Origin of the sequence: Microcoleus sp. Pol10D4 (assembly GCF_036701555.1) — a bacterium.
GTDB lineage: Bacteria > Cyanobacteriota > Cyanobacteriia > Cyanobacteriales > Microcoleaceae > Microcoleus.
The window spans coordinates 1-56633 of record NZ_JAUBRA010000041.1; the positions used below are offsets into that span (position 1 = coordinate 1).

Below are 56633 nucleotides of genomic sequence, written 5' to 3' on the forward strand. Positions count from 1 at the left end.
ATGAGGACGACCCGACATTGTAATACTATCCTTTACTTTTTACACAAGTCTATCACATCTTTAAAAAAATGGTATAACTTGAGTTAGAGCCAGCCTTCTACTCCACGATGGAATGGTTACTCTATCAATTTGTACTGTAAAAAATTTAACTCGGTATAGACGACGGCTTGAAGGCGATCGCCTATATTGAATTTATGCAAACAGTCATGCAAATGGATCGAGCAAGTAAATTGCACAGTTCCATGCTTGATACAAATGTAAAAAGATGAGCAACGATCGTAGCCACAGGTCTTTACTTGTACCACCTTCAACTCAAGATTGGATTCAAGGTATTCTGAGTGCCAAGGTAGTGCTGGTGATGTACGGAGATTATCAATGCCCTAGAAGTGCGGACGTTTACAAGCTGATTAAAGCGATCAAACGAGAGCTTAGTGCTGCTTTTGGAGAAAATTATTTATGCTTCATCTTCCGTCATTTTCCACAAACACAGATTCATCCCCATGCTCAACGGGCAGCCCAAGCTGCCGAAGCCGCCGCCGCCCAAGGAAAGTTTTGGTTAATGAGCGATACCTTATTTGACCATCAACAAAGGTTGGAGAACGGTTATCTTGTCGAGTACGCCAATGATTTAGGGCTTGACATTCCTCAATTTCTCAAAGAGTTGTCTAAACAAGTGCATGTCGATCGCATCAACGAAGATATCGAAGGCGGAATAGAGAGTGGAGTAACGACTGCCCCAGCCCTGTTTATCAATAAAATTCGGTATACCGAGCGCTGGAACACGACGGAGTTGATGGCTGCCATGATTGCTGCAAGTCATTAAGTTCACCGATCTTTGCTCCCAATTCATATCTGACTTGTCTGTAAGTGCTGTAAGTTATCTAATTTTGATGGCTAGGATTTTGCCTGTTTCAATGAACAAAATTGCCATTTTTTGAACCATGACAACAGTTACCATGCCAACAACTGAATTCCTGGGTATTGATTTAGTTAATTACAAATCAGTATTTCATTGAGGATAGTTCTATGACGCATTCACTAGTACAAGGCAAGAATAATCCTGGGCATGAAGGTAAACCTCAGACTGGTTCTCTTCGCGACTCTTCAGTTAACCAGGCCCTGATTGCGATCGCGCAAGAAGTCACTGAGTTGCTGAGACAAACTTACCTGAGACAAACCGATGAAATTAAAACAGGAGAAACAGAATGATGCTGAAAGACAAGGTTGCTTTAGTGACGGGAGGAACATCGGGCATTGGTAGAGCTACTGCGATCGCTTATGCCAAACAACAGGCAAAGGTGGTAGTAGTGGGTCGTCGAATGGATGAAGGTGAAAAAATAGTTCGATTGATTCAGGAAGCTGGCGGAGAGGCTATTTTTGTGCAAGCAGATGTCACGAAAGAAGCCGATGTTAAAGCAATAGTTGATAAAGTCGTTGACGTTTTTGGTCGGTTAGATATTGCCTTTAATAATGCAGGAACTATCGGCGAAAATCATTCATTGATTGAGCAAACAGAAGTGGAATACGATCGCACGATGAACGTCAATGTCAAAGGCGTTTGGTTGTCAATGAAACATGAAATTACTCAGATGTTGAAACAGGGAAGTGGTGCGATCGTCAATATGGCATCTGCAAATGGAGTCGTTGCATTTCCTACCTTCCCCCTCTACACCGCGAGTAAAAGCGCGGTAATCGGTTTAACAAAAGCTGCTGCGCTCCAATATGCCAAAGCGGGTATTCGCATCAATGTCGTTGCACCAGCGGTAATCGAAACAGATATGTTTGAAGCAGCGACAGGTGGGCAGGATGAAGTCAAAGCTTACATGGCAGGACTTCACCCGATCGGACGGATTGGAACACCGCTTGAAGTTGCAAATGCAATCTTGTTTTTATCATCTGACATGGCATCGTTCATAACAGGTGAAACGTTGATGGTAGATGGTGGCTATGTAGCACAGTAGTCGATCGGCAATGCAAAATATTGCAGTGATCGAATGCGCGATGGCTAGCTTTTGCCTGTTTTGTTGAGCAAATTGCCAATCTTTGAACCATGCTAACAATTACAACGCCAACCCTTGAAGCCAAGCGCAAAGGCTTAACACACATCCGATTACAGCAAGTGCTCGGCTATATTCGTACTCACCTTGATCGAGATTTGTCACTGACTGAGCTTGCAGAAGTGATTAATATTAGCCCGACTTACTTTGCGAGTTTGTTTAAGCAAACAATGGGAATTTCTCCACGTCAGTACGTAATTCAACAGCGTGTGGAACAGGCAAAGTTGATGCTATCGAAAACAGATTTGGCGATCGCGGACATTGCCCTGCAAGTCGGCTTCTCCAGCCAAAGCCATTTGACGCAGCACTTCAAACGATTCACAGGAAAGACCCCCAAGCAGATTCGTTAGCGCCATAAGAATCTGAAAGAAATCGAGCCTTGGAACTCATTACATTGACATTAAGTTAGGCAAGAATCTGAAGCAGCAACAGAACTAAGGTTGTATCTTCGTCCACAACGTCAACTAAGAATGGATCGTACAAAAATGAGTATTCAGCAATTAATCACGCCTGAAAAGCATGACTTAGGTGGGTTTAGTGTACAGCGCATCTTACCGAGTGAAACCCTAAAAATGGTTGGACCTTTCATCTTCTTTGATCACTTAGGCCCAGCTATTTTCCCGGCTGGAAAAGGCGTCGATGTTAGACCCCATCCACACATCAATTTGGCGACGGTTACCTATTTGTTTGAAGGAAGCCTTCTGCATAGAGATAGTCTAGGTACAGTACAAGAGATTTTTCCGGGCGAGGTAAACTGGATGACAGCGGGCAAAGGTATTGTTCATTCTGAGCGATCGCCCGAGAGCTTTAGAGAGAAAGAGTCTACTCTTCACGGCATTCAGACCTGGATTGCCCTCCCCGAAATCGCTGAAGAAGTTGAACCCAGCTTTTCACATTATTCGGCGACTGATTTACCGAGGTGGACTCAAACAGGCACCAGCGCGACCTTGATCGCCGGTAGCTATCAGTCTCACCAATCACCAGTTAAAATCTACTCTGCTACTCTTTACCTAGCGCTCGTTTTCACGGAGGGTAGTCAATTTCAGCTAGCGCCAATAGAAGGTTTAGAAAGGGCAGTTTATAGCGTCACATCCGGCCTATTCGTAAATGGAAAGCCTTTAGAGCCATATCGTCTAGCCGTTTTAGCGCCGGATGAATCAGTAAATATCAGTGCGGGGGCTGAGGCAAAAGCAATGATTATCGGCGGGGCACCAGTGGGCGATCGCACAAAGTACTGGAACTTTGTGTCGAGCCGCTCAGCGCGTATCGAGCAGGCAAAACGAGATTGGCAAGACCGCCGCTTCCCGGCGGTTCCCGGTGAAACTGAATTCATTCCGCTCCCTGATAATTCAGATCACGGTAGTAGCGCGCCCCCCTGAGTTGATGATGGTTAGGCGTTCTTTGCTGAGCGAGAGAACAGCAGCTTAACTCGTACAGCAAGACTTTCTACTATTTCGGATTAGTCTATTTCATTCGCAAAACGCTTGGGAAATGATATGGAAGTTGGAATTGACAGTTTTGCCTCGGTTGGAACGAGTGAAAACGGCGAAACGGCGGATGCCGCGCAGTCCGTCGCCGAACTGCTGGAGAGAATAGAGCAGGCGGATCGTTCCGGCTTGGATATCTTCGGCATCGGCGAGCACCATCGGCATGAATTTTTAGATTCGGCAAACGCGGTTATTCTCGCCGCTGCCGCCGCACGCACCGAGCGCATCCGTCTAACCAGCGCGGTTACGGTGCTGAGCGCGGCTGACCCGGTGCGTGTGTTTCAACAATTCGCCACGCTCGATTTGATTTCAAAAGGTCGCGCCGAAATGGTTGTCGGGCGCGGCTCGTTCACCGAAGCCTTTCCGCTATTTGGATTTAGCCTCGGCGATTACGACGAGATTTTCGCTGAAAAGCTCGAACTCTTGCTCAAAATTCGGGACAACGAAACGGTCGATTGGTCGGGCAAATTTCGCCCCGCGCTGGAAAACCAAGCAATTTATCCGCGTCCGCTGCAAAAGCCGTTTCCCATCTGGATTGGGGTCGGCGGTACGCCACAATCTTTCCTCCGCGCCGGAATGCTTGGACTGCCGCTCGTGGTTGCCATTATCGGCGGCGAAACGCATCGCTTTCGCTCGCTCGTAGATTTATACCGCGATGCCGGAGCGCGCGCCGGGTACGCGCCCGAAACATTGAAAGTTTCATTGCATTCAATCGGTTATGTCGCCGACACGACTGAACAAGCCGTTGAAGAATTTTTTCCGGGCTACGCCGAAACCTTTACTAAAATTGGCAGAGAGAGAGGCTGGCCGCCTGTTACGCGCGCCGATTTTGACGCGCAGCGCGGCGCAACCGGCGCATTACTGGTCGGCAGTCCCGAAGAAGTGGCGGAGAAAATCCGCCGTCACAGCGAATCGCTCGGCGGCATTTCGAGAGTAACTTTTCAAATGGACAACGCGCAGATGAACCACGCCCAACTGATGCGCTCCATTGAATTGATTGGAATGCAAATGTCGCCACTCTTAAACAATTAAAATATGCGGGCATGGTTCAACTTAAGTTCCGCTACGGTAACAAGACAGAGAGACGAGCTGGAACACCGCTTGAAGTTGCAAATGCAGTCCTGTTTTTATCATCTGACATGGCATAGTTCGTAACAGGTGAAACGTTGATGATAGATGGTGGGTATGTAGCGCAGTAGTCGATCTGCAGTGCGAAACGTTGCGACCAAGTCGCGATCGACCTGCATCATCCGCTCGATCACTCTCCGTGCCGTTGGTTCCTCAAGGGCATCCCGATAGTAAGCAGCGTTTGATTGAGCAGTAATACATCCAAAGGAGTCCATCATGACGACAACACTTGCAGGCAAAGTTGCACTGGTAACAGGTGGTTCTCGCGGTTTAGGAGCGGCGATCATAGGGTATGCAAAAGCTCAAAACTTTTACACTCACAATTAACGAAAGGAAAAGAAATGGCTGAAAAATTTGGTGCAAAATCGACCGCCGACGAGGTGCTTTCCGGCATTAATCTCAAGGGAAAGCGATTTCTCATTACCGGTGCATCGTCGGGCATTGGGCTTGAAACCGCCCGCTCACTGGTCGCTCACGGCGCTAGCGTCGTCGGCGCGGTCAGGGAGCTTGCTAAAGCTGAGCCAGCCACTGCATCGATTCGTGATGCCGCGTCGCAAGGAGGTGGCTGCCTGGAATTGATCAATCTCGATCTGGCATCCTTGCAAAGTGTTCGCGCCTGCGCGGATAAACTGTTGGCTGACCGTCAGCCGTTCGATTCCATTATCGCTAACGCTGGCGTTATGGCAACTCCATTCGGTCGGACGATCGATGGCTTTGAAGTCCAGTTCGGGACGAACCATCTGGGTCATTTCGCCCTGATCAATCAGAGCGAGCCGTTGCTCGCCGATAATGGACGGCTGGTAGTCCTGTCGTCGCTCGCGCATCGCGGTGCCGATATCGACTTGGACGATCCGAATTTCGAGCAGCAGGTGTACGATCCATGGGTCGCTTATAGTCGGTCGAAAACCGCCAATTCACTGTTCGCTGTGGAGTTTGACAGGCGGCATCGAGATCGCGGCATTCGGGCTGCTTCGGTGATGCCCGGAAACAGTCTGACGGATCTACCCCGCCATTTCTCGCCGGAGGACTTGCAGGGACTTTTGAAGACTGTTGACGCAGCACGCACCGAAGCGGGTCTGCCGCCGAAAGAGTTGAAAGAAATTCCGCAGGCAGCCGCGACGTCGGTCTGGGCAGCAGTCGTGGCGAATAAAGACGAGATCGGTGGGCACTATCTCGAAGATTGTGCGATCGCGCCGATCAATGACACGCCCAACCCGTTTGCCGACGGCGTAAGGTCGTATGCGCTTGACGCTAACAAAGCTAAGCAGCTTTGGGCGAAAAGCGAGGAATTGATCAGCGCTGTATCCTAAAGGTTATCGCGCAAGAATTTGACAAAACACCCTAAGAATCTGAAAGAAACCGAGCCTTGAAATTCACTACGCTTAAGTTAAATCAAACGAGAATTCGACGCAGCATTCATAGGAGATTTCAATGCCTTATCGCTTCGACTTTTGTCAATAAAATTTAGATGCGTTTACCCTGGGATTTGGAATAGTCAGGAAAAACTATTCATGAGAAAGTTCATTCTTCGGTTAGTTATTATCGTTCTGGTTGTCAGTGGGCTTGTTGGCTCTGGTTGGTTGAATCGTGCAACCCCTGCTTCCACCTGTGACATCGCAACTCGCTCTACAAAAATCGAGAGTGGAACGCTTTCCTATAATCAAGCAGGGACAGGACAACCGATTTTACTGCTGCACGGATTATTTGCCGAGAAAGAGCAGTGGAATGGCATGATGTGCGAGTTGGCTAGAGCAGGCTATCAAGCGATCGCACCCGATCTACCCGGTTATGCCAAGAGTACTGGATTTACCGTGAAAGACTATGCACTAGAGAATCAGGTAGCCCTCTTGCACCAGTTTGTCGAGCAGCTAAAGATTCAATCCCTTGATGTTGCAGGTAGCTCGATGGGGGGCACGATCGCAGCCCTTTACAGCCAGCTTTATCCCAACCAAGTTCGCAGCCTCGCCTTTATCGGTTCACCGCTAGGCGTAACGAATTGGGCAACTAGCGTCAGGAAATCGATTATTGAGGGCATCAATCCCTTTATTCCGATTACCAAAGAGCAGTTCGATCTAGAAATCAGTCTGCTTTTCGTGACGCCTCCTACGATTCCGGATGAGGTCAAAACCGAGAAAGTGAACGATTATGTGAATCGTAATCGAAATTATCAGCAGACTTGGGACATTGTGAATCTTTATGATGATGTGCTTTGTCAGGTGCCTCACAGTCGGGTTCCGACCCTGGCAATTTGGGGTCAGGAAGACAAAATCTATGATATTCGGGATGTCGATCGCTCACATCGCTGTCTTCCAGGGAGTCAAATTATTCAATTACCCAAAGCAGGACATTTGCTGTTGATCGAAAACGCTCAGGAAGCAGCATCGAATTATCTTGGTTTTCTGAAAACAATCAAAAATCGATAGACGAATCAAGCATTCAGCAATTAGGCTTTGGTGTCGAGGAATTGAATCTCAGCCAGTTGTTGGCTAATGACCTGAACATTAGGCTTACAAAAGAAAGGAGATCGCTATGAGAAACAATGGAACGACATGACTATTTAGTTAAGTTGCACATCGCCTTTGGCTGGGAGCGAGAAAACTTTTTTGGTGTGCTACGAGGCTGTGATATCTGCATTTGCTACTAAACGGTAACTACCTTACCAAATCGTGCTGACTTACGAACTTAGGTAGAACTTACCTACGCTGAATAGTATTGAAATCCCGTCACTGTTTATTCTAAATCAAGGAGAGTTGGCACAGATGGAATCTATGAAAGCAGCCGTATTAACTGCGTTTGGTGATGCTGAGAAGTTTGAGATTCAAACTGTTCCGATACCAACACTGAAGGCGAATCAGGTGTTAGTCAGAGTTTGTGCAACCTCGATTAACCCGGTCGATTATCAAACTCGTCGTGGTGATTACAAAGAACTGGTTCAATTACCCGCCATCCTTGGAGTTGATGTTTCAGGGGTGATTGAGGCAATTGGCGAAGCTGTGACTGATTTCAAGGTGGGAGACAACGTGTATTACTCGCCGCAAATTTTTGGAGAATTCGGTAGCTACGCTCAGTATCATGTGGCTGATGCAGCGATTGTTGCATTGAAGCCTGCAAATTTATCGCACATTGAAGCAGCTTCTTTTCCGCTTGCAGGCGGAACGGCTTGGGATTGTCTAGTGACTAGGGGCAATCTACAAGTCGGTGAAACAGTTCTCATCCATGCGGGTTCGGGTGGAGTGGGTTCGATCGCAGTTCAACTCGCCAAAGCGATAGGGGCATACGTTTTTGCGACGTGTAGTTCTAGAAACCGACATTTCGTGACAGAACTGGGCGCAGATCGAGTGATTGATTACAAAAATGAAGATTACGTAGAAGTCATTCGTCAGGAAACAAATGGACTGGGTGTGGATTTAGTTCTAGATACGATCGGCGGAGAAACAATTCAGCGTAGTCTAGAAATCATTCGTCCCTTTGGTAGGCTTGCAAGCATTGTAGACATTGCAATACCGCAATCGCTTCTTAAAGCATGGGGAAAGAATCTGACAATTCATTTTGTTTTGTCACCCCAGTACCGAGCAAAATTAGAGGCTTTGACAAAACTAATCGAGCGTCAACAGCTTCGCCCAGTGATTGATTCAGTATTGTCTTGGGATCAGGTCGTTCTGGCACACCAGCGTCTAGAGCAGGGAGGAACACGGGGCAAAATTGTACTGAAATTTACAGAAAATTAGACTAGCTTCACGGCGTTGATAATTGCTAAACGGATTGGAGTTCGATTTTTGAAGGTCAATATTGATTGAAACAGGAGAAACAGGATGATACTGCAAGGTAAAGTGGCTAGATTTTAGGAGAAATAGGAATGATACTTCAGAGTAAGGTGGCGTTAGTCACCAGTTGTCATTCTCTATCTTGGCATTGTGTCTACCCAGTATTCTGATGTCTCTAAAGATTAAATCAATGGCAGTTTTAAAACAATTTGGGATTCTATTTGTGTTGGGCATTGTGGGCATTGTGATGGTTACGATTACATCGATTCCATTAGTTGAGCAACAGTTGGCGAAACTGTCTCCAGAAATACTGGCAAAAGTCCCGCCACTGTGGGTTTTAATACTCCTACAAGGACTACAGCTTACAGTTCTACTGGCAATCAGCATTCTGATCGGAATTGGCTGTGCCTATCGCGTTGGATTACGCTCACATTTGATTGACTACTGGGTACTTCATACCTCTAAGATTCCATATTCTGTCATTGAGATGAAATGGAGCTTGGGTGTGGGTGCAGCGACAATGATCATTCTCCTGTTGCTCGATCGGTTCATGAAACATGCTCTACCTGAAGCGCTACAGGCATCCAATAACACAGAACCGAATTGGCTGAGTTCACTTACAGCAATGCTTTATGGCGGCATCACTGAGGAAATTCTGATGCGCTGGGGCTTAATGTCGCTGCTTGTTTGGATAGCGTGGAAAGTCTTAAAACAAGGTATTACGTTGCCAAGCCAAGGAATATACCAAGGTGCGATTGTGCTAGTAGCGCTGGTATTTGGGCTTTTACACCTGCCCGCAACTGCCGCGATAGTTCCACTCACTCCGCTTGTGGTTATCCGAGCAATATTACTCAATGGGATAGCTGGCATGGCTTTTGGTTGGCTCTTTTGGCAATACTCACTTGAGGCTGCGATGTTATCCCACGTCAGCTTTCATGCCTTTTCCTTTGCTCTTAGCCTTTTGTTGGCAAGATTTGTCTGAGCTTTCTTCTAAAGCGATTTCACGATCATTTCAAGAGAGAACAACCGGACTTAGATTTTAGGAGAAATAGAATGATACTTCAGGATAAAGTGGCGCTTGTCACTGGCGGAACTTCAGGAATTGGTCGTGAAACAGCGATCGCTTATGCCCAACAACAAGCAAAGGTGGTGGTAGCTGGTCGTCGAATTGATGAAGGTGAAGAAACGGTTCGATTGATTCAGGATGCTGGCGGAGAGGCTATTTTTGTGCAAGCAGATATCACGAAAGAAGCCGATGTTAAAGCAATGGTTGATAAAACGGTTGACGTTTTTGGTCGGTTGGATATTGCCTTTAATAATGCAGGAATGGGCGGCGAAAATCCCTCATTGATTGAGCAAACAGAAGCTGAATATGACCGCACTATGAATGTCAATGTCAAAGGTGTTTGGTTGTCGATGAAATATGAAATTGCTCAGATGTTGAAACAGGGAAGTGGTTCGATCGTCAATATGGCATCTGCGGTTGGAGTCGTTGCACTTCCTAACATACTCCTCTACACCGCGAGTAAAAGCGCGGTAATAGGCTTAACAAAAGCTGCTGCGCTCCAATATGCCAAAGCGGGTATTCGCATCAATGCCGTTGCACCAGGGTCAATCCAAACAGATATGTTTGAAGCTGCTGCGCTCCAATATGCCAAAGCGGGTATTCGCATCAATGTAGTTGCACCAGGGGCAATCCAAACAGATATGTTTGAAGCAGTTACAGATGAAGCGAAAGCTTACTTGACAGGACTTCACCCGATCGGACGAATTGGAACACCGCTTGAAGTTGCAAATGCAGTTCTGTATTTATCATCTGACCTGGCATCGTTCACAACAGGTGCAACATTGCTAGTAGATGGTGGGTTTGTAGCGCAGTAGTCGAAAGGCAGTGCGAAATGTTTAATACAGCATTTCAAGCGACTCACTAAAGTAACACTGAAATCGGTTCGCTAACTTCATAAGAAACTCCATAAGAATCTGTAAGAAGTTGAGTGTTGGAACTGACTATACTCAAGTGAACTAAGACAAAGAGAACTTAGGAGTTGATGATTATGTCCAAAGTTGTAGAACAGAAAAAGATGATGAACCAAAACAAAGAGATTTACGAGTGCGTCATTGTCGGTGGCGGTTCCGCTGGACTCAGTGCGGCACTGCTTTTAGGCAGAAGTCGCCGTCGAGTGTTAGTCTGCGACAAAGGGAATCCGCGTAACGCTCCCGCACACGAGTCGCACAGCTTTTTCACCCGCGATGGCATCAGTCCGCATGAACTTTTGAACATTGGGCGCGACCAACTCAAACCTTATAAAAGCGTTGAATTTCAAGCGATCGGGGTCAAGGAAATCACCCCATCCGGCAATCAATTTGAAGTAGTGTTTGAGGATGGCACAATAAAAAAAACGCGCAAAATTTTGCTGGCTTTCGGGGTAATGGATGAATTTCCAGCTCTCGAAAACTTTGGTGATTTCTGGGGCAAAAGCGTGTTTCATTGTCCCTATTGCCATGCCTGGGAAGTGCGCGACGAGCCGCTTGCCATTGTTGGAAATGGCGAAACGGGCATCGAAATGGCGGCATTGCTGAAAAATTGGAGTGCTAATTTAGTCCTCTGCACCAACGGCAAAGCCGATCTAACCGCTGATCAAAGGACACTGTTGAAAAACCATAAAATTCTTGTTCGCGAAGAGAAAATCATCCGACTCGAAGGCGATAACGGACAATTGGAAAACATTGTTTTTGAGACAAATGAGAAAATTGCGCGTCGCGGAATACTGATCAGACCAAAGCAAACACTCCGTTCAAACCTAGCTGAAAAGTTAGGCTGTGAGTTGAATGAATTCAATTTAATCAAGACGACCAATGTTTTTAACGAAACTAGCGTCAAAGGCGTTTATGCGGCAGGTGACATCACTTCACCCATGCAAGTGATCGTCGCTGCTGTTTTTCAGGGTAGCGTTGCTGCTAGCGGCTTAAATCACTCTCTGATTATGGAAGATTTCGTCTAAATCAAGGTAATTCAATCTTCATCAGAACAAACATCGTGGCTGGTCTAGTTTCATAGACCAAGAGAGTAGGGAAAGTCATGCGTGTTAATTACATATCAAGTCTACAGAGCGATCTAATGATGCAATCTTTGTGGTTTTTTGGTTCTTACCTTACCATCCTTGCTGCTCGAAGCCGGACATTTCGCGCTGGAGACTCATGCAGAGGAGGTGGCAACGTTGATCCGCGCGTTCCTCGACAGAACGCTCGGTTCCACGCTGCGTCTTGAAGGTGATTGCACAAGAATCTGACAAAACATCCTAAGAATCTGAAAGAAACAGAGCATTAGGAATCATTACACTCAGACTATGAAAACAGCAGATAGGAAGCAAAAACACATTCTCCGCGATAAGGGACATTCCATGAAACTCTATCATATGCCCGGTGCCTGTTCGCTGGCTGATCTCATCGTTCTTGAATGGATTGGTATGCCACACGAAATCGTCAGGATGAGTCTTGAAAGCATCAAGTCACCAGACTATAGCTGTAGCCAATTAGATTAGGGCACAGACTATAAGTCAAGATAGTCGCCGTAAAACGGCGTTGCTGATTCAGGGTATGAATTAACTTTTCGCTTGATGTTAGAAAACTCATCATAGTTGGTTTATAGCAATTGGGAAATCTTGAATTTATACCTATATTCAATAACGCCAGAGTATTTCTGAAGCCAAAACTGGTACACAAAGCAATGCGACAGGCATTGCATACTTCAGTTTTTGTCTAAGTCTTAACAAAACCGAACATTTGCAGGAGGTCTAATGTTTATCGATTACCTTACACTCATGCTGATTAATCTATCAGCTGGACTCGCTCTGTTAGCTGCCTATGTGTATTTTGGTCTTGGTACTTCAAATCAGAAACGCTGGATTCCTGGTTTTGGTGTAGTCGGCGCGATCGCTTTAGTCACTGGCTTACACATGACTTTTACCTGGCCCATTATTGGTAGTTTCAATGTTGCCTTTGGTGAAACAACTGTTCTGTTTGGCATTTTGTTTCTAGGAACTTCCCTAGCTCTGGCAATGGGTTGGGAATTATTTACCCTGGGCATTTATGGATTATTTGCAGGACTGGTATCGCTTCTAATTGGCTTTCGCATCATAAACCTGGGAATAACACAACTTCCTTTGCTGTCAGGAATTGGGTTCATTCTCGTTGGCTTAGGAGGAATTTTTTCCGTACCAACCCTCTCTCTCAAATCAACCCGGCTCTTGCGAACTATTGGAGCAATTGTGTTAAGTGTGGCAGCTCTCATCTTTGCTTATATCGGATTGACGGCCTACTGGGCGCATCTTGCGGACTTTTCGACATGGAAGCCCCTGCCAAGATAGTCGCCGTAAAACAACCATCATTAATCACGTAACTAAAAAGGAGTTTGATCGTGCAGAAAATCACACTTGACACTATCACTGAAGCCGTCATTAATCATGGCGATCGCGGCAAATCTCACCCACGACTCTATGAAATTTACACGAGCTTGGTTCAACATTTGCATGACTTTGTGCGTGAGGTGAATCTGACTGAATCAGAATTGCAGCAGGGACGTAATTTTCTCAACCAGGCAAGTCATCACACTCAGGAGATTCCCTCTGGAGAGATCCATTTGTTGACGGATCTACTGGGAATTTCAGAGTTGGTAGAATTGCTGAACGATGCTCATCGCGGTACAGAAAGCAATTTAGAAGGACCCTTGTATGTGCCGAATGCACCAGAACGGCAGATGGGCGATCGCTTGGGTATTGATACAGAAGGAGATTCGCTTTTCCTGTCAGGCAGGGTTTTAGATTTGAACGGTCAACCGATCGCCAATGCTCTGATTGATGTTTGGCAACCCAGTTCCCAAGGATTTTATGACATCCAAGAGCCATCTCAGCCGTTGGGGAACTTTCGGGGACGTTTCAAAACGAACAAGAGTGGAACGTATAGGTTTGAAACCGTGGTGCCACTAGGTTACAAAGTGCCAAGCAGTGGTCCATGTGGCGAGGTGCTGCGACTCTTGGGACGGCATCCTTGGCGCGGGGCTCACATCCATTTCAAACTCAATGCTCCGGAGTACACTCCACTGACAACACAAACTTTTATTGCTGGCGATCCTCACCTGGATTCAGATACAACCTTTGCAGTGCGATCGGCGATCGTTCAATTGCAAAAGCACGAAGCACTAGACGAACTCAAGGCACACAATCAAAGTAAACCGTTTTACACGACTGAGTTTGATTTTGTGTTGAAACCCGCTACTCTCTAGCGGAGAATCATCAAGCAATGGTTGCACATTATGTCTACACCATCAATCCAGAACAATCTGCTAATTGGCATTTGGAAGTTAATTTCTGCAACTGCCATTTACGCTGATGGAACGGTGACTCCAGACGTGTATGGAACTCATCCGGTTGGCTACATCACTTACACATTAGATGGTCACATGATGGTGATGTTTTCTAGGAGCGATCGCTCACCGCTGAGTCAGGAGGTCAGATCACCGCTGACTCCCCAGATGCAATCTTTACCCGTGGAAGAGCTTGCTCAAGCATTTACAACATTCAATGCTTACGCTGGAACTTATACGTTGAGTGGCAACACAGTAACTCACCAGATCAAAATTGCATCAATTCCTAATCGCGTTGGTACAACGTTAGTTCGCACCTTTACTCTTAATGAGAGCCGACTAACGCTCGTGACGCCGCCAGCCTTGAGTGATGGTGTTGAAGCGGTTTTTGAGCTGCTGTGGGAACGCATTATAGCAAGGTGAGTTCGTTGTCGATAACGAAGTAGAGGCAAGTACCATCACTTTTCACTCACTGAAAACGTCGCTATCCTCGGTTATCTCGACGGACGAAACTGGCTCACTGGCGAATGATCGATTGCCGCTCCCTACCTGTTCGTCATTCTGCGTTGGGCGAGCAACACGCAGGTCGGACTACAAGGCTTTGAGAACCTGTCACGATTTGTAGACCGCATGAATCTCGATGCTGGTGTGCGTGCCGCGCTGGCTACCGAAGCAGAATCAAAGCCATCTTAGAGGCGGCAAACGCGGCGATCGCGCTCAGGCAACAATGAAGGATTCTTGTCGTTCTGAAGTGACGGTAGGCAATGGATGCTTGCCCCATCTTGAAGTCTGCTTAACACAGCATTGTTAAAACGGTGATCGATCGCTGCATAACAATTGTGATGCAACAGACAAAAACACATCATCAATTTACAACGGAGAAACCTCTCATGCCTTACATTACCGTTGGTCAAGAAAACTCTGCAACCATCGATCTCTACTACGAAGATCTTGGGACAGGACAACCGATTGTACTGATTCATGGATTTCCATTGAACGGACATTCCTGGGAGAAGCAGGTTTTAGTTTTACTGAATGCAGGATATCGAGTAATTACCTACGATCGCCGAGGATTCGGTGCTTCCAGCCAACCCTCGTTTGGTTATGACTACGATACCTTCGCCGCCGATTTGAACACACTGATGACCAAGCTTGACTTGCAAAATACCGTGCTGGTCGGTTTCTCAATGGGAACAGGTGAAGTCACACGTTATCTTGGCAAATACGGCTCAGAGCGGGTGCAGAAAGCCGTGCTGATGGCTCCCGTTCCACCGTTTCTGCTAAAGACAGACGACAATCCAGAGGGTGTTGATCAAAGCGTTTTCGATGGCATTATGAAAGCGATTATTGACGATCGTCCAGCTTATTTCTCTGCCTTTTTCAAAGAGTTCTTCAATGTTGATGTATTGCTTGGCAATCGCATCAGCAATGAAGCGATTCAAGCCAGTTGGAATGTAGCAGCAGGGGCTTCTGCTAAAGGGACTTTGGATTGTGTACCTTCCTGGCTCACCGATTTCCGCGATGATCTGCCCCGCATTGATGTGCCGACTCTGATTATTCATGGAGATAGCGATCGCATTCTGCCACTGGAGTCCACCGCAGCAAGACTTCCAAAACTGATTAAAAACAGTCAACTGGTTGTCATTCCTGGTGGACCACACGCGATCAACTGGACTCACGCTGATCAGGTCAATCCCGTGTTGCTGGACTTTCTTCAGCAGAAATAATCAGTGACCCTTTCTCCTCCGAAATTCACAGATCCTGAACTTGATCCGATTGTGTAATTGCAAGCCTAAACTTATGCTGATCCAAAAACTAAACGACTGTGAAGAAATTATCGCTGGAGATGGAACTGTTCTGCGCGAACTGCTTCATCCTGACAAACAAGATATCAACTTGCGTTACAGTTTGGCACATGCGATCTTGCCTGTTGGCGAAACTTCGATTCCCCATTCTCTAAAGACTTCTGAGGTTTATTACATCATTAGCGGTGTTGGCGAAATGTCGATCGACAGTGAAGTTCGTCGCATTGAACCAGACGATACGGTTTACATTCCTCCAAATGCAATCCAGTTCCTTCACAACTACGGCGACGAACCCATTGTTTTCGTTTGTCTAGTTGATCCAGCTTGGCGCAAAGAAGACGAAACGATTTATGCACCAGTCTGATTCATGTAAATCTCACTGCTAGGGATGATTGCTCACGATCTTAGGAAACCCAGCCATCGTTTTCAGTCAATGTTCATTGAAACTCTCTAGGAGCCATCATGAGTACTGCTGTAGTGAATAGCACGTCCCATGTTGTGATGGTTGCCCATGCAGACGCTGTTGCCAAACTCATCGATTGTGCTGCAACCGCGCTATAGACGAGGCATAAACGCATCCGGCTACATCACTGGACAATCCTTAGTGATCGATGGCGGATACACAGCGAACTGACCCATTTCAAGAGAGAACAAGAGAGAAAAGACGAGCTTGATTTTCAGATCACATTTACAAGGAGGGATTCTATGTCAACTTTTGTCTTAGTTCATGGCTCCTGGCATGATGGTTCTGCTTGGCAGGCAGTCATTGATCAACTAGAAGCAAAGGGACATCATGCTTTTGCGCCCACGATCGCTGGGCATGGCAAAGGCGTGAACAAAAACGTCAACCATGCTCAATGCACGCAATCGGTCGTCGATTACATTGTGAGTAAAGACTTAAACGATATCGTTCTAGTCGGACATAGTTTCGGTGGGACAATTATTGCCAAAGTTGCTGAAGCAATCAGCGATCGCATTCGACGACTCATCTTCTTCAATGCCTTTGTCCTCAATGATGGTGAAAGCATCAACGATAACACCCCACCGCACTCTCAAGCGTTATCCGATCAGCTAGCGAGACAATCGGGCGATCATACGGTGATGCTACCTTTTGAGATTTGGCGAGAAGCGTTTATCAACGACGCTGACCTCGAACTGGCTCGATCGAGTTACGCACAATTATCGCCTGAACCGTATCAACCGTGGCTTGACAAGTTAGACCTAAAGCAGTTTTACTCGCTGCCCATCCCCAAAAGCTACCTTTACTGTACCGAAGACAACGTCCTTCCTCAAGGCGATTGGGGTTGGCATCCCAGAATGTCTACCCGCTTGGGGCTATTTCGGTTCGTGCAAATGTCCGGTAGTCATGAGGTGATGTTTTCCAACCCGGTCGGCTTGGCAGAAAAGATGATTGCGGCAGGACGTGACTAGCTGATGGTTGAGATGAACAACAGACAATCGCTTATCCCCGAAACAAGGGCGCTAACCGATCAGAATTTGACCAATCATCGTAGGAATCTGAAAGCAATCAAGCATTGGTACTGTCTATACTTCAGATCAAACAAACGGAATTAGCCGGCAACGCTTGCTGCTCCAGTAAGTTCATAGCGATCGAACGCAGCAGTGCATCTTCGTGCTGTTGTGTTCCTAAACTGCCAAAACAATTAGATAAGAAATCCCAAAACGAGGCGCTTATGAATTCACAAACAATTCAAAATCAACTCACCAGTCCTACTGACGAGTCCGCAATCCGTGCTTTCCATCACCAGATGATTGATGCTTAGAATCGAGGCAGCGGTGAAGACTTCGCTGCTCCGTTCAGCGAAACTGCCGATTTCATCGCGTTCGAGGGAACCCATCTCAAGGGTCGAAAAGCGATCGCTGCGTTTAATCAGCAAGCTTTCGACACGGTTGTCAAAGAAACACGCCTAGAGGGTGACGTGAATTTCGTCCACTTGCTGAATCCTCAACTTGCTCTCATGAATGGAGTTGTCAGGGTAATGCTGCCCGGACAACCCAAAACTTCACCGTCACGAGATTCGATGCAGCTATTCGTCGTGATGAAACGTGATGAAGATTGGCGGATTTAAGGGCTACTCAATGCCCGGAAGTTGACGCTAGAACGGCAATTCTTCTTGGACGAGTTTGACTCGCTGAGTGAAGAGGCTCAACGTCAAGTAACCGATTTCATTATAGATATCAAGCAGCGTCATCAAGCAAATCAATCTTGAGTTTTTAATAACGAGCGCAACTTACAGCAAACTCGATTGTGCCTTTAACATTGTGCCATTAACAATACAGGAATTGATTTTCCTCCTGACAAACTACTGCACCAAAAATTGATCGAGGACTTTGACAAGCTGATGTCAACGAATGCAAGAGGACTGTTCTTGTCCATGAAATATGAAATTCAACAAATGTTTAACCAAGGATCAGGTGAGATCGTGAACAATTCGTCAACCGTTGATTCTCAAGAAGGATGTATGAACACAGCAAAACTCACCTCTTCAAATGTCATTACACCAACAAAACTCTCCCATCGAGAGCATGAAGTTTTGAAGCTAATGGTTGCAGGACATAGCAATCCTGAAATCGCCACAATACTCTACCTCGGTCAGAGTACAGTCAAGACTCACGTCCATGGAATCTTGAATAAGTTGGGTGTCAATCATCGGGTGCAGGCAGCGGTTGTTGCATTGCAAATAGGATTAGTTTGATTTCGTCGGAAACTGGGTTGAAATCGTAGGGGTGAAAACAATGCAAACTTTACTCATCAAAATCAATAGGAACATTACACAACCACAAACCACAGGAGTTTTCTAATGAACCGAAAGATTCTTTCAACTACAATCATAACCGCAATCACAATCACAATAACAATTCTATCCGCCGTACTGTTACCGTTCAATTCTCCATCCTTCGCTCAAGTCAGTCCACAAGTGATTCCCAGAATCGAAGTGATCGAAGATTCCGAGGGAATTCCACCCAGCTACCGTTTAGTCATTAGCCGAGCTCAGGACGATGTTTATGTCTTCTGTCCCACTAACTTCGAGCCAGAGTTGAACTATCTGCGAAATGTGAAGGGGATTAAATGTAAACCGTTTACCAGTCCTTAGAAGTAAACCAGTACGGAGTACCGGACAACCATTTTTACAAACGGCCGTTATACAACGCGGTAAGCAAACAAGGAGCATATCCAAAAATGGTTAAAGGTAGGTTAGAGGCATTCAGTGATGGGGTAATTGCTATTATTATCACCATTATGGTACTGGAGTTAAAAACACCTCATAAGTCAGATTGAGCTGCACTACGTCCGTTGATTCCAACCTTTCTAAGCTAGGTGTTGAGTTTCGTGCATTTTGGTATTTACTGGAACAATCACCATCACCTGTTTCAGGTAGTCCGACAAGTGAATGGTTCAACTTTGTGGGCAAACCTACATTTGTTGTTCTGGTTATCATTATAGCGGTTCTCAGATTAATGAGGTATACAGAAACTCTGTAGTGTCAAGCTTTCCAGGCAAAAAATCGTACCTCACCTTTTTGAAAAAGGCTATATTTCCCTTTGTCACCGCATGGATGGGTGAAAATCACTTTGCTGCGCTGCCTGTGGCGCTTTATGGTGTGGTTCTATTGTTGGCTGCGATCGCCTACTTCACTCTGACCCGCACACTTGTTTTTCACCACGGTCAAGATTCCACACTTGCAAACGCTCTTGGTCGGAACTTTAAAGGCAAGTTATCGGTATTGATTTATGCAGTTACAATTCCACTTGCTTTTGCAATCCCTTGGCTTGCATGTGCATTATACGTTCGGGTTGCAGTTCTGTGGCTCATTCCCGATCGTCGTATTGAAAAGGCGTTGAACTCATAAAGTTCCATGTTCGGAATGCTTGTTTGTGAAATTAGATGCATCGAGTGAGGCGGATGTCCGGGAATTGCTGCAGAAAGCGATCGCGACCTATGGCAGACTCGTTGGTGGAGTCACAGTGCGCTAAAAGGAAAAATCATCATGTTCAGAGTTTTAGCAACTACAGAAATGCAAGAGGAAATTTAAGTGACAAAAAAGGTGAATCGGCAATGGTATCTTGCTACGCGACCTGTAGGTTCAATCACAGAATCGAACTATGAATAGAAACAGCTCTTTGACGGTACGAATCAGGGCAAACTCATCATTAATGTTTTAGAAGAGTAGGGACTAAGAAAACCATAAGAATCTGAAAGAAGTTAAGCATTGGAATCAATACAGTTGAGATAGAACGAACTAGGAGAATCTAACATGGTCAAAGAGCAAATTGTAGATAAACAAGCAAATGTACAGGCAACCCCCAACCTGACACTTGCTCAGGAAGCTTTACAAGCGGTCTGGGAAGAGCATATCGGGCACGAGTTTGGTACTCACAGCACTAAAGATGCTCTCGCTACAATGGTTGAGTACGCTTACGTGAATCACATTCCAGTAATGACTGGGGGAGTAGGGAAGCCGGCGCTGCGTGAGTTTTATTCCAAGTACTTCATTCCACAGATGCCGCCGGACATAGAGTTGGCTCCGGTCTCACGCACAATCGGAACCAATCAACTCGTCGATGAAATGCTAGTTAAGTTCACTCATACCATCCAGATGGACTGGATGCTACCTGGCATTGCTCCGACAGGGAAACGGATTGAAGTGGCAGTAGTAGCGATTGTCCAGTTCCGTGATGGCAAGTTAGCCCATGAACACCTCTACTGGGATCAGGCGAGTGTATTGGTTCAACTCGGCATACTTGATCCGGTTACACTGCCCGTTGTAGGGGTTGACAGTGCGCGCAAGGTACTTGATCCGAGCTTGCCCTCAAACGCACTGATCGATCGTGCAAGCGACCGCGACTAAAGGTTAGAACAAGCTTTCCATCAATGCTTAAACCTGCGATCGCAGGTCTAAATGTTTCTCAGCGATTGACTGGAATGACATTGAAACAGGTTTGCGAGGTTGTGTTTCTTTGCTCTGATGCTGCCAGCTACATCACTGGGCAACCCTTAGTGATCGATGGTGGATATACAGCAAGTTGATTGAAACAGTTCTATCTATAACATGAAACTATAGCCCTTTACACACAAGGATATGGCGATGCGTAGACTCGTGAGTTCACCAAACGCCGTTGGCAACCTCACCTTTCAAAACACTGAAGTTCCTACTCCGAAGGTTAACGAGTGCTTGATTCGCGTCAAGGCATTTTCGATGAATCGGGGCGAACTCAAGCGATCGCAAAACGATCCACTGGGCACTCCAATTGGCTGGGATGTCGTTGGCGTTGTTGAACAAACAGCACAGGACGGCAGTGGTCCACCCACAGGGACAAAAATTGTTGCCCTCTCTATCCGCTCGGAGGGCTGGGCAGAATATGTAGCAATTTCGACTCGCTGTCTGGCTATCATTCCCCAGGGCGTATCACATACCGATGCCGCCACACTGCCCGTCGCGGGGTTAACAGCACTGTATGCAGTGGAAAAGGGATCTCGTTTACTAGGAAGTCGGGTGCTGATCACAGGGGCAACAGGGGGAGTGGGACTCTTCGCCATGCAGCTTGCTCGGATGATGGGAGCCAGCGTCGTTGCCCAAATTCGTCAGCCAGCGCAAGAAGCATTTGTGGGAGATTACGGCGCGGATGAAGTGGTGGTGACCGAGACCGGGCAAGAAGCCAAGCAGTTCGCGCCTTATCGACTGATTGTCGATGGAGTAGGAGGTGAATTGGTCGGGAAGCTAACTGCGTTTTTGGCTCAAGGAGGCACCTGCGTTTGTTATGGCAGTAGCAGCGGCAACGAGATGAAGCTATCCCTGGCAGACTTCTATTCCGAGAATGGAGGACAGCGCACGCTTTACGGGTGGGTTCACGCTGTACACCGAAGTAGAGATGGAAATCGCTAGTTCTGGGCTGGCTCGTCTGCTGAGGTTAGTTGAGCAGGGGCGGCTCAAAACGCATATTGATCGAGCAGTTTCGTGGCGTGAAGCAGACGTAACGTCGGCTGATTTGATCGGGCGAAGATTTTCAGGTAAGGCTGTGCTGCATGTGGACTAATTGTTGTTCATCGGCTGAGTCATGTCAGCCACCTCGGAATAGATTATCGCTGAGCTTTATTTACAAAGAATGAAACAATTTACCTTGTTTACTTTCCTGTATCTGGCACTGGGAGTTTGTCTAACGGCGATCGCCCTTGGATACCCAAATCTGCCTTCGGGTCTTCAAATAAGCCTGTTCATCAGTGCAGGAGCGTCCTACCTCGTTTGTCTCTTCAGTACCTTCCCATCTTGGCGGGAGATGACAATCCGTTTCTATCGCAGGCGGAATTCAGCGGTCATTCTACCCTGGTTGGTGATTGGATTCAATCTTGTTTGGATGATCTGGGAAGTTCAGGGTCAGAACTGGGCAATGGAAGCCTTTTTACAAGCGTTTTCGCGGCTAATAGTTGTCTTACTTTTTGCAGAAATCATTGTGATTACACAGCAAGTGAATTCTGAACATTAGGGTCTAAATCGGATGATGCCGAAACAAACTCGTTTCAGCAACGCGAGATAGAGCAAATATACTACACAAGGAACGCCATGAATAAGCCCGAGTTTTTTGTCACCCCCGGGTATGGGGAATACATGTTGAATGAATTGCATTACTCCCAAGCGGTAAAAATTGGCGATCGAGTGGAGACATCAGGTCAAGGTGGCTGGGATGACAATCTGCAAATTCCCGAACCGCTTGCGGATGAGATTGCCCAGGCGTTTCGGAATGTAGAGCGAACCTTGGCAACTGCTGGTGCGGATTGGGAGGATGTTGTCCACGTCAATTCTTACCATGTTGGCGGGTTTCCCCCAGAAGTTAACGATGTGATGGTCAGGCTATTTCGCCATTACATGCCCAACCATGCCCCAATTTGGACACAGGTAGGAGTCGCGGCTCTTGGGCTGCCAACGATGCGGATTGAAATCCGTGTTACTGCAATTGTTCCGTGAATTTTGCACAAGCGGCAACGGGGTGATTCGGTGGCTAAGAAGGACGCACCGATCGGGAAACCGCTCTCGCTCCGTTAAAGCATCTACTTGAACAGAGGAGAAATTCAGATGTCAGACAAAAATAAAGCAATCTTAGAAGCGGCAAACGCGGCGATCGCTCAGGGCAATTATGAAGAATTTTTGTCGTTCTGCACGGACGACACGCAATGGACATTGGTAGGCGACAAGACCCTTCAAGGGAAGGAAGCCGTTCGCCAATGGATGGCAACGGAGTATGTGGAACCGCCTTTGAATATCGTTGCGAACTTGATCGCTGAGGGGGATTTCGTCACGGCACTCGGCGACCTCACAATCAAGGACGAAGAGGGGAAGACGGCTCATTACTCGTACTGCGATGTCTGGTGCTTTCGCGGCGGCAAGATGGTCGAATTAAAGGCTTTCGTGATCAAAACCAAGGTCAAGGATGAAAGCAGCAACGCGGCATAAAAGGAATCGATTATCATGAAAATTTTTTCTCATCACCTGCGAGAACGAAACTTGAAACCCACATTCCGCACCCTCAACTGGCACACACAGTTGGGGTGCTAATGGAGAGTAGATCGGTTTGTTAAACTTGAGTATAAATACTCAGAAAGCCGTGTCATGATCGCGGATGCGGGTCAATTCTGAAAAATACCCCTCTTCTGTCACTCTGGGAAAATAAAACCCACATTCCGCAGATGTGTGTGGAATTTTTTTATCAGTTGTGAAAAGTTGGAGTCAAAAAGTTTTTCCGTTTAACTTATGCGGTTTTAACGTCACGGGCACCTGTCAAATCTCCCGAAATCAACTAAACTGAAATAGTTGACTTTTTTTAATAGATTTATGGCGCTTTCTTCGCGAAATAACTTAGCTTTTTAGCCAAAATAAATCCCGCCAAGAGCTAATCATCTTGACTAATAAATGTGGATTATTCACCAAGATTTACAGCTTAATGGAGAGCGTCATCCACCTGCAAACATTAAATAGTACCGACTGCAATACTGTCCTAAATGCTTTAATACATCTTGACGGTCTTGGGTTAAATTACTGACTTGCTTATCTCCGTTGACCGTCACTAAATGTACCCCTTGAAACATCTGAAATATCCAGCGCATTGTCGGTTTATTGGTGAGTTTCTTTACCTGATTTCTGACTCCCTCATTGGTGGCTTCTAAGTGTTGTCTCAATTTCCTTTGCGCTAGGGTATAAACTAACAAGCACAGTCCCATTATCATTCCTATTGCTTCGACTCGCTCGGGATTTTTCACAAATACGCTTGATGTAAAAAACAATGGATCTTTGATAAATCTAAATCCTCTCTCGTTACTTTGCTGCGCTTTGTATTCTGATAGTATCTGTCGATCGCTCACCTCTTGAGTGTCTAAGATGTTGGTGGCTAATATAAATCTCCCGGCTGTGATTTGTTCGGCTTCTATTACTGATAACCGGGTTCCTATTTGACCCGTAACTTGATAAACTGTTGGATTTGTTTGGTTCTCTAGTTTCTGCTTGCTTGTCGATTTTTTGACTGGTTTTTCTCGGCATTCAATTTCTGTGATTTGGTGATACTTCCAGGTATCTGATAATCTTTTTATCGCGATTTCTGCGTCGGCTATACACGCAAACTCTTGTCTGAATAGCTTGCGTAGTGAGGAAGAAGCTGATTCTAATTGTTTCTCTACTTGCTGGGCTATTTTTTTGAGGGCTGCTTGTTTTCTGAGATCGCTTTCTACTACTATCCATCTTTGTTTGATGTTGGCATACTCGCTGGTTATGGCTGCTATTTTGTAGCCTTTAATTTGAGCTGATTCCCAGTCTTTATCTTCGATAGCTGAGATTTTTTGTCGGGCTGATTTGATACTTAATGGCACTCTGGTTATCCATTTCATTCCTGCCATTGCTGATAAGTTTTCTGCTGTGTATAAGGCACTGTCTGCTACACAGATTCCGTCGAAAGTCCATTGGTTTTTAAATTCTTTGAGTCGGGCTACAAAAACGCTTTTGTCATCGGCGTTTCCGTCATCTATTTTGAGATACAATGGTACGTCTCCATCACCGCTAACTATGGTGTCAATGATAAATTGTTTGAGGTCGGGTCTTTTGTCTCTTGAATATCCGTGAACGATTTTTATGGCTTTCATTTCATCGGGTGGGTCTGATGAGTCTGTTTCAATGTCTTGACTCTTTTCCTGACGAGTTTTGTATGCTCCTTCTACTGATATTGAACTGCTGTCTAGATGAACGCTGTTCATTTCTACTTGAAATTTATGAGCTGCTTTCAGGGCGATCGCTGTGAATAACTGTGTCGTTCCAGCTTGATGGTATTTGTCTAATGCTCTGCCTATTCTATCATCATTTAATTGTTCAGGGGTCACTCCTTCTCCTATTAGATGTTCTGTTGCTTTTCCGACAAAAAATGTGTCGAATAGGTAGATTGGGGCGCTCAAAAACCCTAATCCGTTCAAAATCATCGCTTTCATGACTTGTCCTGGGCTGAGGGTTTCTTTGTTGCTTATCCCCACTTTTTTGTTGACTTCTTCTACCAATTCCATTTCATCTATTATCCCGGCTACTATTCCCAAGTGGTCTAAATTTACGATATTTATCCCCGATAATGGCTGGTTCATGATTTTTAGAGTTGCTTTACTGCAGAAATCTATTATACACTAAAAACTCCCAAACGATTGCACGGCAATCGTTTGGGAGTTTATTGTTGCCAAATCTATCTTCCTTTACCTCTGCTTGAATATCTGCGGAATGTGGGATAAAAGTGAGAGCCAAATTTTAACTGTAGATAGAGCGGGGATTTGAGCGTTTATTTCCTAACAGAATGGCCCAAATCAAGATTTTTGATAAAAGTCTTATGCTCTAAGCATCCCGGATTATTTTATGCCGAAAGTGACAAAAGAGGGGTATCCCTCTTTTGTCACTCTGGGAAATTAAAAATGAGAACCAAATTTTCAACTGTAGGTTTATCAAGGATTTGAGCATTTATTTTCCAACAGAATGGCCCAAATCAAGGTTTTTGGTAAAAGTCTTATGCTATAACCATCCCAGATTATTTGCTGCCGAAAGTGACAAAAGAGAGGTATGTAGTAAATCGTACAGAAGTAAGCTTTCTAATATCTTAAGCTTCAGCGGTATTTCGCATACAGGATTATGCACACTATACAAGAACTATCGTGCAATTCTGCGTTTGTATTGCCTCGAAACTGCACCTTTAGTGAAACTGATTGGAAAGCCCTTGCGCCGTTTTGGTATCCGATCGCGTTCTCGCATCAAGTCACAGATCGACCGTTTGCCGCAAAGGTGCTAGATGAACGTCTCGTGCTGTTTCGACATTCCGATAGCTCGATCGTTGCAGCACGGGATTTGTGTTTGCATCGTGGTGTTGCTCTGAGTTTGGGATGGGTTGAGAACGATGAACTCCAATGCCAATATCACGGCATCGGCTACGACAAAAGCGGTCAATGCACGCGTATTCCCCCTCAACCAGATGCCGCAATTCCCGCTCGGCTGAAATTGACGACCTACGCTGTCACCGAACGCTATGGTTTAGTGTGGGTAAGGCTCATGGATAACGGTTCGGTGCATTTTCCATACTTTCAGGCATGGAATGATCCAGACTATATTCAGGTTCTGCCAGCCAGCGTAGCTCACGAAGCTGCCGCAGGTCGTCAAGTCGAAGGCTTTCTGGATGTGAGTCATTTTGCGTTTGTTCACACCGAATCCTTTGGCGATCGCGAAAATCCAGAAGTGCCAGATTATCCCGTTGAGCAACTACCACCCGGGTTTCACGCTGCGGGATGTCAGCACGGTGAGCAACTATCCGCACAATCTAAAGCATCTGAGTCCGCCTGGGTTTAAGTGGCGTCGATTGTTTGAAGTGTAGCTGCCGTTCACAGCGAAGTTAAGCGTTACCTTTGGGAACGGGCAGTTAGACATCCTGAATGCTGCCTGTCCGGTTTCAGGCCGCAAAACGCGCTTGGGTAGTGCCGAGAGGCCACAATTTTGACAAAGATGGACCGCTGCAAGACATGCTGGACTTTAACCATCAAGTGTTTGGCGAAGATAAGGACATTGTTGAAGAACAGTATTCCGAAGATTTACCGATCGCGCTGCAAGATGAAGTCCACATTGCCGGGGATAAAAGCTCGATCGCCTATCGCAAAGGATTGGCCGCATTGGGTCTAGGACGATCGTTTACCGCCTAACTCCTATCTCAATTAAATTTCGGATATCCAAATCATGAGCGCTGATTTAGAATTTCAAAAACCAATTCCACCAAAGCAATCCTACACAGGTTGGCAAGCAGCACTGGCAGAGTTCTTTCAGTTTGATTTCTACAGAACCAATTTCAGAACAGAGACGCTCGCGGGTATCACCACGTTCATGACGATGGGATACATCTTAGTCGTCAATCCGATTATTCTGTCAAACGCGATTTTTCTACAACAGCCTGGAGATTTGTTTTCGCAATTGGCTGTAGCAACCGCTGTGGCGTCGGCAGTTGGAACCTTCTGCATGGCAATTTTAGCCAACTACCCGTTCGGGCTCGCGCCTGGAATGGGAACGAATGCCTTTTTTGCTTTTTCAGTTGTAATCGGACTGAAAATCGATTGGCGGTTGGCGCTGTCATGCGTGTTTGTTCAGGGACTAATTTTTATGTTTCTGACGTTGACAGATGTACGTAAGTTAGGCTCTCCTGAGTTTATGGTGTAAAATAGATCAACCAATACAGTTAGAGTAATGAGCTTTCATTTGGACTATTTATTAGACTTGCCTGGAGTCAAGGTTGAAACTTGCACTCAAATTGAAGGACAAATTTACTTTAAACTGAGTGCTTTGGCTTCAAAAATAGTTTGTCCTCACTGTAATAATTATACAGAAGAACTGCACCAAGATCGACCTATATTAGTCAGGGATTTATCAGTTTTCGGTCGCGAGTGTATATTTACAAGTGCCTCGTAGGCAGTTTTACTGTACTAACTGTCAACGTTATGTTACAGAAAAATTAGAATTTTTGGACAAAAAAAGACGGCATACTCAACGATACGAACAAAATATTTATGCGCGTGTTCAACAGTCGAGCATGGAACAAATAGGGCGAGAAGAACGATTGAGTTATGACGAAGTTAAAGGTATTGTTAGTCATGTGAGTTCCTCTCAAAAAAAAACTGTTGGGAGTCAGTCAAACGAGTAAGTATAGATGAGATAAGTATGAGAAAAGGAAAAGGAAGTTTCGTAACAGTCGTCAGTGACATCGAGGGGGGTAATTTGATTGAAATGATTGACTCTCACCGTCAGCAAGATATAGTTGAAGTCCTTATGAGGCAACCACTTGAGGTGCGCGAAAAAGTTGAGGAAGTGAGTGTTGATATGTGGGGAGGATTTCCCAAAGTTATAGAACAAGTATTCCTAAATGCTAAACTTGTTATCGACCGTTTTCACGTGATGAAAGCAGTTAATAAAGACTTGAATAAGTTGCGTCGAGGAATAGGAATTACAGACAGAGGTAGTAAATATTTATTATTGAGTAATCGAATCAATCTTGAACAAGAGCAAATAGAAAAGCTGGAAATAGTTTTGAAAAAATCAGAATGCTTAAGAATTGCCTACGAGATGAAAGAAGAGTTTCGAGAAATATATGAAACCAATATGACCGTCACAGTAGCTCAGACAGAATTCAAGAATTGGCTGAATTATGCGAAAATATTTTTCCAAGAATCAGCTTCGACAATTGTTAATCATTTTGAAGGAATTTGTAATTACTTTCTTAATCGCACAACAAGTGGAGTGATGGAAGGGATAAATAATCGAATTAAATTAATTATGCGACAAGGATATGGCTTCTCAAACTTTGATAATTTTCGAGAACGCGTATTAGCTTGCTTTTCTAATTAGATAAAAATATCACCGCAAGTTCAGGAGAGCCGTAAGTTATTGATCGCGGCAATTCCAAAGTCGCTCAAGCACGCAACCGCAGGTGGGATTGGCTTGTTTATTGCCTACATCGGGATGTCAGGAGATGTTGTTAATGGAGGGGCCGGATTGATTGTGGCAAATCCAGCCACAAAAACGGCGTTTGGCAGCTTAGCAGAACCGAACACGCTACTGGCTGTGGCGGGTTTAGCGATTACAGCCGGATTGGTGGTGCGGCGCGTCAGAGGTACGTTACTATTTGGAATCTTTGGAACTGCAATTTGGGCTTGGCTGTTCAAGGTTTCACCCCCACCTCAAGGATTTTTTGCGCTGCCGGAACTGCCAAAAGACATTTTTGGTCAAGCATTTCTGGGCATTTCTAATCTGAATGCCGAGAATTTTATTGATTGGATTGCAGTGCTGTTTGTATTTCTGTTTGTGGATATTTTTGACACCATCGGGACGTTAACGGGTGTCGGAATGAGGGCCGGCTATATCGGCCCGGATGGCGAGTTGCCGCGTGCCAATAAAGCATTGATGGCAGATGCCATTGGCAACACAATCGGTCCAATCTTCGGTACGTCGAGCGTGACGACTTATGTTGAATCCGTCGCAGGCGTTGCTGAAGGCGGTAGAACTGGATTTACCGCTTTAGTTGTGGCAGGATTATTTACGGCGTCGCTGTTTTTCATTCCGGTGTTTAAAGCGATTCCGGCTTTTGCAACGACGCCGACGCTGGTTATTGTTGGCGCGATGATGTTAGGTGAGGTGAAAGAAATTCCCTGGGATGATATGTCGGAAGTGATTCCAGCGTTTCTAACGATTTTCCTGACTCCATTAACGTATTCGATCGCGGAAGGGTTGTCGATCGGATTTATTGCCTATCCGATTGTGAAAACCTGCCAAGGTAGAGCCAAGGAAGTGTCTGGGGGAACTTGGATCGTGGCGGGCATCTTCGTGATTCGGTTCATCTTTATGTCGCTGCGGTTTCATCATTCAGCAGCCTGAGCCGGCATAGGGAGATCCAACTGCTAGGTTTGAATCACTTATATCAAGTTCGATCTCCCTGATATCTTGCAGCAATGTCAATCAGGGGATTTTTCGTGGGGTCGGGCGGGTTTATCCTCCCCAACTTTCCATCACCTTAATTTCTACCTCGCAAGGAATCGGAGAAAGAAACTTATTCCCGGCTTTCACCATACATTTTTTAAGCAAGGCTTTAACTGGCCTCACTTCTTCAAGAGGACACTCTATTAAAATTTCATCGTGAACGACACAAATCAGTTTAGCATCCACCGTGCAGCTTAGAGGTGAAAAAATGAGAGCAAGAGCGAGTTTAGTAATGTCAGCGCTCATCCCTTGAATTGGGTTATTTAGCATTTCGTTAAGCAGCGGTTTAGTATCTTTTGACCATAATCTCCTTCTGCCTAAGACAGTCCGACTCTCTCGAATATCTCGGCTCCAGGCGCTCCGAACTTTGCCGTGAAATTGTTTGATACCTGTATAGGATTCAAAGAACTTCTTACGAAAGTGTGAAGCTTGTTGCAGCGTTAAAGTGACTCCATGCTCTGCTTGAGCCATATTCTTAAATTTCTGTGCTCCCATGCCATAAATTAAACCGAAGTTAATAATTTTACCGAGCTGTCTGTCTTCGAGAGTAATTTCAGATAAGGGTTTTGCCAGCACCAAAGAAGCGGTCAGAGAGTGCAAATCTTCCCCTTTGGAGTAAGCTTTCACCATCGTGCGATCGCCCGAAACCTTCGCCATGATCCGCAGTTCAATCTGGCTGTAATCGGCTTTGAGCAGGACGTAACCGGGTGCAGCTTTAAAACACTGTCGAGTTTCCTTATCTCTGGGGATATTCGTTAAATTTGGCTCTCGACAACTAAACCGTCCTGATCTAGCACCAATCTGAAACCAGTTGGGATGAATGCGCCCTGTAATCGGGTGAATGCGTTCAGGTAAACCCAGAGTAAAAGTATCGATACGAGCCGATAAACTGCGGTATTCTAACAGTGCTTGAATAACGGGATACTCGCCTTGCAAAGGAATTAAATGTTGAGAGCTAGTGGAAGTAACAGGAATACCTTTTTCTTGCAAAGCCGCTAAGACTTGCTTGGGAGAGCGAGGATTAATTGTATCCGTAAATTCTGGCAGCAGAGAGATTTGTTGGTGAGGGTTAGGTGGATGGAGTTGCGAATTAATTTGTTTTAAAAGAGAGTCACGTTGATGACAGAGCTTCACTCCCAAAACTCTCCACTGTTCTCTATCTAAAAGCATTCCGTTGAGTTCCATAGAAGCCACCGCAGGCAGACAGGCAAACTCTAGTAAAGCAGTTTTGCAAAGCTTAGAAGCTTTCAGTTTTTGTTGCAGAGCAGCAGCCAGCGGGAGTAAGATTGCAGCATCGGTAGCAGCATATTGCAGTTGAGCGAGTGTTAAGTTTCCTGACCAATCGCTAACTTGCTGCGTTTTGTCTAGCTTTACTTTCAACAAATTCTCAGTGGCAGCCTCTAGGGACAAATGGCGTTTTAGTCCAGCCGTTAGCACTCGGTAAGCCAAATAGGTATCGAAAAAGGGTTTGGATGGTTCCAGTCCGGCAAAAGCGAGCATTTGCCATTCAAATTTGAGGTTGTGACCTACCTTCAGTGCAGGACTCGCTAAGAGGAAGCGTAATGGTTCGAGGGAACTGGGTTCAATTGCCCATAAATCTACAATGATTACTGGATGGTCAGGAATGGCAAGTTGTAACAATCTAATTTTGGCTTGGTAGGGGTCAAGCCCTGTTGTTTCGCAGTCTATACCGATGATTTTTGCTTGTTGGAATGGTTGAAGGGCTGTTTCAAGATTGAAAGCAGTATCGATCAGTTGGTAAGGAGTTTTAAGTGTAACTTGCAACTGAGCTATTTTAAGTTTATTGGGGGTCAAAGGAGTTGGGATAGCGGGTGATATTTTCTGCTTCTTTAGCGAATCATGTTTCATAATTAGTTCCGTTGATAAAAATAGGGAAAGAATCTCGCTGTGTCAATAATGCACGAAATTTTACTCTTTTTAAGGAGTTCTTGACATTAGGTAGCTTGAGGATGGTGGGTTTTATTTGGGAAGTATATGAGTTATAAGTCACTTTTTTGTAAATCAATTTTATTCCTGAACTTTAGGAATAAGGTAAAAGACATAAAGGATGGCGTTTGGTCTTAAAAAAACCAGTGGTTGCCTGGTTTTGATTTAAAATAGTTGCCAACTTTAGAGTCGGCAACAGTTGTTTTAGCTATCCCAAGTGCCGCCTAAAAAGTCGCAGCCTGGTTTGCTATCTGTAACCTTTTTACAAATGGCTGCGTTAGCGTCTGTTGTTATTAAGAGCAAAAGGCTTGTTAAAGCGATAGCGAGCAGTTTTTTCATAACGGTGAACTCAGATGTATGAACTTCACCGATACAGCACTGTTAAGTGCGACTTTAATTCGGAACGATGAGATTTTAAAAAAATGGTTCTCCCGGATCTATGCTAAAATCTTAGTAAAACATCAAAAAAACCCACACAAAAGTGAAAGACAAACTAACTGAAATACTCTATCTTCGTGGAGTTATCGTTAAAGAACAGTAGATTTTTAACCAAACTCTAATTTGAGAGGGAGAACCAGTTTTGGCTCTAAGTAGATTTGTACTGGGGTGCATTGCACATCGGGCAAAAACGACGACTATTCTTCTGACGTTTCAACTGACGTTCTAGAGAGCGATCGCCGCTCCAAACTTCTGCTACTTTAAAGGTAATTCCCCGTTTTTTAGCCACGCCACAGAGTCTTGCACCTCTATCCTCACAGAGTCTTGCACCTCTATCCCATCTGTGATTGCGAATTCTTTCATCCAAATCGTTCGTGTACCCTAAATAATGTTGAGTTGGTCTACTAGGATTGATGCGTTAGTGGAAATGTAAGAGGTAAACCATTACAGTTTTTCATCAAAATCATCCATCTTCTTACTGCGTGAGCCTGGAAAACTTGAATTATGAAGGCAAAATCGTACAAAGTTAACTCAACTTTTGACTCAGGAAGTTACGAAAGCCTGAGTGATAAAGCTTGTAACAAGTGGTTCCATGTATAAGGTGTGGATTTAGGAACTCGATCCAGTTTTCTAAAACCTTTGCTACTTCATATTCCTCCTCACCAATCGTTGCTGCGATCGCCTCCACCGACATCGGTTTCTCCTGCTGAACTAGGATACGCAGAACAAGGTGAGCAATCGAAGACAATCTCTTACCTCTCATCTGCTGCCAGTGCTGTTGATAGTAGTGTTTTAGTTCAGGGGGAAGGCGATCGCGTTCCAAGGGGTAGAGGTACGTGCCTTGAGCAATAGTGGAGAGCAATTTACTCAAGTACATGAAGTTATTCTCGCTGGCGGCAGTGAGGCTTGGGTAAAATTCGGCTTCGCTGATGTGCTGAGTGTTCAGGTAGTCTCGAATAGCAGCTCCCTGCTTAGTAGAGGTCAAGCTCTGCTGAAGATAAGTGTGTATGTCTAATTGGTTTTGATTCGGGTAGTGGTCTAGATTGAGTGTTTGGTTGGGAGCCTCGATAAGTAAGCCGGATTTCTCTAGTGGAAAGGGGCGACGACTGAGAAAGAAATAAATGTGTGGGGGGAGATAGCGGGGTAGATAGAAGAGATTGGAACCGGGGGGGTGATTGTTGAGGTCAGCGCGATCGAGGGCATCAAGGGCGATGATAAGGGGTTGAGAGGATGGTAGTTTATCGCTAATTTTTTGAAGGAGCAGGGAAAGCAAGTTGCTGCCTTGCGTGGCATTGTTCGGCAGGACTTCATAAGAACAATCTGCTGTAATTGTTTTAAGGTAATTGAGTAGTTGAGTGCAAAGAGTGTGGAGGAAGTGGTCGGGGTGTTGGTTGTTGGAATGTTGGGCGCTGTAGTAGAGGATGTTGGGATGCTGGATTAGGTATTTGGCGAGGATAGCGGTTTTGCCAGTGCCGGGAGAACCAGTGAGAGTGAAGTAGCCGCGATCGCATTTTTGGAAAAAATCGCTGAGGACAGCGAAGGCAAACTGGCGACCTACAAAAGTTTGGGAAATTTTCTGGAGGAATCGCTGAAAGTTAGTAGGAGCGGAGATGGAAGTAATGGGAGATGATGCCGGAGGAAAAATATTCATGGTGGTACCCCTATACCTTCCAAACGTAGGAAGTGGAGTTGCCCAACTCGATCGCCTGCAACGATCGTCGTTCCTTCTGGTGCAATAGCGCAGCAGGTTAAGGAAGTATCTGCTGTAAATCTGGTTATTTCCTCTCCAGTAAGTAAATCCCAAACTCTAAGCGTATGGTCAGAGGCAGCAGAAACCAAATGCTTGCCATCTGGGGTGACGGCTATTGCCTCTACCGAGTCGCGATGACCATCGATCGTCAAAATTTCCTCACGGGATTCTAGATTCCAGACCTTGAGAGAGCCATCAGATGAACTTGAAATTGCTCGTAAACCATCCGGAGTAACTGCAACAGCGGTTACTGGAGAGGAATGCCCCGCAAGCGTGAAAAGCTCCTTGCGAGTTCTTAAATTCCAAACCTTGAGCGTTTTGTCCTTTGAACCAGAAATCAGATATTGACTATCTAAAGTAACTGCAACAGAAGCGATCCAATCTTTGTGACCTTGCAGGGTATAAATTTGTCTTCGAGTAGTCAAGTCCCAAATTTTGAGTGTTTTATCTCTTGAACCAGTTATAGCTCTCTCGTTGTCGGGAGTAATAATAACTTTATTGTCTCGCTCGCAGTATTCTTCATCTATAAAGTAACAAACTCCTCTATAAATTAATGATACAGAAATTAGAAAAATTATAAATAAAAATTCCTGGAACTCCCCAACGTATGAAAGAGGATTCTGTAAAATAGCAGGATGATATTTTAAAATTCCAAAACCGATAGCAATTCCTAAAGTTACCCATACTCCGCTTATAGCGATGTAACAAATTTTATGGATGATTAATAACCAAGATTTTAACTGAAAGACTTCCTTCAGAGTTTCTGTTTTCCAGGCTTTAATAGTCTTGTCAAACGAGCTAGAGATTAAAAGCTTACCGTTTGAACTCAACGCTATAGAGCTAACTTGCTCTTGATGACCAGATAATATAGAAAGCAGGTTTCCTGTCTGCATATCCCAAACTCTAATAGTTTGATCATTTGAGCCTGAAATAACACGCTTATTGTCTGGGGTAACAGCAAGAGCAGTTATTAAATCCCTATGAAATTGAGCAAAAGTATTCCAACTTTCTAACCAATCGTAACCTGTATGCTTGCAACTTTCATTAACATTAATATTCGTTAAATCATTTATTTTAGGAGTTATTATATCTACCATTTTTAAAAAAGGAAAGAATACTAAATACACATAACATAAACCTGAAAACGTCCTGAGCCAAAACCTGTTAACAAGAGAGAGTCCAGTTGTTATAAAATAATAGAAAAGAGCCGCTAAACCTCTTGCAATAGTGGATAAATCACTTTTAAACAAAGTTTTAATAAATTCACTAAGATGATGTAGTTGATTGATAAATGTGAACAAAACTCTTGTAAAAAAATCTAGGTTCAGGAAGATAAAAATGGATAAACCTAAAAAAATTAAAACATAAGATATTATTGCTCCAATAAGTGCGATATTTTTTATAATAAGTTCGATATTTTCTGTGGTAATTAAAGATTCAGATTCTCTTTCCTCTATATCCCAGATTTTTATAGCTTTGTCTGTGGAACATGAAAACGCTTGTTTACTATTAGAGGCAATAACAACAGAATTCACTGAGTTACTAATATCGTTCAAAGTAGATATTTCTTTGCCTGTTTCTAAATTCCAAATTTTGAGAGTTTTATCCTTGGCTCCAGAGACAGCTTTCTTCCCATCATCACTAATGGCAACTAAAGTTATTTCATCGCGATGTCCTGTTAGTGTCAATCGTTGCTGTTGGGTTTCTAAATCCCAAACCATAAGGGTCTGATCTTTTGATCCAGAAATAGCCACCTTGCCATCAGGAGTGATAGCGACAACCGTTATCCTATCTGTGTGACCTGTAGTAATTGTAATATCGTCTTTTGAATTAACTTCTAAATGTTTAGTTGGGGAAATGCCCAACGTATCTTCTAAGTTTTTTACTCTGAGAATCCTATAAGTTTTATGGTCAGAACTTTTATTTTTATTAATTACACTTGAACACGAGATTGCTTTAAATCCGTTACGAGCAAAAGCAATAATAGTGTCGAATTCTGAACTTGAACTGTCTAAAATAACCCTCTTCTCTCTCGTTTCTAAATTCCAAGCTATTATCCTAGGGTATGGTATATGCTGGTGGAAGAAACCTTCAATAAAACTTTCAATAATTATATTCCATCCATTAGCTGTAGTCGATCCAGATGTAGTCACCCATTTGCTGTCTGATGTAACAGCGATTGTTTCTATAAGGTATTCAGGCTCAGTCATTGTAAATAATTTTTCTCCTCTAGCTAGGTTCCAAACTGTAAGAGTGCCATCCTTTGATCCAGAAATTACTTGCTTACCATCTGGAGTTACAATAATTGCTGTTACGGCATTCCTGTGACCGCTCAGACTACGCAGTTCCTTTCCCGTTGCTAAATCCCAAACTTTGAGAATACCGTCGTCTGCCCCCGATACTATTTGTTTGCCATCAGGAGTTAGAGCAATTGCATTAATCGAGCTACTGTGACCTGTAAAAATACGTTGTAACCTGCTACCAGCTCGAATCAAACCTGATTTAAAAGGACGCAACCAAACTCTTTGATTCTGATTAATTTGCTGCAATAAGCTGTGAATAATTGGATGGTCAAATCCTTGTAATCTCCCCCAAAGCTGTGATGCCAGTTGTGTTGGATCTTCTACTAAAACATGAGCCGATAATCGCAATGCCCCCTGAATTAATCCCAACCATGCAAAAACTTCTGAGTTCCACTCTGGATGATTTTTTGCGTCGGAGTCATCCAGTAAATCGTAATCCTCAATCAGCGCTTGTACCCCAAACTCTGGATGCTGAATTTTGCCTAACAGGAACTCAAAATTGCAGAGCAGTTCATAGTACTTGTGTAAATTGCCCGAACGAATCAGGTTATAAGGGTAGGCTCCAAAATAAAGCCGTTTCAGAGTAGGGTTCACTTCAGGCAATCTCCTGTTCTATATAATTTACAATCCGTTGATTTACATCCTGAAACAATTTTCGGGTTGGCTTCAATTCCCATTTTGTTTTTAAGAAATCAAGAAAACTGGCATGGTAGATGCTGTAGCAAACTTCTTCCTCAAGGATTTGCTTCTGTAAAAACTCACGCCACTTCTCCTCTAAAATGCGATACACCTCATACTCTTCTTCCCCAGAAATTGCTGCTACCATTTCGCAAGGAATTGGCGTACTCGCTTCCACCAAAATGAATAACACGATTACCATTCTTTTTTGGGCACCTTCATTCATTCCCATTCGTTCCCAATGGGTTAGGTAATATTCTTGAAGCCCCTGGGGAAGTTGCTTCAGTGTCAAGTCATCATAAATTCCCTCCGCAATGGCTGGCAACACGTAGCGCAGATACATAAAATTGTTCTCGCTCTTTGCTGACACCTGCTCTACAAACTCTTCTTCCTGCAGGTTATGCGCCTCAACCCACTTTCGCAGGCTAGCTTGATGAGTTAAATCCCGATCGAGCATCAGGTGAATATACGCCTTCACATCTGCGTAATTGGAACCCTCGTACTCCGGCGTTGTTAAATCCAACTCCTCTACTGGAATCCCTGGCGAAACCGTCAAGCGCTTCTTGTCTAGACTATAAGGGCGGCGAGTCAACAGGAAGTAAACGCGATCGGGTAGTACCACCGGCAAATGCAACAGGTTTTCCCCAAGTTCCTGTTCCACCTCGTCCAAGGCATCTACCACAATCACCAATCGCTCGCCAAACGGAAGCTTTTGGCTTACCTTTTCTAATAGTGTTGCTAAATTTGCCTTCTCGGCACCCTGCAACTGGTAACGGCGAATCAGTTGCCCCCGAATACTTTCTAGAAAAAGTTCCGGTCGATTGCGTCGCTCCGCCAGCACATTGAAATAGCAGATGGCATAGTGTTCAGAGACGTACTTTGCAGCGAGAGCGCTTTTCCCCATCCCTGCCTCTCCGACTACTGTAAAGTACCCTTTGGGCTGCTTTTCGAGAAACTGCTCAAACGCATCAAAAACAAACTGCCGCCCACAGAACGATCGCGTCTTCTCCCCAATGAGCGCTTCAAACTCTTCTGGCAACTGCTGTTGCGGATACCAGTCTTTAGGCGCTACAATATCCGTTGGCTTGAGTCCTAACTCCTTTGTAATATTGATTACTGCCCATCGCTCAACTCCATTTGGGCAAGGTTTCGTACCTAGCAGACGCTTCACCGTATCCACAGAAACCTTTGCTTTGTGCGCTAGTGAGTCTTGAGTTAATTTTGCTTCTTCGTATGCCCGTTTCAGGTTACACTTTCCTTCCTCACTCGATTGAACTTTGTCAGATTGAAGCATTGAATTTTTTCCCATACCAGGTAATTACACTATAACCAACCTTAGATTCTGGAGAATAGGGCAGATAGGTTTTGAGTATCTACCTATCTGCCCTACTCTGTGGGGCAGACAGCACAACCCATTAGCCCTAGATAGAACCAGTCTTTTTGCCTCAGTATCGTGATATCGGGATTAAATAAGGACAAAACCAATGGATGTCAAACCTACTCAACAAGCCGCATTCACAACAGAGTCAGATTTTACGGGTGACTGCAGCAACCTAAAAGAAGCAGTTCTGCGAGAACTGTTGCGTCAAGCCCACCATAGCTACAATCTAGCCCTTGCCGTCACCGCAGGTTCTGCACTCATTACCCTAGCTGGTGTTGGTCTGCTTTATCTAGAAAAAATCCCAGCCGCTTCATTGACAACAGCAGGAGGAGCAATCGCTAGTATTGGCTGCATTCAGGTTGCCAGAGAGTGTAAAGAGGAACTACGTCAAATGATGGAGCAATTATCGCAGTAAGTCTTTTTGCACCTTATGAGATGGGAATTTTCAGGGTAATGCTACACAAGTAATGATGCGTTGTAATGATGCAATACTCCGGACAGTTTTTGGAACAATACTACAAGCTTACGCGGGGCAAGGAGCATAAAAAAGGCGAATTAAATGTAAGTCAGGGGTGGAGCTGACATTGATTTAATTATCCACACTGGCTCAAAGTCAAGCGAGCATAAGCTATTGGGCTATATAAAAACTGTCCGGACTATTGATGATGGATGAAATACCAAATGACACCAATGTGATTCTCTAAAGACGTAGGAATTCGACCAGGTTTTTCGCACTAAGCGAAAAACCCGCTGTCGCAAGGTATTGTTAAATCGTTCAATGTAGCTGGTCAAACCCGTTTCTTTTCCCACCGCTTTCCGGGCGTTTGCGGGCATAGCACAGCCGCGTAGGCTGTCCAGAAGTCGGTGTAAGCCACTGCACACTGGCGGTAGGCCAGAGGTAAGGAATTCCACAAAGCTTGGGCTGCGGCTTCGTCGTGCAGGCCCCATATAAACACCGACAATCTCACGGGTGTCTACATCGAGTGCTAACCAAACCCATTGTTTATTGCCTTTGTTGTCCATAAAGGACTATAACTCGTCGCACTGCATCGTCAGTCTCCCCTTTTTTTGGGTGTCACTTGCACGCTTCGGGACACGTTTGCATATTTGTGGTTCATGTAGGTTTGCAGCCATTGCTCAAACACTTGTACAGCCCGAGCAATTCCAGCTAGGGAGAGGCGTTCGAGCAACAAGCGGTGTATCAATTCTCGGGTTGCTGGGTCAACGACCTTCTTTTGGGAATGCTCCACAAATTGTCACCTACACTCATGACACTTAAATAGCTGTTTACCGTTGTGGATGCGACCGTTTTTGATGGTTTGGGAAGATGTACAGATTGGGCAAGTAGGGATGGGCAGATAAAAAGGGAACAAACTATTCTATATCATTACATCTTGAGCACTACCACTTTGAAAACTTCCGAGTTATGTGTTTGCTTACTTGGCCGTTTGATTGTTAGTTTAGCATACTAGCTAATGAATAACCAAAAATTTTAGAGAAAGGTGGATGGGAAAATGTTGTTGGAATTTAAATTGAAAGATTATGACTATAATGTAACTGAGTTTCCCACTTACCGAGCTTTTTTATGAGTAACTCAATTCCCTCCCAGCCCCAATCCACAATAGATGATACAACCAGTTATCCGCGCTTGATGGAACTGCTAGAAGCAGAAGATGCAGCTAATGGAGAAGTTGGCTGCGGTCGGAATTTGGGTAATAAACCTTCACTTTATCTAAAAACCTGCGGTATCAATATCTCTGATGAAAAGCTAAGAAATTTGTTAAGGAAGTATTTAGGTCATTTATTGATGGAGCTAGATTTTGACTCAATCATCAACCAGGTGAGTCATTTCGTAGAGTCATTAGTCGTGCAGGAACACACTCAATTAGAGCAAAAAAGACCAGCATTAATGCTCTTAGAATCAGTTTTTGAGCAAATTCCTGCGAAAGAACTCAAACAATGTATTGAGTCAGAATTGGGGGAGTTTTGTTCGGAAACTGCGATCGAGCAAATTGTTCAGTACACTGGTCAAGTGATTTACTATTCACTTCTCCAACCTCGACATAAGTGGCCCAAACCTATTTGGGTACTAAGTGCTCTTGAGAAGGTGTATATTGCTCAGGCATCTAGTTTAGATGCAGCAATTGCCCAAGTTAAAGCACAATATCCCGACGAAACCGGAGAGCTGCAAGTAATAAAAGTCGGAGGTGTTCTCGCACCAAACCAAGTGATTTGCTTGGACTTAATGAACAAATTTTAAATAAAAAATGGGGAACGAATTTGGTAGCTTTAAACGCACCCCAACCTGCGTCATATCCCCTCTCTTAAGCATGGGTATTCTTTAGCTTTTAGTTCCTACTCTCTCTTAAAAGACATTTTAACAGGTTTCATAGCATTGCCCACTCCTGAGAGCCGTTAGGCAACCTTCATAAAGCTGCCCCCTCCATTTAGAGGGGGTAATTTTTACTGAACGAAATCGCTCACAGGAATGAAGTTGCAGGAACTAGATGCGATTTAAATTGGAATTGTTGACCACATGAACTGATAAAAACCATGCAGAATTCATCGATTGAACCTAATTCCGGCTATAACAACTCCGGTTACGAATCGGAACCCGATTTGACTGTCGGTTACTCGTCATCTAAAGAAGTTGGTCAAGGTAATTTTGACAACGCTTACCAAGAAAACGTCTATGACTTGTCCAACCTAGCAGATACTCCTTGGACAGATTCAGCAGTCCGCCCGAATCCACAGCTTGAGCTGGAACTTGATTAAAGAAAAAAGCGAAGATGGGGAAATGCAGTCCAGGACGCACTATCAACCTAAAAAAACCAGTTTCTCGTTCTTATAATCAACCTAAAATGACGGAATTACATAGGAATACCGGGTTTTTGGGTAATTCCTAAAAGGGAGAGGGGGATAGAGGGGGAAAAGGAGATTTAGCTGATGGGTAATTTCTGCAATACTGCTCTATTTTTCGTAATGTTTTAAAAACAGTTTAAACTTTTTCCAAATTAGAAAGAATAGAGCAGCTTTTTTTGCCTAATTTTAGTTGACACCAATAGGATTCCCATGAACAGTCCAAAGCAGTTAAAAAAATTAAGCCAGGTAGGAGCGGCTTTAATAGCTGCCAGTACACTCTGCCTAATTTTTGCTTTCATCTGCATTACTTTCTTAAGCTTTCCATCAATTGCTAGCGCCAGTTCCTTACCTACTAAAATTTGGGAAAAAGAGCAATCTAGAGTTTTGCTGCCAGATTGGAGCCAAATTACCTTTAGTTCCCTGTCCGCCGTTGCTAGTTCTGGAAGTTCTGGCGGCCGAAGCTGGCAAGCCGGCACTTCTGTTGACAACATCTTGAAGCTGGGGGACATTAACGATGTAAAACCTGAAATTCTTTCTTTGCAAGCAATTGAACAATTGGCATTAGGGGATATCAATTTAGAGAATATCAGCTTGTCAGCATTTCTCTTAGCTGGTAAGCAAACTGTCGGTCACTTAGCTGAAATTGTTCCGAATCTTAGCCAATTTCAATTGAGCGATGTTCCTCCAATTGCTTCTTTATCTTCTCAAATAGCCGGAGTGAACTCTAACATCAACCAATTACCAATTGGTCAAGCTGTAAAACAAGTACCGCAACTAGCGCAGGCAAAACTTAACCAAATTAACCTATCTGAGTTTGCGATCGCCCAAATCCCCAACCTTAATAGCGTAAATTTAGAACAGTTCTCTGGCTGGTCAGAGGAACTCATCAGCAATATTCCGCTCCTGAGTCAAGTCCCACTTTCTAGTTTTCCTGTTCCTATTGCGTCCATTGGCAGCACAATCATGCGAATTGACACGATCTACAGTCGGTACGAGAACAAGCGCAATAACACACTTTCCGGTTCTAATGTAGAAGGATTTGCGGTAGCGTGCGAGAAAGATTGCGCTTATATCGAACTCGACGACATGGAAAACGCCGGTCGCCGCGCCACAGGGCCGCTAGAAGGCAAGCAGTGGATTAGCGGCAAATACCAGGAAGTACGAGGCGGTTCTGGCTGTTTGAGCGGTTGGGAACCGACGGGCCGGCATCCTTTTGGGGCAGTGTTTAAAGTAGTGGTAATGGAACCGTCAGAAACCAGCGATACTGTTGACACGGCTCTGTACTTCAGGTTTAGTTTGCCCTGCGGCAAATCGCCTTACATTATTGGCCCGGTTCCGTTTCTCAGTTACAGCGTTAATTCGCCTATGTTTGTTGGTCGATTGGAGGGCGGTTCTTCTAACAGTATTTCGCGTTCAAAAGGCGTCGCATCCGAAACAAAACCTTCAAAGCCACTGAGTTCCAATCAAGCTAAAGAAAACACTTTACCAACTCAGCCTGTACCTGAATCAAAGCGAGAGTGCGCGCGCCCCGCAACTTACGTTAACGGTGTGGATGTAGCTTCATTAGGGGAGGCGTTAGCAAAGCTTTCCGAAGGAATCGCCAATTTGGAAAATGCAGCCAGTGGCGATTACGAAGCTATTGGTGAGATGGTTTGTACCGAAGGATCTCGCAACTGCGGGCGGGCGATCGGTCGCTATCAGTTGATGAGTTACCGGGAAGACGTGCAGCGTGCTGTCAGCTCAATTCCAGGGGGGGCTAACTTTATCCTGAACATCAACAAAGGCCAAAAACCTACAAGAGAGGAACTCTTCCAATATTTTCCTCCTGCTGTTCAGGATAAAGTCTTGCAAAATTCTCTAGCTGAGAACTTAGTCAGCAGCCAACAGGAAATTGACCCTAAAACTGGGCAGGTGTTCAAGGGCGATCGCTTAATTGAGCGAGTAGCACAGAAACACTTTGGGGGTTCTGGCAGTAAAATTGATGCCAGCTATTCCAACATTTTAGGTGGCTACTCTCTCAAACAGTACGGGGAAAAAGTTCGAGAGCTTTATAACCACAATACCAGCGACAATTGCCAAGCTAATTCTGGTGACAGCAATGGCATCAGCAACTCGGTCGGCTCCGGCATTACTTTAAATGCTAGTGGGAGTATTAAGGTTGCGCTGTTCATTAGCTATTTTTTGATGGGAATGTGGTTCTTAATTCGACTTTTTTACAAGCGAAAGCAGCAACTTTTTATGATTCTAATCGGTTTGGGACTAGCAATTAGTTTTGGCACGGCTGCACTCTCCCATTGAACCAGGGGAAAGAGGAGGTGGAAAAGCAAGTTATTAACAAGTCTAACAACCTTCTCTACAACCAGGACGTTTTTAATTGCTGAAACCATTAATTTTATGGCATTGATATCAAAATTGGTGGTATCGGAATGATTAAACCACAGAGGGCACAGAGACAGAGAAGAGAGAGATGCATAATTCCGATGTCAACTGATTAGATATGACTTCTAAGCTATTCAGGATATAAATTGTAGAGGCGTTTTGTATTCCCCAAAGGAAGTCATAAAAATTGACTGTAAGATTTAGACATACAACAGCTTACTTCAGGAAAACAATCTCTCTTTTATTGTCCTTTTTTTTCTTTTATTTTGTATAATGGGAGTAACAAATGGTTAAACAAAATAGGGTTACGCAACAAACAGCAGGCACCCAAAAGATTGTCAAACCCCCGGTTTGGTTAAATCAACTTGGTTACTGGTTTCGCATTGGTTTGACAGTTTTTACCGCCCTGTCGCTATTATTGGGGACAGTTGCTTGCACGAATTCTAGTTCGGCAACAACCGCACCAGCTTCTTGGCAACAAGCTTTGCGAGTCACTCCAAAAGAAACTTTAACCCTAATCGTAAAGGAACACAGCAGCCTTCCAGAACTCAAAGTAGCGGCTGGGCAAAGTGCTGTGGCGGAAGCGATTAAGAGAATGCGAGTGTGGCAAGTTAATGGCTCGGTGGGAGGGCTGAACCTTTATGATTTCAATAATTCCGCTCTGTGCGGCACAAAAGGCTGCCTTTATGTTGGCTACTTAATTCCTAATGATTCAAGTCAAATGCCAACAGAAGTATTTGCCGCTTATCTCGACCCCCATAAATCGCCGAAAACTCCTTTGTTTAAGGCTGACAGTTCCTCGCACGAGGGTTTGCCTTGTCTAGGAGTGAATCAGCTTTCCAAAGAAGGCCGCCGCCAGCTTCAATTTTGCTACGACGGCCTTACCTATCAACTTGCTGACAGCCAGCTTTTCAGTAGTTAGTGTTTAGTAGTCTGCGGGTTCATCGAAGTCAAAATCTTCTGCTGAATCAACCTCAACTTCAACCTCAGCAGCCTCGGAAAATTCATCTAATTCCTCTAATTCTGAGTCGGTTCCTCCTTCAACTTGTGCAATTTTGCGAGGGGGCGACAATTTACCTCGATTTTTGCGGTTAGTTACGCTTTCTGGTAACGCCTGGACTTCAGGTTCCGCACCAGCAGCTATAGCTGGCAACTGGGCATCGCTAGCGTCAATGAAGCCAGCAATGTTATTGTGCAGTCCCCAAATCAATTTCTTTTGTGGTTTTTGACCGAGAAATAGCTTATGAAAATTAGCATCAGTTGGCTGAGTAATGCTGTGAGTTTTGCAGCAAAAGGATTTATTTTTGCCTTCCCCTTCTTTGACAGCTCTAAATTCGACATTCAACACTCCCAAAGAGCGCCACTTGTCATTTTTACCGCTGTAATCTCTCCCAAAGCAATCAGCAAATGCCCGTTCCAGATTGCGGTAAAATTCTTCTCTAGCGCTCTTAAAGCTCCAGAGGGCTACATTCTTGAAACGGACGACAATCGGTACCTGATGCAGGGGTTGGTTTTTGGGATTTAGAAAGATGAGAGCGTGTTCGGAACATACTTCCTGCGTCTTTTTATCGAGGGAATCGCGATATTCGTCGTAAAGCCCAATAAAAGTACCTGCTAATTCTCCATTTTCTTCAATATCTTTGTAGCGGATGTACTCAGGCACAAAAGCTAATACCAACATTCTCGCTTTTGGGAGCAGTAAGCCGGTCACTTCTTCGCTTAGTTCGACCGTTGTCAATTCCTCAACTTTAGGCATTACGTGCCATTCCGCTTTGACAAGCTGGTCGTTCGGGAGCAAAATACCTGCTGGGTTATCGTTAATCACGATTCCATAAGGCAAAGAGGGCTTGCGAGTTTGGTTGTAATCACTGTTGAATAGCTCCGGATCTATCTCGTAATAATCACCGCTCTTGTTCTTTTGCGTGTTGGACTTTCCACTAGAATTCTGTCCTGTTTTACTGGGAGATTTCGCGTTATTGCTTCTTACCATTGTTTACGTATTTTTGTAATGGTCTCCCCATTGAGGCGATAGCCGCTAGCTGAAACATTTAGTTTTTTAAGATGTAAAAAAAATGAACAATTTGCAATTTTTGCCTAAAATTAACAAAGCTACCTTGGTACCAATGGCAGTTCAACCTCCTAAACGTTCGTTAACTAGCATAGATTTTGGCGGGTTGTTGGGTCAGTTTATGAAGCCAGAGGGACTGGCAATGTTAGGGCTAATGGCAGGCTTACTTATTGCTTCCAAATTAGTTGGAAACGGGAAAGGTAAAATTACCTCCGGGCGGCTCTGCGGGACGGCAGAAAAATTGGCAGCCACAGGCTCTGCCCTCAAGCAAATGAAAGAAAAAAAACGGCAGCCCGTTACTTTGTGGAGCGGTACGCCGACTTATTGGTTTAAAGGTTGTCAGGGATTGAGTGCTCGATTGCAAACGCTATTAGGTGCAAATCCGACGGTTTGGTTTCCCCACGCAGAACGCGGAACTTTAGTCATTGGTGCTCCGGGTTCTGGCAAAACATTCAGCGTCATTGACCGGATGGTTGAAAGTGCATTCCAGCAAGGTTTTCCTGCCATTATTTACGACAAAAAAGGAGACCAAATGAAACTGCTTGCACCCCTTGCAGTGCGCTACGGCTATGACGTGCAAGTGTTTGCGCCAGGGGAAGCTTACAGCGGCACTATCAATCCTCTGGATTTTATGAGAGATGCACAAGATGCAGTAATGGCAGCAGAAATTGGACAAGTTATTGCTCGAAATGCTAGTCTGGGGGAGAGTAAAGGCAATGAGTTTTTTGACAAAGCAGGCGAGTTGATGGCGAAGGGTTTAGTGCAGTTGGCAAAAAGCAGTCCTTACCCGGATTTAGCTTTTGTGTACGCAATTATTCAACTGCCAGATTTGGTCAAGCGCATCGACCACGCCGTTCACCGACCTGACGGTCATCCCCTCAAAATGGACAGGTGGATTGCCTCTAGTTTTTCGCAGTTATTAAGTTCAAAAGATGCTGAAAAAACAGTGGCGGGCATTAAGGCAACCGCAGAGGCAACCTACTCCAGTTTCATTCAAAAAGATTTGTTGCGGGCATTTATTGGTCGCAGCACCATTCCAATTGCTTTAGAAGGCAAAAAGTGCATTATTTTCAAATTAGATGACCAAAGACGCACTGTAGTGGGGCCGCTGTTAGCTGCTGCTATTCACTTATGTGTGGTGTCTAATTTGAGTCGAGTACGTTCTGACCCATTTTTGTACTGCTTAGACGAGTTTCCGTCTCTCAAGTTCGACAGAATGGATCAGTGGGCTAACGAATATCGTTCTGCTGGCGGCGTGCCGATTGTTGGCATTCAATCGCTCAATCAACTCTATAATCTCTATGGGGATAAAAAAGGGGCTGCGATCGCCAGTGCTCTGTCAACTCATGTCCTCTTCAACCCCGGCGATTTTGAGACAGCCGAGAAATATTCTAAGCGGTACGGGGAAGTGGAAGTGCTGGTAAAAAATCGATCGACCGGCAGCTCGACGGGGCAGCAAACGAGCCGTTCTGTCAACTGGAGCGAACAGTTGCAAAAGAAACCGCTGATTAGTCCTGACGAAATTCTGAGGTTTCCTCAAGGCAAGTGCGTCATCACTTCACCGGCCTACGCAACGGGGACGGAAGCTTTATTTCCCTACCCTCTCAAGATTCCGGTGCGGCCCGGCGACATAAAGCGAGCTAAAGAGTCTGAACAACTGTGGGACAGCAGCATCAGACCGCAGCTTGAAAGGCGGGCGAAAGCTTTGTCAGTAGAGCAGCAGACGGGTAAACTGCTCAATATAGATGAAGAGCTGGATCAGCGGATTCGATTCGCTTACCAATTGCTGCCACATCCGAACGATCCAGAAGAACCCGTGACTGTGGCTGATGTTAAGTCGCCTGTTAATGTTGCTGGTGCGAACAGTGCGGCTGAGAAAATAGCGGTTGGCAATATTCGGAAAAAACTCAAAACTCTGTCCTTTGGTGGCGATAGATGATGGAGCAAACTAAACAATTTTTGGCTGACATTTTGATTGTTGACGATATTCCCGCTAACATTCAACTACTCTCTCAATTGCTACTTGAAAACGGTTACAAAGTCAGGAAGTTGATTAGTGGAGAGCGAGCTTTAAAAGCAGTAGAGTTGCAAGCGCCAGACTTGATTTTGCTAGACATAAAAATGCCCGGTATGGATGGTTATGAAGTCTGCCGTCAACTTAAAGCATCTGAAGCTACTTGTGATATCCCTATAATTTTCATCAGCGCTTTAGATGACGTATTTGACAAAGTAAAAGGGTTTGAGGCGGGCGGTGCTGACTACATTATAAAACCTTTTGAGCCTGTTGAAGTGTTAGCGCGGGTATCTGCCCAACTTAAAATGCAGCGCTTGCAGCAGCAACTTCGCTGCGTTAACGTGCAATTGGCTGCACAAAATGTTCAGCTCAGCCAGGAAATTCAAGAAAGACAGCAAGCAGAAGCCAATTTAAGAATGCTGTTGCACGCTGTTTCGCACGATTTGCGATCGCCTCTATCGGGAATGTCGCTGCTGCTGCGAAGTCGCCTCAATGATGCTGGCAGCAACATTGTTATTGATAGGCGGACTGTGGAGGTTATGGTGCAAAGTTGTTCGCGCCAACTCCAGTTGATTGAGTCACTAACAGCAACACAACAGTTTGATGTGAAAAGTGCTTCTTTAGCCATGAAGCCGCTGTCGCTGCCCGCTTTAGTCCAAAATATTCTTATTGAAAGATTACCAATTCTCAACCAGCATCGAGTCAAGGTTAAACAGCTTTTGGCAGCAGATTTGCCTTTAGTCCATGCGGATGCCCAGCAGCTCTGGCGGGTGTTTGGCAATCTGATCGACAATGCTGTTAAATACAATCAGTCTGGGTTTATTTTGACGGTAGAAGCTAAAAAGGAAGGTGAGATGGTTCGCTGTACGGTTGCAGACAATGGGGCCGGAATTTCTCTTCAGCAATGTGCAAGATTATTCGAGCCTTATACGAGGGGAGTTGGAGTTAGTTTAAGGCAAGGATTGGGATTGGGACTTTTCATTTGCAGGCAAATTGTTGAGGCTCACGGCGGAGAGATTGGCGTTGATAGCGAATTGGGAAAAGGAGCGAGGTTTTGGTTGACATTGCCAAAGTTTGAAGATTGACAAGATGCCATAATTTGCTACGCGATAGCTAGGTCTCAAAAACCACTTTTTTTAGAACAATTAGAAGGTGCATTCCAACGGCTAAACCAGCCCCAAACGCAGTGCTTTAACGGCAGCCTGGGTGCGATCGCTCGCTTCAAATTTAGCTATAATCATCTCTACATGACCTTTGGCGGTGTGGACGCTCATTCCTAGTTGAGCAGCGATTTGTTTATTGCTTTTACCCTCAACTAGCTGCTGCAAAACCTGCATTTCCCGTTCAGTCAGCTTGATGTCGTCATTCGCATAGCTTTCGGGCAGTGGCGTTTTGAGATTTTGCAGCACGCAGTCGGCAATCTTAGGGTCTAGGTAACTGCCACCTTCTTGCACAGTCGTAATCGCTGCTAGAAGTTGTTCTGCGTTAGTGCCTTTAACGCAGTAGCCGTGAGCGCCGCTTGACAAAGCCGCCATAACTTGAGTTGGATTGCTGTGGTGGGTGAGCATCAGGATGCGAGTATGCGGCAGTGCGGCTCTGATTTGCTGCGCGGCTGCAATACCGTCGATTCCGGGTAAGTCAATGTCCATCAGCACGATGTCTGGTTGGTGTTGCAGCGCGGCACTGACGGCTTCGTTGCCGTTAACAGCTTGGGCGACAACTGTTAAATGGGGTTGGTTATTGAGGATATGCTGTAGACCGAGCTGCATCATCGGGTCATCTTCAACTATCAGGATGGTTTTTAGTTGGCTTGTTTTTGGTTGGGTGGCGGTAGTTGCAGTCACGGCTAAGATTCCTACTACATTTTATCCATAGTCTATTGTTTTTCCTCATATTAAAGAGTGTCATCCTCCTATGGAGAGAAGAAAAGTATTTATTTGGGGGCAATTTCGTCGGAAGGTGGATGTCTCTCGATAGGAGGATGGTAATAAAATGTGAACTGATTATATCGATACTTCGTTGATTTCATCCAAATTGATAGCTGTTGCTACTTTCTTCGGTTGAGGTGTTAGATGACCATTGAGCTTGATAACTGTTTGTTCTGTCTCTCGTTCAATGGTAGTCAAAAGCCAATTTTGAGTTTGTCGGTGTTGCTTGCTGTCCCAGGCAAACAGAACTTTTTCTGCTTGTTGAGTCGGGTGCAGTGCCAAAATAATCAGTTGCAGCTTGTGAGGCTCGATCTCGAAGAATTCGGCAGCTACCCATAACTTAACTCGGTCTTGCCAAGTCAGTACAGGATGGCGAATCGCCCACTCAAATAGTCTGGGTGTTCCTTTGACTAAACCCACATTTGTACGGACTTGTATCACTTTAAATGGAGGAGAAGGGGAAGAATTTTCTTCTGTCACTCCCCTTTTTGTTCGGTCTAGTTTTGTTTGAATTGGAATGTCAACAAACAGTTTTCGCTGCGGTAAAAACAGTGATGGCGATAGTTCTTTGAGTTGGAAAACCCACTGCTGGAACTGGGGGTGACTGTTGAGAATTGGCTCGACAGGTAATCCCATTAAAATTTGCTTGACAAGCAGTTGCAAGCGTTCTTGGAGATAGGAAGGAACAAGAGGTGGCTCTTGTAGTGGGCTAGTATGAATAGTTTGATTGAGATCTGATAGAGTAAGGAGGTACATTGCTCAGATTATAAAAGGCTGAGCAATAGCGGCGATCGCCACAGAAAAAGTCCGGGAGTGCGGAATGGGATTAAAAATTTATAGCCCACATCCTGCACCCTCAACTGTCACAGAGCATGAAGCAATGTTGAGAATATTTATACCTCGCGTTCGATTGGATAGTCTTTAAGCAAAAATACTCCGGTCAGGCAATCGCCTGACACTGCCTCGCCTTTTCTTGTAGAATCATGGAAAAAAAATTACCAATTTCCTAGTTGAAAGCAAGCCCAATTTATGTTTTTTTTACTTTAAAAAAGCATTTTTGCCACTAACTGAAGTGTTATTCAAGCAAGGTATTTTAACTAAATAAGTAGTATCCGCTTATAAGCAGGTGGAAAAAAACGCACAGTTTTAATCCAATCTTGTGTGAGATTAGAGACGATTAGCTGTTTCCCAAGCACTCACCATTTGTAAAGGGAAGCCCAGGGAGGTAACAATTGCTGACTTGCGCTATCAAAGGACTCAGTTTGTGCTGTCTTCTGAACGGAGTTCTGAGGACATTCAAGCGATTCGCAATCAAGCATCGTTTGCTTTACCAACATCAGGGATAGACCGGTCTAGATTTGCTGTGACCCCGCAGGAATTGTTTGAGTACCGTCCCCCCGCTTACGATCCAATTTGACGGCCGACGGCGAGGTTTCTTCCAAAAACTGTGCCACAGATTTTATGACATCTGTTGCGGTTTTGGGTACGAGAACCAAATCTCCAGATGCCAGCATATCCAGTATGGCACCGGGTTTCCCCTTACCTCCGTACAAGTGACCCATCGAAGCTGCAAGCTTTTCAAGTTTTTCTGGTGTCTGTTGCGCAACTCTCGCCCGAAAAATAATACCTGAAGGCGATTTCTGTTTCCGTCCCATGTTCGACCTTATATCTGTGCTACAGTTTTAACAAGCAGTAAGCCAATACTAAAAATTGTACAAGACACGAGGTTTGAGTGGAAACTTCAGCCCGCTTGCGCTCTATCAGTTTAGGGTGCATTGACTCAAGGTTTGCGGAGTGTGCGATTGCTTGCCCCCTAAATTTGACTGGTTATGCCCAAAAAGCGCAGTTGTTCCGTGAAAACTCCAACGCTGCACAGTGTGTTGCAGGATTGCTATCAACTCAAGCTGGAAGACCTCAAGTACCTGAAGGATGCAATTGACGTGCTAATTGAAGCTGAAGAGAAAAGGTTGTCGGAATTGGAAGCCGACTCAGACTGGGAAGATAAACGAGAAGAAAAAATGGCTGCTACCGGTGCGCGCGGTAGTAGGGGATACATCGAATCCAAGACAATCAAAGGATGTGGCCCCTATGCCTACTTAAGGTTTCGTAAGGGCGGCACGCATCATTCGTTCTATCTGGGCAAGCTCAAGCCTTAAGTTTTTTAGAGTGCATAGACATTGATAGATTAGTGGTTCTGGCGTTTATGCACCCTAAATTATCGGCGTTTAGGGTGCATAGACATTGATAGATTAGTGGTTCTGACGTTTATGCACCCTAAATTATCGGCGTTTAGGGTGCATAGCGATTGATAGATTAGTGGTTCTGACGTTTATGCACCCTAAATTATCGGCGTTTAGGGTGCATAGCGATTGATAGATTAATGGTTCTGGCATCCATGCACCCTAAATTACCGATGTTTAGGGTGAATAGACATTGATAGATTAGTGGTTCTGGCGTTTATGCACTCTAAAGCAAGCGAGTCATTTAGGGTGCATAGGCATTGATAGATTAATGGTTTTGGCGTTGATGCACCCTAAATTAGCAGGCGTTTAGGGCGCATCTGCCTTGACAGATAGAGGTTCTGGTGTCTATGCACCCTAAATTGGTTGTGTAGTCGCGCTCACAACTGAGTGTCTGACAGCGTTATATTCGGCTTGTTGCTTTCCGAATTCCGAACTCATGCGTGATAGCTTACCAACGATATCGGTAGCTTGGTTCGTAACAATGAGAATAACGTAGAGGTGATTTGAACTCAACTCTTCACCTACACCACAACAATTGTTCAATAGGTAGCTATTGGGCTAGAAATCGTCCAAATTAAACAGCGTAAATTGATGAGGCGATGTTGTCGTATTTCTGGGTCGGCGTTTGCCCTTAATAACTTCTTGAACTACTGGATTAGAGTGAATTGATGTCTGATCATTCAAGTCAATAACTTCTGAGCTTTCTCCTGAACTTATTTCATGTTCGACTGGACAATCAGTATCATTTTTAGCCTGAGACTCGACTGGCTCAAACCACTCATTATACCAGTAAGCAGCGTTTATTGATTCGGGTCGATCGCTACTTAAAGTATTGCCAAGGAGCAAATCAGTTTGACCCAACCACCAAATCGGAACAGCCAGCCAAGGTGAAAACATATAAAACTGAAACAAAGCGCATTTTAATAGAGTACGATCTACATCTTGACCGATACCGCTCAGACAGTAATTCGACTGTGTTAACATTAAAGCACCCGTACCGCACGCAGGTTCATTGAAGCTGGAAATTCGCTCTGTCTTATCACCACTGACTAACTTAGATATCAACTGACACAAAGCTAAGGGTGTAGGATAAAACCCTGAACTTTTTTGAGCAGTCTTTCCGCAAATTTGGGGTAGCAGTCTGCCCATATAATCTTCAGGATACAGCATAAGAATTGACAGGTCAAACATCTGATAAAGACGCATTGATGCACCTTCACAGCCGGCGGGTTCTTTGGGTAAAATCTTGTAAGCTGGATGTCCGAATGCGAACAAAACCCAGTCCAAGAAAAACTCCAAATAGTCCCAAGCCGACCAAGTTTTCCATTCTCCATGTTGAGGAATGCAATTGAGAGTGTTATCTAGCATGGCTTCTGCGGTAGGAGAATGCTGCCATTCGATTTGGGGAATCGGTTCTGCTGGCAAAGTTTCCTCAATTACAAATTTGGGTAAGCTTTCGGGTTTTCTGTTTTCCAGAATGGCTAGCATTGGCTCCATCTTCCACCGCATCCAGGCATGAGCGGGGACAGCTTGACACAAAGCCCAATAATCCCACCTTCCCCATAAACATCGGTCTATTTGTGCGACAATTGTTAAAAGCCAGCCCGGCTTTAAATCTCGTTTGAGGTTGGGAATTAAAGCTTGCTTTTTCTTTTGTTTATAGGGTTGCTTTCTGAAATGTAACAGCGTTGACTCTCTAGTCTTGGAGTCAATGACTGGTAAGACAAGCTTGTTTTTCATAAGTACAAGTCTGAAAAATGCACCCCTAAAAACCGCAGTAGCGGTTCGCACAATTCTATGTTGATGCAAGCAGCGTCTTGTTTAATAAAAACAGTAAAAAAATTTGGGAAATAGAGTGTAGCTATTTTCACACAAAAAAGCTACACTCTATTCCCACTCCCATTTTCCCTATTTCTCTCTCCCTATTCCCCTTTCTCAGCCGTCTATTCCACCCATTTTTTGATATTTAAGGAGTAGAAAATGCTTCGCACAGCAGCAGCCCCACCTGCTTAAGTAAAGCTTTATTGCCATCAGGGCATCCCGACTGAATCAAACATTTAGGACAGCCAGAACTGCAAGAACAACTGCGGGCTAACTCAGCAGCCGCATGAGCTAATTGAGGGAGAGAACGAAAAATAGCTTCCGAGGTTCCCGAACCCCCTTCTGCTAAATCGTAAAAGAGTCCTGCATAGTCATTTGCACCTCTCTTCTCTACCAGAAAATTCACATCATTAGCTGAACCCAAAATAGTCAGAGGTAAAGCGGCTAAAATTTGATGGCCGAAACTGTGAATAGCCAACAAATTCGCGGGGTACTCCCACAATTGCTGATATCCGGGCGGAATCTGCTGTTGAGATTGAAGCAATTCCTGGCGAGTAGCTGTTACTACCTGTTGCAGATAACATTCAACCGGGGAATTAAAACTAATTTGCAGTACAGGAGTCGCAAATTTTATTTCGTAAGGTTGCTCAAAGTTTACCTCATTAAGAACCGATGTTAGCTCAGCAGAGCGAGTTCTCTTGCCACAAACAGGACAGGCAGTACATTTTGGTAAATGCTCTTTGTAATTGACACACTTTCTATTGAGACAAGTTAACTCGTAATTGCGAGTTAATAATTGATAACCAGTAACAAGTTGGCTAATTTCTCCCCAAACCAGTTCCAAAATAGCTTGAGCTGGAATTGCCTTACTATCCGTTGAATTGGTTGGAACATTTCCTTCAACTTCTGGAATAACCAACGGGATTTGTTGAGGCAAACTCAAATTCTGCTTGAGGCTGGTATCAGTGTGGCTAATCGCTACAGTAAACAGTCGAGTTTCAGGGGTGTTTTGCAAAATAGCTTTGCCATTCAAGAGCGAGCGCGAAGTATAAGTCACCAAACAGCCGTCTGAGTTTTGCGTGCGGTAAATAGCACCAGGAAATACCTCTCGATAAGCAATCTCCGCACTGAGGAGTTCAATCTCTTCTTGAGTATCCGCATCCACCAGTTGTATCGTGCTAGAACCCGTTCCCCCTCGAAAGTTTACATCTTTATGGGGAAAGCCTTTAGCCCATAATTTATCCCGGCTTCTGTGAAGAACACCTTGCTCAATTAAAGCCGTTGCAATTATATGAGCGCTCTTGCCAAAGTAGTGCTTGAGCTTATTGGCAGGAATGCCTGTTTCGACAGCCGCGCACATCAAATGTTTGGCAATATCTATGGGATAATTGGCATTAAAGCTCACCAATTCAGATTCGGCCGACAGCAACAATTCAGGGCGCTCGGCAAAATAGTTATCCAAAGGTGATTGTGCAATGGGAATGAAGACAATTAAACCGGAGTTTGCGCGACCAGCCCGGCCAGCCCTCTGCCTGAAAGCTTGCAAGCTTCCCGGCCATCCCCTAATAATAGCAAAATCAAGTTGAGGCAAATCAATTCCCGCTTCGAGAGCGCTAGTGCTGAGGATACACTTAACTGTTCCTGACTGCAAAGAGTTAATAATTTCCCTGCGGCGCTCGCTTGTTAAACTGCCGTAGAAAATTGCTACTTGCGACTCAATTCCCGAGTTAGTTTGAGTTACAGCTTCTTGCTTAAAAGTGACCCACAAGTTCTTAATTGCTTGTCTGCCGTTACCGAAGCAAATTCCACTTTGCCCTTGCTGCAACAAAAACATAATGATGCGAGCAACATCGGAATTAGCATCATGAGTCGGTTTAGTAACAATTAATTGCCGTTCTGGGACAGCAGCTCCGCTAGAGTTAATCCAAACTAACCGCTCGGGTTTATTGATATTTCGCTTTCGACTTCTACCAGATAGTAACTTTGCTAATTTAACGGGATTGCCAACTGTAGCACTCAATATCAGGAATTGCAGTTTTTGAGAAGAACCCCCGCGCTCGTCTACTGCCAATTTTAATCGGCGAATTAAGCTAGCCATGTTAGCTCCGTAAACTCCGTTAAAAGTGTGAGCTTCATCTAGGACAATATAGCGGAGGCGACTTAAAAAGTGCTGCCAAGGCTGACTCCAATGAACGCCTTTCAGCGCATAGTGAATTAACTCTGGTGTTGCGCTGATTATGCTGGGATTTGCAGCTAATAATTGTTCTCGGGTTTTGGGAGGAGTATCTCCAGTTAGAAGGGCAAGGCGCGGGCGGGCAGGCTCAGGAATCAGTTGGAGCAAATCGGCAAGTTTTTGACTTTGGTCGGCTGTTAAAGCTTTCAAGCCATAAATAGAGAGTGCAGTAAATTGATGTTGGAGAATGCCCTCTAAAATAGGCAAGTACGCACTTAAAGATTTGCCAGAAGCTGTTGCTGTGCTGAGGATGACATCTTTGCCCTGGCGCACGGCTTTGAGTGTTTTAATTTGGTGCGAATAAAGCTGTTGAATGCCTTGGCTGTGCAAAGCAGAAATTATTGAAGGCGGCAAGTCTTGAGGAATTTTGTAGAGCTTAGGAGTTATAGCAGTAGCGATTGTCTGATAAATAACCTCTTCGCCTAAAAACTCACACAAATCGGCTGTTGCAGTTGGCTGCAAGTGGCTTGCTTCTGGAAAGTTATTTTGGTGAAAATCATGTCTGGCTATTAGTTGGGAAAGAAGGTTGATATAATTGGGAGGCATCGGTCACTCTAAGAATGAATTTTTTCTCTCTTACTACCGATAGGTAGAAAAAGGATACAGCACGTCAAGCATTAAAGTTTTGCAAAGAAGTCCCGCAAGAAGTGAGGTTAAGTTTGGGATTGAGTCCCTAAAAATATAGCAGAAGGAAAAGAAGAATGTTAGAGTGGCGATCGCTACCCCAAAACAAAAAAAACAGGACTAATACAGCAGATTCCACGTTTATGAAGTACATCCCGGAGCGATAAATCCACGTAGGGACACGGCAATGCCGTGTCCCTACTGCACTCCAGAAATCTGGGATACGCTGTAAAAGGCTGCTAATTTAATTCGGCAGCCTTTTCTGTTATTTAGTGAGTTGAGTGATTCTGAGCAAAGCAGGCAACATTGAATCAGACTTTTCTCC

59 protein-coding genes and 2 pseudogenes (1 of these 61 running past the window's edge) are annotated in these 56633 nt (G+C 44.7%); 43 read left to right on the forward strand and 18 right to left on the reverse strand.

Features of this window, described 5'->3' with window-relative positions; all coding sequences use genetic code 11:
• Positions 1 to 265: 265 nt before the first annotated feature.
• The 6 genes from QUA36_RS19490 (at position 266) to QUA36_RS19515 (ending at position 4576) form a co-directional block, all read left to right on the forward strand.
• On the forward strand, positions 266 to 823 hold the full coding sequence (locus tag QUA36_RS19490; protein WP_333093236.1) for a DsbA family protein: 558 nt from the start codon (positions 266 to 268) through the stop codon (positions 821 to 823).
• Positions 824 to 1026: 203 nt separating this feature from the next.
• Positions 1027 to 1209, forward strand: coding sequence for a hypothetical protein (locus QUA36_RS19495; RefSeq protein ID WP_333458779.1), 183 nt, complete (start codon positions 1027 to 1029; stop codon positions 1207 to 1209).
• Positions 1206 to 1961, forward strand: coding sequence for an SDR family oxidoreductase (locus QUA36_RS19500; RefSeq protein WP_333458780.1), 756 nt, complete (start codon positions 1206 to 1208; stop codon positions 1959 to 1961). Before QUA36_RS19495 ends, QUA36_RS19500 begins: the two co-directional genes overlap by 4 nt.
• Before the next feature lie 89 nt (positions 1962 to 2050).
• Complete coding sequence (locus QUA36_RS19505) at positions 2051 to 2407, forward strand: AraC family transcriptional regulator (protein ID WP_333458781.1); 357 nt, start codon at positions 2051 to 2053, stop codon at positions 2405 to 2407.
• Between the two features lie 135 nt (positions 2408 to 2542).
• Positions 2543 to 3436, forward strand: a complete 894-nt coding sequence (locus QUA36_RS19510; RefSeq protein WP_333458782.1) for a pirin family protein — start codon at positions 2543 to 2545, stop codon at positions 3434 to 3436.
• 117 nt (positions 3437 to 3553) lie between these two features.
• A complete protein-coding gene (locus tag QUA36_RS19515) occupies positions 3554 to 4576 on the forward strand; it encodes an LLM class flavin-dependent oxidoreductase (protein WP_333458783.1) in 1023 nt (340 codons plus the stop codon).
• A 98-nt stretch (positions 4577 to 4674) separates the two neighbouring features.
• On the opposite strand, the gene QUA36_RS19520 is transcribed toward QUA36_RS19515, so the two are convergent.
• Entirely contained in the window at positions 4675 to 4959 is a 285-nt protein-coding gene (locus QUA36_RS19520; protein WP_333458784.1) for a hypothetical protein, read from the reverse strand.
• Positions 4960 to 5013: 54 nt separating this feature from the next.
• On the opposite strand from QUA36_RS19520, the gene QUA36_RS19525 reads away from it, so the two are divergent.
• The 13 genes from QUA36_RS19525 (at position 5014) to QUA36_RS19585 (ending at position 17034) form a co-directional block, all read left to right on the forward strand.
• Positions 5014 to 5982, forward strand: coding sequence for an SDR family NAD(P)-dependent oxidoreductase (locus QUA36_RS19525; RefSeq protein ID WP_333458785.1), 969 nt, complete (start codon positions 5014 to 5016; stop codon positions 5980 to 5982).
• A gap of 201 nt (positions 5983 to 6183) precedes the next feature.
• Entirely contained in the window at positions 6184 to 7095 is a 912-nt protein-coding gene (locus QUA36_RS19530; protein ID WP_333458786.1) for an alpha/beta hydrolase, read from the forward strand.
• A gap of 336 nt (positions 7096 to 7431) precedes the next feature.
• Positions 7432 to 8400, forward strand: coding sequence for a zinc-dependent alcohol dehydrogenase family protein (locus QUA36_RS19535; RefSeq protein ID WP_333458787.1), 969 nt, complete (start codon positions 7432 to 7434; stop codon positions 8398 to 8400).
• A 205-nt stretch (positions 8401 to 8605) separates the two neighbouring features.
• A complete protein-coding gene (locus QUA36_RS19540; protein WP_333458788.1) occupies positions 8606 to 9418 on the forward strand; it encodes a CPBP family intramembrane glutamic endopeptidase in 813 nt (270 codons plus the stop codon).
• A gap of 71 nt (positions 9419 to 9489) precedes the next feature.
• Complete coding sequence (locus tag QUA36_RS19545; protein WP_333458789.1) at positions 9490 to 10317, forward strand: SDR family oxidoreductase; 828 nt, start codon at positions 9490 to 9492, stop codon at positions 10315 to 10317.
• A 173-nt stretch (positions 10318 to 10490) separates the two neighbouring features.
• Positions 10491 to 11438: an NAD(P)/FAD-dependent oxidoreductase gene (locus QUA36_RS19550; RefSeq protein ID WP_333099877.1), complete on the forward strand. Its 948-nt coding sequence runs from the start codon at positions 10491 to 10493 to the stop codon at positions 11436 to 11438.
• Between the two features lie 345 nt (positions 11439 to 11783).
• Positions 11784 to 11978, forward strand: coding sequence for a hypothetical protein (locus tag QUA36_RS19555; protein ID WP_015179721.1), 195 nt, complete (start codon positions 11784 to 11786; stop codon positions 11976 to 11978).
• A gap of 255 nt (positions 11979 to 12233) precedes the next feature.
• The gene (locus QUA36_RS19560; RefSeq protein WP_333458790.1) at positions 12234 to 12803 is read left to right on the forward strand and encodes a DUF981 domain-containing protein; all 570 of its coding nucleotides are present in this window, start codon (positions 12234 to 12236) and stop codon (positions 12801 to 12803) included.
• A gap of 50 nt (positions 12804 to 12853) precedes the next feature.
• On the forward strand, positions 12854 to 13717 hold the full coding sequence (locus tag QUA36_RS19565) for a dioxygenase family protein (RefSeq protein ID WP_333099874.1): 864 nt from the start codon (positions 12854 to 12856) through the stop codon (positions 13715 to 13717).
• A gap of 30 nt (positions 13718 to 13747) precedes the next feature.
• Positions 13748 to 14221: a lipocalin-like domain-containing protein gene (locus QUA36_RS19570; RefSeq protein WP_333458791.1), complete on the forward strand. Its 474-nt coding sequence runs from the start codon at positions 13748 to 13750 to the stop codon at positions 14219 to 14221.
• Positions 14222 to 14688: 467 nt separating this feature from the next.
• Entirely contained in the window at positions 14689 to 15525 is an 837-nt protein-coding gene (locus tag QUA36_RS19575) for an alpha/beta hydrolase (protein ID WP_333099872.1), read from the forward strand.
• A 73-nt stretch (positions 15526 to 15598) separates the two neighbouring features.
• A complete protein-coding gene (locus QUA36_RS19580) occupies positions 15599 to 15967 on the forward strand; it encodes a cupin domain-containing protein (protein ID WP_333458792.1) in 369 nt (122 codons plus the stop codon).
• Positions 15968 to 16308: 341 nt separating this feature from the next.
• Positions 16309 to 17034: an alpha/beta fold hydrolase gene (locus QUA36_RS19585; RefSeq protein WP_333093254.1), complete on the forward strand. Its 726-nt coding sequence runs from the start codon at positions 16309 to 16311 to the stop codon at positions 17032 to 17034.
• A gap of 269 nt (positions 17035 to 17303) precedes the next feature.
• On the opposite strand, the gene QUA36_RS19590 is transcribed toward QUA36_RS19585, so the two are convergent.
• Entirely contained in the window at positions 17304 to 17501 is a 198-nt protein-coding gene (locus QUA36_RS19590) for a hypothetical protein (RefSeq protein WP_333249089.1), read from the reverse strand.
• Between QUA36_RS19590 and QUA36_RS19595 the strand changes: the two genes are divergently transcribed.
• From QUA36_RS19595 to QUA36_RS19640, 11 genes and pseudogenes are all read left to right on the forward strand, one after another.
• Positions 17442 to 17693, forward strand: a complete 252-nt coding sequence (locus QUA36_RS19595) for an SgcJ/EcaC family oxidoreductase (RefSeq protein WP_333249097.1) — start codon at positions 17442 to 17444, stop codon at positions 17691 to 17693. The genes QUA36_RS19590 and QUA36_RS19595 overlap by 60 nt on opposite strands.
• Before the next feature lie 198 nt (positions 17694 to 17891).
• On the forward strand, positions 17892 to 18320 hold the full coding sequence (locus QUA36_RS31390) for an SDR family NAD(P)-dependent oxidoreductase (protein WP_445251261.1): 429 nt from the start codon (positions 17892 to 17894) through the stop codon (positions 18318 to 18320).
• Between the two features lie 105 nt (positions 18321 to 18425).
• Entirely contained in the window at positions 18426 to 18719 is a 294-nt protein-coding gene (locus QUA36_RS19605) for a hypothetical protein (RefSeq protein ID WP_333099871.1), read from the forward strand.
• Positions 18720 to 18805: 86 nt separating this feature from the next.
• A pseudogene (locus tag QUA36_RS31395) lies at positions 18806 to 19069 on the forward strand (TMEM175 family protein).
• 37 nt (positions 19070 to 19106) lie between these two features.
• Positions 19107 to 19475 (forward strand): hypothetical protein, encoded by a 369-nt coding sequence (locus QUA36_RS19610; RefSeq protein ID WP_333143975.1) that lies wholly within the window; start codon positions 19107 to 19109, stop codon positions 19473 to 19475.
• 405 nt (positions 19476 to 19880) lie between these two features.
• Positions 19881 to 20474: an ester cyclase gene (locus QUA36_RS19615; protein ID WP_333099869.1), complete on the forward strand. Its 594-nt coding sequence runs from the start codon at positions 19881 to 19883 to the stop codon at positions 20472 to 20474.
• A gap of 74 nt (positions 20475 to 20548) precedes the next feature.
• Positions 20549 to 20653 (forward strand): SDR family oxidoreductase, encoded by a 105-nt coding sequence (locus QUA36_RS19620; RefSeq protein WP_242022641.1) that lies wholly within the window; start codon positions 20549 to 20551, stop codon positions 20651 to 20653.
• Between the two features lie 58 nt (positions 20654 to 20711).
• Positions 20712 to 21509 carry a zinc-binding dehydrogenase gene (locus tag QUA36_RS19625; protein WP_333458793.1) on the forward strand — a complete coding sequence of 266 codons (798 nt, stop codon included), beginning with the start codon at positions 20712 to 20714 and terminating at the stop codon, positions 21507 to 21509.
• Positions 21510 to 21729: 220 nt separating this feature from the next.
• Complete coding sequence (locus QUA36_RS19630) at positions 21730 to 22107, forward strand: hypothetical protein (RefSeq protein WP_333458794.1); 378 nt, start codon at positions 21730 to 21732, stop codon at positions 22105 to 22107.
• 77 nt (positions 22108 to 22184) lie between these two features.
• Positions 22185 to 22586 (forward strand): RidA family protein, encoded by a 402-nt coding sequence (locus QUA36_RS19635; protein WP_333099865.1) that lies wholly within the window; start codon positions 22185 to 22187, stop codon positions 22584 to 22586.
• A 108-nt stretch (positions 22587 to 22694) separates the two neighbouring features.
• Positions 22695 to 23072, forward strand: coding sequence for a nuclear transport factor 2 family protein (locus QUA36_RS19640; RefSeq protein ID WP_333099864.1), 378 nt, complete (start codon positions 22695 to 22697; stop codon positions 23070 to 23072).
• 497 nt (positions 23073 to 23569) lie between these two features.
• Here the strand turns inward: QUA36_RS19640 and QUA36_RS19645 are convergent, their stop codons facing one another.
• Positions 23570 to 25234: an IS1634 family transposase gene (locus tag QUA36_RS19645; protein ID WP_333458795.1), complete on the reverse strand. Its 1665-nt coding sequence runs from the start codon at positions 25232 to 25234 to the stop codon at positions 23570 to 23572.
• Positions 25235 to 25766: 532 nt separating this feature from the next.
• Here QUA36_RS19645 and QUA36_RS19650 point away from each other — a divergent pair.
• The 5 genes and pseudogenes from QUA36_RS19650 to QUA36_RS19680 all read left to right on the forward strand — a co-directional run bounded on the left by QUA36_RS19650 (position 25767) and on the right by QUA36_RS19680 (position 29537).
• Positions 25767 to 26474, forward strand: a complete 708-nt coding sequence (locus tag QUA36_RS19650) for a Rieske 2Fe-2S domain-containing protein (RefSeq protein ID WP_333458796.1) — start codon at positions 25767 to 25769, stop codon at positions 26472 to 26474.
• Between the two features lie 83 nt (positions 26475 to 26557).
• Positions 26558 to 26821, forward strand: a complete 264-nt coding sequence (locus QUA36_RS19655) for a hypothetical protein (RefSeq protein ID WP_333458797.1) — start codon at positions 26558 to 26560, stop codon at positions 26819 to 26821.
• Between the two features lie 34 nt (positions 26822 to 26855).
• Entirely contained in the window at positions 26856 to 27329 is a 474-nt protein-coding gene (locus tag QUA36_RS19660; protein WP_333458798.1) for a solute carrier family 23 protein, read from the forward strand.
• A 27-nt stretch (positions 27330 to 27356) separates the two neighbouring features.
• Positions 27357 to 28511: pseudogene (locus tag QUA36_RS31400) on the forward strand (ISL3 family transposase).
• Between the two features lie 39 nt (positions 28512 to 28550).
• A complete protein-coding gene (locus QUA36_RS19680; protein WP_333458801.1) occupies positions 28551 to 29537 on the forward strand; it encodes an NCS2 family permease in 987 nt (328 codons plus the stop codon).
• Between the two features lie 111 nt (positions 29538 to 29648).
• On the opposite strand, the gene QUA36_RS19685 is transcribed toward QUA36_RS19680, so the two are convergent.
• From QUA36_RS19685 to QUA36_RS19705, 5 genes are all read right to left on the reverse strand, one after another.
• Positions 29649 to 31508 (reverse strand): bifunctional 3'-5' exonuclease/DNA polymerase, encoded by a 1860-nt coding sequence (locus QUA36_RS19685; RefSeq protein WP_333458802.1) that lies wholly within the window; start codon positions 31506 to 31508, stop codon positions 29649 to 29651.
• A gap of 664 nt (positions 31509 to 32172) precedes the next feature.
• Complete coding sequence (locus QUA36_RS19690) at positions 32173 to 32439, reverse strand: GIY-YIG nuclease family protein (RefSeq protein WP_333384221.1); 267 nt, start codon at positions 32437 to 32439, stop codon at positions 32173 to 32175.
• A gap of 111 nt (positions 32440 to 32550) precedes the next feature.
• Positions 32551 to 33675, reverse strand: coding sequence for an ATP-binding protein (locus QUA36_RS19695; RefSeq protein ID WP_333384203.1), 1125 nt, complete (start codon positions 33673 to 33675; stop codon positions 32551 to 32553).
• On the reverse strand, positions 33672 to 36671 hold the full coding sequence (locus QUA36_RS19700; protein WP_333384200.1) for a WD40 repeat domain-containing protein: 3000 nt from the start codon (positions 36669 to 36671) through the stop codon (positions 33672 to 33674). The genes QUA36_RS19695 and QUA36_RS19700 overlap by 4 nt, the downstream gene beginning before the upstream one ends.
• Before the next feature lies 1 nt (position 36672).
• Positions 36673 to 38049, reverse strand: coding sequence for an AAA family ATPase (locus tag QUA36_RS19705; protein ID WP_333458803.1), 1377 nt, complete (start codon positions 38047 to 38049; stop codon positions 36673 to 36675).
• A gap of 190 nt (positions 38050 to 38239) precedes the next feature.
• Between QUA36_RS19705 and QUA36_RS19710 the strand changes: the two genes are divergently transcribed.
• A complete protein-coding gene (locus QUA36_RS19710; protein ID WP_333322558.1) occupies positions 38240 to 38551 on the forward strand; it encodes a TRADD-N-associated membrane domain-containing protein in 312 nt (103 codons plus the stop codon).
• Between the two features lie 221 nt (positions 38552 to 38772).
• Here the strand turns inward: QUA36_RS19710 and QUA36_RS31405 are convergent, their stop codons facing one another.
• The 3 genes from QUA36_RS31405 to QUA36_RS31415 are packed head-to-tail and all read right to left on the reverse strand — an operon-like array spanning position 38773 to position 39509.
• Positions 38773 to 39159 carry a hypothetical protein gene (locus QUA36_RS31405; protein WP_445242791.1) on the reverse strand — a complete coding sequence of 129 codons (387 nt, stop codon included), beginning with the start codon at positions 39157 to 39159 and terminating at the stop codon, positions 38773 to 38775.
• Between the two features lie 29 nt (positions 39160 to 39188).
• Positions 39189 to 39386, reverse strand: coding sequence for a hypothetical protein (locus QUA36_RS31410; RefSeq protein ID WP_445301445.1), 198 nt, complete (start codon positions 39384 to 39386; stop codon positions 39189 to 39191).
• Positions 39387 to 39392: 6 nt separating this feature from the next.
• On the reverse strand, positions 39393 to 39509 hold the full coding sequence (locus tag QUA36_RS31415; RefSeq protein WP_445242790.1) for an IS1/IS1595 family N-terminal zinc-binding domain-containing protein: 117 nt from the start codon (positions 39507 to 39509) through the stop codon (positions 39393 to 39395).
• A 212-nt stretch (positions 39510 to 39721) separates the two neighbouring features.
• Here QUA36_RS31415 and QUA36_RS19720 point away from each other — a divergent pair, with 212 nt between their 5' ends.
• From QUA36_RS19720 to QUA36_RS19735, 4 genes are all read left to right on the forward strand, one after another.
• Entirely contained in the window at positions 39722 to 40396 is a 675-nt protein-coding gene (locus tag QUA36_RS19720; protein ID WP_333458804.1) for a hypothetical protein, read from the forward strand.
• Positions 40397 to 40689: 293 nt separating this feature from the next.
• Positions 40690 to 40911, forward strand: coding sequence for a hypothetical protein (locus tag QUA36_RS19725; protein WP_333458805.1), 222 nt, complete (start codon positions 40690 to 40692; stop codon positions 40909 to 40911).
• 297 nt (positions 40912 to 41208) lie between these two features.
• Positions 41209 to 43296, forward strand: a complete 2088-nt coding sequence (locus QUA36_RS19730) for a hypothetical protein (RefSeq protein ID WP_333458806.1) — start codon at positions 41209 to 41211, stop codon at positions 43294 to 43296.
• Positions 43297 to 43663: 367 nt separating this feature from the next.
• The gene (locus tag QUA36_RS19735) at positions 43664 to 44299 is read left to right on the forward strand and encodes a hypothetical protein (protein ID WP_333458807.1); all 636 of its coding nucleotides are present in this window, start codon (positions 43664 to 43666) and stop codon (positions 44297 to 44299) included.
• Between the two features lie 3 nt (positions 44300 to 44302).
• Here the strand turns inward: QUA36_RS19735 and QUA36_RS19740 are convergent, their stop codons facing one another.
• Entirely contained in the window at positions 44303 to 45367 is a 1065-nt protein-coding gene (locus QUA36_RS19740; RefSeq protein WP_333458808.1) for a DUF5895 domain-containing protein, read from the reverse strand.
• A gap of 82 nt (positions 45368 to 45449) precedes the next feature.
• Between QUA36_RS19740 and QUA36_RS19745 the strand changes: the two genes are divergently transcribed.
• Positions 45450 to 47384, forward strand: a complete 1935-nt coding sequence (locus tag QUA36_RS19745; RefSeq protein WP_333458809.1) for a type IV secretion system DNA-binding domain-containing protein — start codon at positions 45450 to 45452, stop codon at positions 47382 to 47384.
• Complete coding sequence (locus QUA36_RS19750; RefSeq protein WP_333458810.1) at positions 47381 to 48544, forward strand: hybrid sensor histidine kinase/response regulator; 1164 nt, start codon at positions 47381 to 47383, stop codon at positions 48542 to 48544. Before QUA36_RS19745 ends, QUA36_RS19750 begins: the two co-directional genes overlap by 4 nt.
• Positions 48545 to 48625: 81 nt before the next feature.
• On the opposite strand, the gene QUA36_RS19755 is transcribed toward QUA36_RS19750, so the two are convergent.
• From QUA36_RS19755 to QUA36_RS19765, 3 genes are all read right to left on the reverse strand, one after another.
• Complete coding sequence (locus QUA36_RS19755) at positions 48626 to 49303, reverse strand: response regulator transcription factor (protein ID WP_333151665.1); 678 nt, start codon at positions 49301 to 49303, stop codon at positions 48626 to 48628.
• Between the two features lie 159 nt (positions 49304 to 49462).
• On the reverse strand, positions 49463 to 50143 hold the full coding sequence (locus QUA36_RS19760; protein WP_333151663.1) for a hypothetical protein: 681 nt from the start codon (positions 50141 to 50143) through the stop codon (positions 49463 to 49465).
• Between the two features lie 596 nt (positions 50144 to 50739).
• Positions 50740 to 51042, reverse strand: coding sequence for a hypothetical protein (locus QUA36_RS19765; RefSeq protein WP_333151661.1), 303 nt, complete (start codon positions 51040 to 51042; stop codon positions 50740 to 50742).
• A gap of 174 nt (positions 51043 to 51216) precedes the next feature.
• On the opposite strand from QUA36_RS19765, the gene QUA36_RS19770 reads away from it, so the two are divergent.
• The gene (locus QUA36_RS19770; RefSeq protein ID WP_333281234.1) at positions 51217 to 51543 is read left to right on the forward strand and encodes a hypothetical protein; all 327 of its coding nucleotides are present in this window, start codon (positions 51217 to 51219) and stop codon (positions 51541 to 51543) included.
• A 645-nt stretch (positions 51544 to 52188) separates the two neighbouring features.
• Here QUA36_RS19770 and QUA36_RS19775 read toward each other — a convergent pair.
• From QUA36_RS19775 to holA, 3 genes are all read right to left on the reverse strand, one after another.
• Positions 52189 to 53370 carry a hypothetical protein gene (locus tag QUA36_RS19775; protein WP_333458811.1) on the reverse strand — a complete coding sequence of 394 codons (1182 nt, stop codon included), beginning with the start codon at positions 53368 to 53370 and terminating at the stop codon, positions 52189 to 52191.
• A 226-nt stretch (positions 53371 to 53596) separates the two neighbouring features.
• Positions 53597 to 56230, reverse strand: coding sequence for a DEAD/DEAH box helicase (locus tag QUA36_RS19780; RefSeq protein ID WP_333458812.1), 2634 nt, complete (start codon positions 56228 to 56230; stop codon positions 53597 to 53599).
• 343 nt (positions 56231 to 56573) lie between these two features.
• Positions 56574 to 56633: the end of a DNA polymerase III subunit delta gene (gene holA / locus QUA36_RS19785; RefSeq protein ID WP_333458813.1), read on the reverse strand. It continues 891 nt past the right edge of the window; only the last 60 of its 951 coding nucleotides appear in the window; the start codon falls outside the window, past its right edge; its stop codon occupies positions 56574 to 56576.

What these genes read in the sequence shown, in the direction of transcription:
- QUA36_RS19570 (WP_333458791.1), top strand. Translation starts at nt 13,748, where the DNA reads ATGTCTACACCATCAATCCAGAACAATCTGCTAATTGGCATTTGGAAG.
- QUA36_RS19765 (WP_333151661.1), bottom strand. Translation starts at nt 51,042, where the DNA reads ATGGGACGGAAACAGAAATCGCCTTCAGGTATTATTTTTCGGGCGAGA.
- QUA36_RS19640 (WP_333099864.1), top strand. Translation starts at nt 22,695, where the DNA reads ATGTCAGACAAAAATAAAGCAATCTTAGAAGCGGCAAACGCGGCGATC.
- QUA36_RS19540 (WP_333458788.1), top strand. Translation starts at nt 8,606, where the DNA reads ATGTCTCTAAAGATTAAATCAATGGCAGTTTTAAAACAATTTGGGATT.
- QUA36_RS19695 (WP_333384203.1), bottom strand. Translation starts at nt 33,675, where the DNA reads ATGAATATTTTTCCTCCGGCATCATCTCCCATTACTTCCATCTCCGCT.
- QUA36_RS19745 (WP_333458809.1), top strand. Translation starts at nt 45,450, where the DNA reads ATGAACAATTTGCAATTTTTGCCTAAAATTAACAAAGCTACCTTGGTA.
- QUA36_RS19630 (WP_333458794.1), top strand. Translation starts at nt 21,730, where the DNA reads ATGAAACAATTTACCTTGTTTACTTTCCTGTATCTGGCACTGGGAGTT.
- QUA36_RS19775 (WP_333458811.1), bottom strand. Translation starts at nt 53,370, where the DNA reads ATGAAAAACAAGCTTGTCTTACCAGTCATTGACTCCAAGACTAGAGAG.
- QUA36_RS19555 (WP_015179721.1), top strand. Translation starts at nt 11,784, where the DNA reads ATGAAAACAGCAGATAGGAAGCAAAAACACATTCTCCGCGATAAGGGA.
- QUA36_RS19505 (WP_333458781.1), top strand. Translation starts at nt 2,051, where the DNA reads ATGCTAACAATTACAACGCCAACCCTTGAAGCCAAGCGCAAAGGCTTA.
- QUA36_RS19500 (WP_333458780.1), top strand. Translation starts at nt 1,206, where the DNA reads ATGATGCTGAAAGACAAGGTTGCTTTAGTGACGGGAGGAACATCGGGC.
- QUA36_RS19575 (WP_333099872.1), top strand. Translation starts at nt 14,689, where the DNA reads ATGCCTTACATTACCGTTGGTCAAGAAAACTCTGCAACCATCGATCTC.
- QUA36_RS19625 (WP_333458793.1), top strand. Translation starts at nt 20,712, where the DNA reads ATGCGTAGACTCGTGAGTTCACCAAACGCCGTTGGCAACCTCACCTTT.
- QUA36_RS19525 (WP_333458785.1), top strand. Translation starts at nt 5,014, where the DNA reads ATGGCTGAAAAATTTGGTGCAAAATCGACCGCCGACGAGGTGCTTTCC.
- QUA36_RS19660 (WP_333458798.1), top strand. Translation starts at nt 26,856, where the DNA reads ATGAGCGCTGATTTAGAATTTCAAAAACCAATTCCACCAAAGCAATCC.
- QUA36_RS31405 (WP_445242791.1), bottom strand. Translation starts at nt 39,159, where the DNA reads ATGGACAACAAAGGCAATAAACAATGGGTTTGGTTAGCACTCGATGTA.
- QUA36_RS19530 (WP_333458786.1), top strand. Translation starts at nt 6,184, where the DNA reads ATGAGAAAGTTCATTCTTCGGTTAGTTATTATCGTTCTGGTTGTCAGT.
- QUA36_RS19740 (WP_333458808.1), bottom strand. Translation starts at nt 45,367, where the DNA reads ATGGTAAGAAGCAATAACGCGAAATCTCCCAGTAAAACAGGACAGAAT.
- QUA36_RS19585 (WP_333093254.1), top strand. Translation starts at nt 16,309, where the DNA reads ATGTCAACTTTTGTCTTAGTTCATGGCTCCTGGCATGATGGTTCTGCT.
- QUA36_RS19780 (WP_333458812.1), bottom strand. Translation starts at nt 56,230, where the DNA reads ATGCCTCCCAATTATATCAACCTTCTTTCCCAACTAATAGCCAGACAT.
- QUA36_RS19720 (WP_333458804.1), top strand. Translation starts at nt 39,722, where the DNA reads ATGAGTAACTCAATTCCCTCCCAGCCCCAATCCACAATAGATGATACA.
- QUA36_RS19710 (WP_333322558.1), top strand. Translation starts at nt 38,240, where the DNA reads ATGGATGTCAAACCTACTCAACAAGCCGCATTCACAACAGAGTCAGAT.
- QUA36_RS19635 (WP_333099865.1), top strand. Translation starts at nt 22,185, where the DNA reads ATGAATAAGCCCGAGTTTTTTGTCACCCCCGGGTATGGGGAATACATG.
- QUA36_RS19535 (WP_333458787.1), top strand. Translation starts at nt 7,432, where the DNA reads ATGGAATCTATGAAAGCAGCCGTATTAACTGCGTTTGGTGATGCTGAG.
- QUA36_RS19510 (WP_333458782.1), top strand. Translation starts at nt 2,543, where the DNA reads ATGAGTATTCAGCAATTAATCACGCCTGAAAAGCATGACTTAGGTGGG.
- QUA36_RS19515 (WP_333458783.1), top strand. Translation starts at nt 3,554, where the DNA reads ATGGAAGTTGGAATTGACAGTTTTGCCTCGGTTGGAACGAGTGAAAAC.
- QUA36_RS19750 (WP_333458810.1), top strand. Translation starts at nt 47,381, where the DNA reads ATGATGGAGCAAACTAAACAATTTTTGGCTGACATTTTGATTGTTGAC.
- QUA36_RS19730 (WP_333458806.1), top strand. Translation starts at nt 41,209, where the DNA reads ATGAACAGTCCAAAGCAGTTAAAAAAATTAAGCCAGGTAGGAGCGGCT.
- QUA36_RS19550 (WP_333099877.1), top strand. Translation starts at nt 10,491, where the DNA reads ATGTCCAAAGTTGTAGAACAGAAAAAGATGATGAACCAAAACAAAGAG.
- QUA36_RS19685 (WP_333458802.1), bottom strand. Translation starts at nt 31,508, where the DNA reads ATGAAACATGATTCGCTAAAGAAGCAGAAAATATCACCCGCTATCCCA.
- QUA36_RS19615 (WP_333099869.1), top strand. Translation starts at nt 19,881, where the DNA reads ATGGTCAAAGAGCAAATTGTAGATAAACAAGCAAATGTACAGGCAACC.
- QUA36_RS19645 (WP_333458795.1), bottom strand. Translation starts at nt 25,234, where the DNA reads ATGAACCAGCCATTATCGGGGATAAATATCGTAAATTTAGACCACTTG.
- QUA36_RS19560 (WP_333458790.1), top strand. Translation starts at nt 12,234, where the DNA reads ATGTTTATCGATTACCTTACACTCATGCTGATTAATCTATCAGCTGGA.
- QUA36_RS19545 (WP_333458789.1), top strand. Translation starts at nt 9,490, where the DNA reads ATGATACTTCAGGATAAAGTGGCGCTTGTCACTGGCGGAACTTCAGGA.
- QUA36_RS19760 (WP_333151663.1), bottom strand. Translation starts at nt 50,143, where the DNA reads ATGTACCTCCTTACTCTATCAGATCTCAATCAAACTATTCATACTAGC.
- QUA36_RS19770 (WP_333281234.1), top strand. Translation starts at nt 51,217, where the DNA reads ATGCCCAAAAAGCGCAGTTGTTCCGTGAAAACTCCAACGCTGCACAGT.
- QUA36_RS19490 (WP_333093236.1), top strand. Translation starts at nt 266, where the DNA reads ATGAGCAACGATCGTAGCCACAGGTCTTTACTTGTACCACCTTCAACT.
- QUA36_RS19620 (WP_242022641.1), top strand. Translation starts at nt 20,549, where the DNA reads ATGACATTGAAACAGGTTTGCGAGGTTGTGTTTCTTTGCTCTGATGCT.
- QUA36_RS19705 (WP_333458803.1), bottom strand. Translation starts at nt 38,049, where the DNA reads ATGCTTCAATCTGACAAAGTTCAATCGAGTGAGGAAGGAAAGTGTAAC.
- QUA36_RS19495 (WP_333458779.1), top strand. Translation starts at nt 1,027, where the DNA reads ATGACGCATTCACTAGTACAAGGCAAGAATAATCCTGGGCATGAAGGT.
- QUA36_RS19520 (WP_333458784.1), bottom strand. Translation starts at nt 4,959, where the DNA reads ATGATCGCCGCTCCTAAACCGCGAGAACCACCTGTTACCAGTGCAACT.
- QUA36_RS19650 (WP_333458796.1), top strand. Translation starts at nt 25,767, where the DNA reads ATGCACACTATACAAGAACTATCGTGCAATTCTGCGTTTGTATTGCCT.
- QUA36_RS19655 (WP_333458797.1), top strand. Translation starts at nt 26,558, where the DNA reads ATGCTGCCTGTCCGGTTTCAGGCCGCAAAACGCGCTTGGGTAGTGCCG.
- QUA36_RS19725 (WP_333458805.1), top strand. Translation starts at nt 40,690, where the DNA reads ATGCAGAATTCATCGATTGAACCTAATTCCGGCTATAACAACTCCGGT.
- QUA36_RS19605 (WP_333099871.1), top strand. Translation starts at nt 18,426, where the DNA reads ATGAACCGAAAGATTCTTTCAACTACAATCATAACCGCAATCACAATC.
- QUA36_RS19580 (WP_333458792.1), top strand. Translation starts at nt 15,599, where the DNA reads ATGCTGATCCAAAAACTAAACGACTGTGAAGAAATTATCGCTGGAGAT.
- QUA36_RS19735 (WP_333458807.1), top strand. Translation starts at nt 43,664, where the DNA reads ATGGTTAAACAAAATAGGGTTACGCAACAAACAGCAGGCACCCAAAAG.